The organism is Stenotrophomonas sp. K-6, from assembly GCF_056861555.1.
Genome location: NZ_JBSPUC010000002.1, coordinates 913911 through 967667, shown reverse-complemented (window position 1 = coordinate 967667; position 53757 = coordinate 913911). Strand labels below are relative to the sequence as shown.

General features: G+C 66.7%; 59 protein-coding genes, 3 tRNA genes, 1 other RNA gene and 1 pseudogene (2 of these 64 running past the window's edge). 44 read left to right on the top strand and 20 right to left on the bottom strand.

Going from position 1 to position 53757, the window contains the following annotated elements; all coding sequences use genetic code 11:
* The 3 genes in view from AC13F7_RS09905 to dnaQ are tightly spaced (at most 11 nt apart) and all read left to right on the top strand, a layout consistent with a single transcriptional unit that may run on beyond the window.
* Positions 1-574: the 3' portion of a class I SAM-dependent methyltransferase gene (locus tag AC13F7_RS09905; protein ID WP_481470143.1), read on the top strand. Its footprint begins 71 nt before the window's first position; 574 of the gene's 645 nt are visible here — the last part of the coding sequence; its start codon lies off the left edge, out of view; it ends in the stop codon at positions 572-574.
* An 11-nt stretch (positions 575-585) separates the two neighbouring features.
* A complete protein-coding gene (gene rnhA, locus AC13F7_RS09900) occupies positions 586-1038 on the top strand; it encodes a ribonuclease HI (RefSeq protein ID WP_121042991.1) in 453 nt (150 codons plus the stop codon).
* A gap of 4 nt (positions 1039-1042) precedes the next feature.
* Positions 1043-1774 (top strand): DNA polymerase III subunit epsilon, encoded by a 732-nt coding sequence (gene dnaQ, locus AC13F7_RS09895; RefSeq protein ID WP_481470144.1) that lies wholly within the window; start codon positions 1043-1045, stop codon positions 1772-1774.
* A gap of 48 nt (positions 1775-1822) precedes the next feature.
* On the opposite strand, the gene AC13F7_RS09890 is transcribed toward dnaQ, so the two are convergent.
* Entirely contained in the window at positions 1823-2527 is a 705-nt protein-coding gene (locus tag AC13F7_RS09890; protein ID WP_019185793.1) for a PP2C family protein-serine/threonine phosphatase, read from the bottom strand.
* A gap of 165 nt (positions 2528-2692) precedes the next feature.
* Between AC13F7_RS09890 and AC13F7_RS09885 the strand changes: the two genes are divergently transcribed.
* A tRNA-Ser gene (locus AC13F7_RS09885) sits at positions 2693-2783 on the top strand.
* Between the two features lie 425 nt (positions 2784-3208).
* Positions 3209-3616 (top strand): DUF6165 family protein, encoded by a 408-nt coding sequence (locus AC13F7_RS09880; RefSeq protein WP_019185792.1) that lies wholly within the window; start codon positions 3209-3211, stop codon positions 3614-3616.
* Here the strand turns inward: AC13F7_RS09880 and AC13F7_RS09875 are convergent.
* On the bottom strand, positions 3595-4650 hold the full coding sequence (locus tag AC13F7_RS09875; RefSeq protein ID WP_483000044.1) for a glycosyltransferase family 9 protein: 1056 nt from the start codon (positions 4648-4650) through the stop codon (positions 3595-3597). The two genes, AC13F7_RS09880 and AC13F7_RS09875, sit on opposite strands and share 22 nt — an antisense overlap.
* A 21-nt stretch (positions 4651-4671) precedes the next feature.
* Between AC13F7_RS09875 and AC13F7_RS09870 the strand changes: the two genes are divergently transcribed.
* The 3 genes from AC13F7_RS09870 to AC13F7_RS09860 are packed head-to-tail and all read left to right on the top strand — an operon-like array spanning position 4672 to position 6559.
* Complete coding sequence (locus tag AC13F7_RS09870; protein WP_088432881.1) at positions 4672-5421, top strand: 3-deoxy-D-manno-octulosonic acid kinase; 750 nt, start codon at positions 4672-4674, stop codon at positions 5419-5421.
* A complete protein-coding gene (locus AC13F7_RS09865; protein ID WP_483000042.1) occupies positions 5421-6188 on the top strand; it encodes an MBL fold metallo-hydrolase in 768 nt (255 codons plus the stop codon). The genes AC13F7_RS09870 and AC13F7_RS09865 overlap by 1 nt, the downstream gene beginning before the upstream one ends.
* A gap of 2 nt (positions 6189-6190) precedes the next feature.
* On the top strand, positions 6191-6559 hold the full coding sequence (locus AC13F7_RS09860; protein ID WP_483000040.1) for a nuclear transport factor 2 family protein: 369 nt from the start codon (positions 6191-6193) through the stop codon (positions 6557-6559).
* Between the two features lie 46 nt (positions 6560-6605).
* On the opposite strand, the gene ffs is transcribed toward AC13F7_RS09860, so the two are convergent.
* Positions 6606-6702: signal recognition particle sRNA small type (gene ffs, locus AC13F7_RS09855), an RNA gene on the bottom strand.
* Between the two features lie 278 nt (positions 6703-6980).
* Between ffs and AC13F7_RS09850 the strand changes: the two genes are divergently transcribed.
* Positions 6981-7298: a DMT family transporter gene (locus tag AC13F7_RS09850; RefSeq protein WP_019185787.1), complete on the top strand. Its 318-nt coding sequence runs from the start codon at positions 6981-6983 to the stop codon at positions 7296-7298.
* A gap of 162 nt (positions 7299-7460) precedes the next feature.
* Here AC13F7_RS09850 and AC13F7_RS09845 read toward each other — a convergent pair.
* Together AC13F7_RS09845 and AC13F7_RS09840 are read right to left on the bottom strand one after the other, a co-directional pair.
* A pseudogene (locus AC13F7_RS09845) lies at positions 7461-7841 on the bottom strand (GNAT family N-acetyltransferase); the annotation flags it as partial.
* Positions 7842-8287: 446 nt separating this feature from the next.
* A tRNA-Ser gene (locus AC13F7_RS09840) sits at positions 8288-8380 on the bottom strand.
* A 136-nt stretch (positions 8381-8516) separates the two neighbouring features.
* Here AC13F7_RS09840 and dnaX point away from each other — a divergent pair.
* The 4 genes from dnaX to AC13F7_RS09820 all read left to right on the top strand — a co-directional run bounded on the left by dnaX (position 8517) and on the right by AC13F7_RS09820 (position 11990).
* Positions 8517-10523, top strand: coding sequence for a DNA polymerase III subunit gamma/tau (dnaX, locus tag AC13F7_RS09835; protein ID WP_483000038.1), 2007 nt, complete (start codon positions 8517-8519; stop codon positions 10521-10523).
* 6 nt (positions 10524-10529) lie between these two features.
* Positions 10530-10850 (top strand): YbaB/EbfC family nucleoid-associated protein, encoded by a 321-nt coding sequence (locus AC13F7_RS09830; RefSeq protein ID WP_019185335.1) that lies wholly within the window; start codon positions 10530-10532, stop codon positions 10848-10850.
* Between the two features lie 99 nt (positions 10851-10949).
* Entirely contained in the window at positions 10950-11549 is a 600-nt protein-coding gene (recR, locus tag AC13F7_RS09825) for a recombination mediator RecR (RefSeq protein WP_481470150.1), read from the top strand.
* 81 nt (positions 11550-11630) lie between these two features.
* Entirely contained in the window at positions 11631-11990 is a 360-nt protein-coding gene (locus tag AC13F7_RS09820) for a histidine triad nucleotide-binding protein (RefSeq protein ID WP_483000035.1), read from the top strand.
* Positions 11991-12046: 56 nt separating this feature from the next.
* Here AC13F7_RS09820 and AC13F7_RS09815 read toward each other — a convergent pair whose 3' ends face one another.
* From AC13F7_RS09815 to AC13F7_RS09800, 4 genes are read right to left on the bottom strand one after another with little or no spacing between them, the layout of a single operon-like run.
* Positions 12047-12571 carry a Slp family lipoprotein gene (locus tag AC13F7_RS09815; RefSeq protein ID WP_019185338.1) on the bottom strand — a complete coding sequence of 175 codons (525 nt, stop codon included), beginning with the start codon at positions 12569-12571 and terminating at the stop codon, positions 12047-12049.
* Entirely contained in the window at positions 12568-14517 is a 1950-nt protein-coding gene (locus AC13F7_RS09810; protein WP_483000033.1) for a transglutaminase TgpA family protein, read from the bottom strand. The genes AC13F7_RS09815 and AC13F7_RS09810 overlap by 4 nt, the downstream gene beginning before the upstream one ends.
* Positions 14510-15466 carry a DUF58 domain-containing protein gene (locus AC13F7_RS09805; RefSeq protein ID WP_481470153.1) on the bottom strand — a complete coding sequence of 319 codons (957 nt, stop codon included), beginning with the start codon at positions 15464-15466 and terminating at the stop codon, positions 14510-14512. The genes AC13F7_RS09810 and AC13F7_RS09805 overlap by 8 nt, the downstream gene beginning before the upstream one ends.
* Position 15467: 1 nt before the next feature.
* Complete coding sequence (locus tag AC13F7_RS09800) at positions 15468-16421, bottom strand: AAA family ATPase (protein ID WP_483000030.1); 954 nt, start codon at positions 16419-16421, stop codon at positions 15468-15470.
* A 40-nt stretch (positions 16422-16461) separates the two neighbouring features.
* Here AC13F7_RS09800 and AC13F7_RS09795 point away from each other — a divergent pair, with 40 nt between their 5' ends.
* Positions 16462-18303 carry a glycosyltransferase family 39 protein gene (locus AC13F7_RS09795; protein ID WP_483000028.1) on the top strand — a complete coding sequence of 614 codons (1842 nt, stop codon included), beginning with the start codon at positions 16462-16464 and terminating at the stop codon, positions 18301-18303.
* A gap of 3 nt (positions 18304-18306) precedes the next feature.
* Here AC13F7_RS09795 and AC13F7_RS09790 read toward each other — a convergent pair whose 3' ends face one another.
* A complete protein-coding gene (locus AC13F7_RS09790) occupies positions 18307-18879 on the bottom strand; it encodes a Maf family protein (protein WP_483000026.1) in 573 nt (190 codons plus the stop codon).
* Positions 18880-18993: 114 nt separating this feature from the next.
* Here AC13F7_RS09790 and AC13F7_RS09785 point away from each other — a divergent pair, with 114 nt between their 5' ends.
* The 16 genes from AC13F7_RS09785 to AC13F7_RS09710 all read left to right on the top strand — a co-directional run bounded on the left by AC13F7_RS09785 (position 18994) and on the right by AC13F7_RS09710 (position 32755).
* A complete protein-coding gene (locus tag AC13F7_RS09785; RefSeq protein WP_121043054.1) occupies positions 18994-19503 on the top strand; it encodes a YceD family protein in 510 nt (169 codons plus the stop codon).
* Between the two features lie 108 nt (positions 19504-19611).
* Entirely contained in the window at positions 19612-19809 is a 198-nt protein-coding gene (gene rpmF / locus AC13F7_RS09780; protein WP_017357626.1) for a 50S ribosomal protein L32, read from the top strand.
* Positions 19810-19897: 88 nt separating this feature from the next.
* Positions 19898-20875 (top strand): beta-ketoacyl-ACP synthase III, encoded by a 978-nt coding sequence (locus tag AC13F7_RS09775; RefSeq protein WP_483000023.1) that lies wholly within the window; start codon positions 19898-19900, stop codon positions 20873-20875.
* A 75-nt stretch (positions 20876-20950) separates the two neighbouring features.
* Complete coding sequence (locus AC13F7_RS09770; RefSeq protein ID WP_346472772.1) at positions 20951-21733, top strand: BUD32 family EKC/KEOPS complex subunit; 783 nt, start codon at positions 20951-20953, stop codon at positions 21731-21733.
* An 88-nt stretch (positions 21734-21821) separates the two neighbouring features.
* A complete protein-coding gene (gene fabD / locus AC13F7_RS09765; protein ID WP_483000021.1) occupies positions 21822-22766 on the top strand; it encodes an ACP S-malonyltransferase in 945 nt (314 codons plus the stop codon).
* Positions 22767-22840: 74 nt separating this feature from the next.
* Positions 22841-23584 carry a 3-oxoacyl-ACP reductase FabG gene (gene fabG / locus AC13F7_RS09760; RefSeq protein ID WP_070426748.1) on the top strand — a complete coding sequence of 248 codons (744 nt, stop codon included), beginning with the start codon at positions 22841-22843 and terminating at the stop codon, positions 23582-23584.
* Between the two features lie 153 nt (positions 23585-23737).
* The gene (acpP, locus tag AC13F7_RS09755) at positions 23738-23977 is read left to right on the top strand and encodes an acyl carrier protein (protein WP_017357544.1); all 240 of its coding nucleotides are present in this window, start codon (positions 23738-23740) and stop codon (positions 23975-23977) included.
* Between the two features lie 136 nt (positions 23978-24113).
* Entirely contained in the window at positions 24114-25376 is a 1263-nt protein-coding gene (gene fabF / locus AC13F7_RS09750; RefSeq protein WP_176990978.1) for a beta-ketoacyl-ACP synthase II, read from the top strand.
* A 95-nt stretch (positions 25377-25471) separates the two neighbouring features.
* The gene (locus tag AC13F7_RS09745) at positions 25472-26827 is read left to right on the top strand and encodes an aminodeoxychorismate synthase component I (protein ID WP_483000018.1); all 1356 of its coding nucleotides are present in this window, start codon (positions 25472-25474) and stop codon (positions 26825-26827) included.
* 66 nt (positions 26828-26893) lie between these two features.
* Positions 26894-27955: an endolytic transglycosylase MltG gene (gene mltG / locus AC13F7_RS09740; protein ID WP_483000016.1), complete on the top strand. Its 1062-nt coding sequence runs from the start codon at positions 26894-26896 to the stop codon at positions 27953-27955.
* Positions 27952-28620, top strand: a complete 669-nt coding sequence (gene tmk / locus AC13F7_RS09735; RefSeq protein WP_483000014.1) for a dTMP kinase — start codon at positions 27952-27954, stop codon at positions 28618-28620. Before mltG ends, tmk begins: the two co-directional genes overlap by 4 nt.
* Entirely contained in the window at positions 28613-29572 is a 960-nt protein-coding gene (locus tag AC13F7_RS09730) for a DNA polymerase III subunit delta' (RefSeq protein ID WP_483000012.1), read from the top strand. The genes tmk and AC13F7_RS09730 overlap by 8 nt, the downstream gene beginning before the upstream one ends.
* Positions 29569-29922, top strand: coding sequence for a PilZ domain-containing protein (locus AC13F7_RS09725; RefSeq protein ID WP_088432861.1), 354 nt, complete (start codon positions 29569-29571; stop codon positions 29920-29922). Before AC13F7_RS09730 ends, AC13F7_RS09725 begins: the two co-directional genes overlap by 4 nt.
* A gap of 65 nt (positions 29923-29987) precedes the next feature.
* Positions 29988-30062: transfer RNA gene (locus AC13F7_RS09720), tRNA-Val, on the top strand.
* A 214-nt stretch (positions 30063-30276) separates the two neighbouring features.
* The gene (locus tag AC13F7_RS09715) at positions 30277-31287 is read left to right on the top strand and encodes a tetratricopeptide repeat protein (RefSeq protein ID WP_483000010.1); all 1011 of its coding nucleotides are present in this window, start codon (positions 30277-30279) and stop codon (positions 31285-31287) included.
* A gap of 949 nt (positions 31288-32236) precedes the next feature.
* Entirely contained in the window at positions 32237-32755 is a 519-nt protein-coding gene (locus tag AC13F7_RS09710; protein WP_483000008.1) for a hypothetical protein, read from the top strand.
* 67 nt (positions 32756-32822) lie between these two features.
* Here AC13F7_RS09710 and AC13F7_RS09705 read toward each other — a convergent pair whose 3' ends face one another.
* Together AC13F7_RS09705 and AC13F7_RS09700 are read right to left on the bottom strand one after the other, a co-directional pair.
* Positions 32823-33524 carry a LytR/AlgR family response regulator transcription factor gene (locus AC13F7_RS09705; protein WP_483000006.1) on the bottom strand — a complete coding sequence of 234 codons (702 nt, stop codon included), beginning with the start codon at positions 33522-33524 and terminating at the stop codon, positions 32823-32825.
* Positions 33512-35221, bottom strand: a complete 1710-nt coding sequence (locus tag AC13F7_RS09700) for a histidine kinase (RefSeq protein ID WP_483000004.1) — start codon at positions 35219-35221, stop codon at positions 33512-33514. The genes AC13F7_RS09705 and AC13F7_RS09700 overlap by 13 nt, the downstream gene beginning before the upstream one ends.
* A gap of 159 nt (positions 35222-35380) precedes the next feature.
* On the opposite strand from AC13F7_RS09700, the gene AC13F7_RS09695 reads away from it, so the two are divergent.
* The 6 genes from AC13F7_RS09695 (at position 35381) to AC13F7_RS09670 (ending at position 40211) form a co-directional block, all read left to right on the top strand.
* Complete coding sequence (locus tag AC13F7_RS09695) at positions 35381-36898, top strand: alpha/beta fold hydrolase (RefSeq protein ID WP_483000002.1); 1518 nt, start codon at positions 35381-35383, stop codon at positions 36896-36898.
* 98 nt (positions 36899-36996) lie between these two features.
* Positions 36997-37293 (top strand): hypothetical protein, encoded by a 297-nt coding sequence (locus AC13F7_RS09690; protein WP_483000000.1) that lies wholly within the window; start codon positions 36997-36999, stop codon positions 37291-37293.
* Between the two features lie 189 nt (positions 37294-37482).
* Entirely contained in the window at positions 37483-37842 is a 360-nt protein-coding gene (locus AC13F7_RS09685; protein WP_346472567.1) for a hypothetical protein, read from the top strand.
* A gap of 60 nt (positions 37843-37902) precedes the next feature.
* Positions 37903-38286, top strand: a complete 384-nt coding sequence (locus tag AC13F7_RS09680; protein WP_482999998.1) for a YbjQ family protein — start codon at positions 37903-37905, stop codon at positions 38284-38286.
* Between the two features lie 86 nt (positions 38287-38372).
* A complete protein-coding gene (locus AC13F7_RS09675) occupies positions 38373-39251 on the top strand; it encodes an SDR family NAD(P)-dependent oxidoreductase (RefSeq protein WP_482999996.1) in 879 nt (292 codons plus the stop codon).
* Positions 39252-39311: 60 nt separating this feature from the next.
* On the top strand, positions 39312-40211 hold the full coding sequence (locus AC13F7_RS09670; protein WP_482999994.1) for a LysR family transcriptional regulator: 900 nt from the start codon (positions 39312-39314) through the stop codon (positions 40209-40211).
* 15 nt (positions 40212-40226) lie between these two features.
* Here the strand turns inward: AC13F7_RS09670 and AC13F7_RS09665 are convergent, their stop codons facing one another.
* From AC13F7_RS09665 to AC13F7_RS09655, 3 genes are all read right to left on the bottom strand, one after another.
* Positions 40227-41039, bottom strand: a complete 813-nt coding sequence (locus AC13F7_RS09665; protein WP_482999992.1) for a sugar phosphate isomerase/epimerase family protein — start codon at positions 41037-41039, stop codon at positions 40227-40229.
* An 88-nt stretch (positions 41040-41127) separates the two neighbouring features.
* Positions 41128-41310, bottom strand: a complete 183-nt coding sequence (locus tag AC13F7_RS09660; protein ID WP_482999990.1) for a hypothetical protein — start codon at positions 41308-41310, stop codon at positions 41128-41130.
* Positions 41307-42443: a PepSY-associated TM helix domain-containing protein gene (locus tag AC13F7_RS09655; RefSeq protein ID WP_482999989.1), complete on the bottom strand. Its 1137-nt coding sequence runs from the start codon at positions 42441-42443 to the stop codon at positions 41307-41309. The genes AC13F7_RS09660 and AC13F7_RS09655 overlap by 4 nt, the downstream gene beginning before the upstream one ends.
* A gap of 198 nt (positions 42444-42641) precedes the next feature.
* On the opposite strand from AC13F7_RS09655, the gene AC13F7_RS09650 reads away from it, so the two are divergent.
* Positions 42642-42860, top strand: coding sequence for a hypothetical protein (locus tag AC13F7_RS09650; RefSeq protein ID WP_482999987.1), 219 nt, complete (start codon positions 42642-42644; stop codon positions 42858-42860).
* Here AC13F7_RS09650 and AC13F7_RS09645 read toward each other — a convergent pair.
* Positions 42857-43267 carry a GFA family protein gene (locus AC13F7_RS09645; RefSeq protein WP_482999985.1) on the bottom strand — a complete coding sequence of 137 codons (411 nt, stop codon included), beginning with the start codon at positions 43265-43267 and terminating at the stop codon, positions 42857-42859. The genes AC13F7_RS09650 and AC13F7_RS09645 overlap by 4 nt on opposite strands.
* 212 nt (positions 43268-43479) lie before the next feature.
* Here AC13F7_RS09645 and AC13F7_RS09640 point away from each other — a divergent pair, with 212 nt between their 5' ends.
* The gene (locus AC13F7_RS09640; protein WP_483000151.1) at positions 43480-44457 is read left to right on the top strand and encodes an Lnb N-terminal periplasmic domain-containing protein; all 978 of its coding nucleotides are present in this window, start codon (positions 43480-43482) and stop codon (positions 44455-44457) included.
* The gene (locus tag AC13F7_RS09635; protein ID WP_482999983.1) at positions 44454-46403 is read left to right on the top strand and encodes an esterase/lipase family protein; all 1950 of its coding nucleotides are present in this window, start codon (positions 44454-44456) and stop codon (positions 46401-46403) included. The genes AC13F7_RS09640 and AC13F7_RS09635 overlap by 4 nt, the downstream gene beginning before the upstream one ends.
* A gap of 20 nt (positions 46404-46423) precedes the next feature.
* On the opposite strand, the gene AC13F7_RS09630 is transcribed toward AC13F7_RS09635, so the two are convergent.
* Entirely contained in the window at positions 46424-47797 is a 1374-nt protein-coding gene (locus tag AC13F7_RS09630; protein ID WP_482999981.1) for an MFS transporter, read from the bottom strand.
* A 90-nt stretch (positions 47798-47887) separates the two neighbouring features.
* Between AC13F7_RS09630 and soxR the strand changes: the two genes are divergently transcribed.
* Positions 47888-48322: a redox-sensitive transcriptional activator SoxR gene (gene soxR, locus AC13F7_RS09625; RefSeq protein ID WP_482999979.1), complete on the top strand. Its 435-nt coding sequence runs from the start codon at positions 47888-47890 to the stop codon at positions 48320-48322.
* A gap of 24 nt (positions 48323-48346) precedes the next feature.
* Here soxR and AC13F7_RS09620 read toward each other — a convergent pair whose 3' ends face one another.
* The 3 genes from AC13F7_RS09620 to AC13F7_RS09610 are packed head-to-tail and all read right to left on the bottom strand — an operon-like array spanning position 48347 to position 50538.
* Positions 48347-48949, bottom strand: a complete 603-nt coding sequence (locus AC13F7_RS09620; RefSeq protein WP_482999978.1) for a short chain dehydrogenase — start codon at positions 48947-48949, stop codon at positions 48347-48349.
* A gap of 59 nt (positions 48950-49008) precedes the next feature.
* Complete coding sequence (gene proC / locus AC13F7_RS09615) at positions 49009-49830, bottom strand: pyrroline-5-carboxylate reductase (RefSeq protein WP_482999977.1); 822 nt, start codon at positions 49828-49830, stop codon at positions 49009-49011.
* A gap of 27 nt (positions 49831-49857) precedes the next feature.
* Positions 49858-50538 carry a YggS family pyridoxal phosphate-dependent enzyme gene (locus AC13F7_RS09610; protein WP_482999976.1) on the bottom strand — a complete coding sequence of 227 codons (681 nt, stop codon included), beginning with the start codon at positions 50536-50538 and terminating at the stop codon, positions 49858-49860.
* 108 nt (positions 50539-50646) lie between these two features.
* Between AC13F7_RS09610 and AC13F7_RS09605 the strand changes: the two genes are divergently transcribed.
* The 4 genes from AC13F7_RS09605 to AC13F7_RS09590 form a co-directional block, all read left to right on the top strand.
* A complete protein-coding gene (locus AC13F7_RS09605; RefSeq protein WP_123728544.1) occupies positions 50647-51684 on the top strand; it encodes a type IV pilus twitching motility protein PilT in 1038 nt (345 codons plus the stop codon).
* Positions 51685-51735: 51 nt separating this feature from the next.
* Positions 51736-52872, top strand: a complete 1137-nt coding sequence (locus AC13F7_RS09600) for a PilT/PilU family type 4a pilus ATPase (RefSeq protein ID WP_121043108.1) — start codon at positions 51736-51738, stop codon at positions 52870-52872.
* Between the two features lie 68 nt (positions 52873-52940).
* Complete coding sequence (locus tag AC13F7_RS09595) at positions 52941-53285, top strand: hypothetical protein (protein WP_482999975.1); 345 nt, start codon at positions 52941-52943, stop codon at positions 53283-53285.
* A gap of 147 nt (positions 53286-53432) precedes the next feature.
* On the top strand, positions 53433-53757 hold the start of the coding sequence (locus tag AC13F7_RS09590) for an aldo/keto reductase (protein WP_482999974.1). 659 nt of this gene lie beyond the right edge of the window; 325 of the gene's 984 nt are visible here — the first part of the coding sequence; it begins with the start codon at positions 53433-53435; its stop codon lies beyond the right edge, outside the window.

Genomic DNA, 53757 nt, shown 5'->3' with positions numbered 1-53757 from the left:
GTGTCGGTTGGAATCGGAGCGGTTGCGCAGCCTGTTGGCCGAGCGCCCGGTCAACCCGTGGTTGTGGGTGGCGCCGACGCCTGGCTGGCTCGAGTGCGTGGATCTGCCCGGCCGCGGCCTGCGCCTGTACCGCCAGGGCGCCGAGTATGCCGGCGATGTCCAGTGCGCTCTGCCGCTGCCGCTGCCGGACGAGAGCGTCAATGCCATCGTGCTGCAGCACGTCACCGCCCGTGACGCCGAACAGCTGATTGCCGAGTGCGCGCGCGTGCTGATGCCCGGGGGGCGACTGTGGCTGTCCACCCTCAACCCGTTCAGCCCGTACCGCCGCCAGTGGCGCCATCACGGGCTGGTCGTGCGCAGCCCGCAGCGGCTGCGGCACACCCTCACGCAGGCCGGCCTGAGCTGCGAGGACCTGCACTACCTCGGCCCGATGTGGCGCAACCGCTCGCCGGGCCGGCGCGACCTCGCCCCGCTGCGGGCCGCCTGCCTGTTCACCGCTGAAAAACGCACTCTGGCATTGCCGGGACCGACGCCCGTGGCCGTGCCACGTTGGCACGGCACGGTTGCCACCTGATCTGGAATGGAATGAAGACGATAGAAATCCACACCGACGGTTCCTGCCTCGGCAATCCCGGCCCTGGCGGCTGGGCGGCGTTGCTGCGCTACAACGCGCACGAGCGCGAACTGAGCGGTGGCGAAGCGCATACCACCAACAACCGCATGGAGCTGATGGCGGCCATCTCAGGGCTGGAAGCCCTCACCGAGCCGTGCAACATCGTGCTGTTCACCGATTCGCAGTACGTGCGCCAGGGCCTGACCGAGTGGATGCCTGGCTGGATCCGCAAGAACTGGAAAACCGCCGGCGGCTCGCCGGTCAAGAACCGCGAGCTGTGGGAGCGCCTGCACGCGGCCACGCTCAAGCACACCATCGACTGGCGCTGGGTCAAGGGCCATTCCGGCGACCCGGACAACGAGCGCGTGGACCAGCTGGCGCGCGACGCCGCGATCCGGATCCGCGCCGCCGGCCCGGTACACTGAGCCCATGCGTCAGATCATCCTTGATACCGAAACCACCGGCCTGGAGTGGCGGAAGGGCAACCGCATCGTCGAAATCGGCTGTGTGGAACTGCTCGAGCGCCGCCCCAGTGGCAACAACTACCACCAGTACCTCAAGCCGGACTGCGAGTTCGAACAGGGCGCGCAGGAAGTCACCGGCCTGACCCTGGAGTTCCTGGCCGACAAGCCGGACTTCGCCCAGGTCGTCGATGACTTCCTCGCCTATATCGACGGCGCCGAGCTGATCATCCACAACGCGGCGTTCGATCTGGGCTTCCTGGACAACGAGCTGTCGCTGCTGGGCGATCACTACGGCAAGATCACCGACCGCTGCACGGTGATCGATACGCTGAAGATGGCGCGTGAGCGATTCCCCGGCCAGCGCAACTCGCTGGATGCGCTGTGCCGCCGCCTGGGCGTGGACAACGCCCACCGCCAGCTGCACGGCGGCCTGCTCGATGCGCAGATCCTGGGCGATGTCTACATCGCGCTGACCTCGGGCCAGGAAGAAATCGGCTTCGGCTCGGCCGATGACCAGAAAACCGGCAGCGCCCACGCGCAGACCTTCGACACCTCGCGCCTGCTGCCCCGCCCGCGCGTGGTCGCCACGGCCTCGGAGCGGGAGGCGCACGAAGCGCGCCTGGCCAAGCTGCGCAAGAAGGCCGGCCGCGCAATCTGGGATGGTGAACCCGAGGCGGCGGAAGCGGTCAGCGCCTGATGGCCCGACCCCGGCGGTAGATCCCGACCGTAGGTCGGGATCCCTGCCTCAATGGCATCGCACCAGAATCACGGTGATGTTGTCCGAGCCGCCGCCATCCAGCGCGGCGGCGACCAGGGTATCCACGCATTCCTGCGCACTGGCATCGTCGAAGGCGAGGGTGCGGGCGATGCCCTTGTCCTCGACCTCTTCGGTCAGCCCGTCACTGCACAGCAGCAGCTGCATGCCCGGGCGCAGCTCACCGGTGGTGGTCGCCACATTCAGATGTGCCGGATCGGTCACCCCCAGCGCCTGGGTCACCACATTGCGATGCGGGTGCGCGCGGGCCTGCTCGGCGGTCAGATTGCCCTGGGCGACCAGTTCCTGGACCACGCTGTGATCCTGGCTGAGCTGGGCCAGCTTGCCGTCGCGCCACAGGTACGCGCGGCTGTCGCCGACCCACGCCACCTCATACCGATTGCCCTGTACACGGGCCGCCACCACGGTGGTACCCATCGGCAGACTGTCGTTGCGGCGGCGCGAGGTGCGGATGATTTCCTCATCGGCGATCCGGATCGCATGCGCCAGCGTCGCCCCGCGGCGGATCTCGCGCACGATGGTTTCGCGCGCCAGCGCACTGGCCACCTCACCGCAGGCGTGCCCGCCCATGCCATCGGCGACCAGCCACAGCGCCAGTTCGCCATCCCCGTAATACGTATCCTCATTGAGGTCACGGCGCAGGCCGGGGTGGGTCAGGTGTCCGAATTCGATCATGAAGGCGCGTGCCGGTGAGGATTGCGAGGGATAACGGCATGATCGCGGCCCGCCGGACATCCGGCAAGGCATCCATACAGAAGAAATTCACTTCTTTGCCCGCAATGACTTGTCGCCAGCGCGTCCTACCCGTATCATTCGCGTCCCGGTTCGCCGGGACCATCTGGAGAGGTGGCAGAGCGGTTGAATGTACCTGACTCGAAATCAGGCAGGCGTTTATAGCGCCTCGGGGGTTCGAATCCCCCCCTCTCCGCCAGATAAAAAGAAAAGGGCTGCCCATCGGGCGGCCCTTTTCTTTTTATCCGGCCTGATGGGCGGACGAGAACCCCCGAAGGGGGTTCGACGGATTCGTCTGGAACGAATCCGGACAGACGAACGTCTGGCCCTGGAGCGCGCAAGCGCGGAAGGGCTGGGTGCATGGATGCACCCAGCAATCCCAATGAAGCGGCCACCCTGCTTCCGAAGCCCTCAGCGTCATCACCGACATACCCGGGCGCGTGGCGACGCGTTCATCCCATCGGCGTATCCAACTCCAGGCGGCGCGGCCCTGGAGCGCGCAGCGCGGAAGGGCTGGGTGCATGGATGCACCCAGCAATCCCAATGAAGCGGCCACGCCCTTACCCCACACCCCTCCAACATGCGCTCCGCTAAACTGCCCGCCTCACGTAACGGATCCCCACCATGACCGCTGAAATCCTCGTCCCCGTGTCCTTCGGTGAACTGCTCGACAAGATCTCGATCCTGCAGATCAAATCCGAGCGCATCAGCGACGAGGCCAAGCTGGCCAATATCCGCACCGAGCTGAGCGCGCTGGAAAAGACCTGGATGGCGCACCCGGCCGGGGTCAAGGACATCGCCCGCCTGCGTGCCGAGCTCAAGGCCGTCAACGAGCGCCTGTGGGATATCGAAGACAACATCCGCCTGCAGGACAAGGCCCAGGCCTTCGACGACCATTTCGTCGAACTGGCCCGCAGCGTCTACCAGCAGAACGACGAGCGCGCCCGCATCAAGAAGGACATCAACCTGGCGCTGGGCTCGCTCTACGTGGAAGAGAAGTCGTACAAGGATTACGCGCCGCGCGGCGCGTAATCGGCGACATAGCGCTCGAAAGCGGCAATGCCGTCCTCGACCGTGATCAGCTGCATCACGTCGTCGAATTCGACCTTCGCGCCCCATTTCAGTTCGCTGGCCGGCTTGCCCAGGAATCTGCGCGCCGCATCGTCGTAGCGGTCCACGCAGTAGCGGCGGTCGGAGTAGGGGCCGCTGCGGTGCGGGTTGCTGGCCGCGTGCAGGCCGAGCACCTTGGTGCCCATCGCGTTGGCGATATGCATCGGGCCCGAATCGGGCGTCATCACCAGTGCGGCGCGCGCCAACAGCGCCGGCAGCTGCTTCAGTGTGTCCTTGCCGACCAGATCCAGCGCCGGGGTGGTCAGCTGCGCCTGGATGGCATCGGCCATGCCGCGCTCCAGCTCGCTGCGCCCACCGCACAGCACCACCCGCCAGCCACGCGAGGTAGCGTGGTTGGCCACGGCCGCATAGCGGTCGGCATACCAGTTGCGGCGGACGTGGCTGGAGCAGGGCGAAATCATCAGCACCGGGCGGCCGTCGTCGGCCCACTGGGCATCGGCCCACTCGAACGCGGCCGGCGGCACGGCCAGGTCCCAGCTGACCTCGGTCTGCTTCAGGCCCAGCGGCTCGCAGAAGCTGCCGATCGCATCCAGCACGTGGATGCCGGGGCGGTCGGGGATGCGCTCATTGATAAACAGCCCGTGAAGGTCCTTGGACCGCGATTTGTCGTAGCCGATGCGGCGCTTGGCCGGCACGAAGGCGGACAGCACGTTGGCGCGGAAGGCTACCTGCATCTGCAGCAGTGCATCAAAGCGCCCGGCAGGGAGGCTGTCGCGCAGGGCGCGCATGCCGGCCAGGCCGGTTTTCTTGTCGTAGCTGTGGAAGGTCACGCCCGGCAGCCCATCGAGCAGCTTGTGGCCGGCCTTGTCGATGATCCAGTGCAGCGACACGCCGGGATCGGCCCGCTGCAGGGTGCGCACCAGCGGCACCACATGGGTCACGTCCCCCAGCGCGGACAAACGCAAAAGACACAAGGAAGAGGACGTTGGTGCCATGGTGTTGTTAGACTCGAAGGAATGGTCGCATTCGACGCCACTGAAGCGCTGACGCCCTGCCGCGATGGACGCGGTATCGGCGCCATTCTGTTCGACCGCGAAGCCTTGCGGCAAGCCGAGATGAGCCTGTTCGCGCCGGCCCACTGGGGCGAGCGGGCGCGACCGGTTGGCGATGGCGGCCGCGGCGGCGCCTGGTTCGTCGATGCGCCCTTCGGTCATGCCGTGCTGCGACAGTACCTGCGCGGCGGCCTGGCGGCCAAGCTCAGCCGGGACCACTACATCTGGCGTGGTGCCAACCGCACCCGCAGTTTTGCCGAGTTCCGCCTGATGCGTGCTCTGCGCGCGCAGAAGCTGCCGGTACCGCGACCGATCGCCGCGTTCTACATGCGCGAAGGCCTGCGCTACAAAGCGGCGATCCTGATGGAACGGCTGGAGGGCGTGCGCTCGCTGGCCGACCGCGCGCTGGTCGCCGGGCGCGGCGCCCCCTGGGAAGAGACCGGCCGGCTGATCGCGCGCTTCCACCGCGCCGGGCTGGACCATGCCGATCTCAACGCCCACAACATTCTGTTCGACGCCAACGGCCACGGCTGGCTGATCGATTTCGATCGCGGCGTGCTGCGCATTCCCGCCACGCGCTGGCGCGAGCGCAATCTCAAGCGGCTGCTGCGCTCGCTGATCAAACTGCGAGGTGAGCGCAGCCATGACGACGTCGAAAAGGACTACGCACGGCTGCGCCGCGCCTACGATCTGGCCTGGAACCGGGGTTACTGATGGACTGGACGCTGCGTTTCATGGGGGTCGGCAATGCGTCGGCCGTGCAGCTGGGTTCGCCGATGGCGGTGATCGAGCGTGACGGCCGCCCATGGCTGACCATCGATTGCGGCGGGGAAGGGCTGACCGCCTTCCAGGCGCAGTACAGGCATGTGCCGCAGGCGCTGTTCGTTACCCATGTACACCTGGACCATGTCGCCGGTTTCGAGCGATTGTTCGTCGATGCGTATTTCTCGCCGCAGCGTCGTGGGCGCATCCGCCTCTACGTGCCGGCGACGGTCGTGCCGCTGCTGCACAAGCGCGTGGCCGATTACCCGAACGTGCTGGCCGAGGGCGGTGCGAATTTCTGGGATGCCTTCCAGCTGATCGTGGTCGGCGACGCGTTCTGGCATGACGGGGTGCGCCTGGAGGTGTTTCCGGTGCGCCATCACTGGCCGGAAACCGCGTATGGCCTGCGCCTGAAGGGTGCGGTCACCTGGAGCGGGGATACCCGTCCGATTCCGGAAATGCTGGCGCGCTACGCCGACGACAACGAGCTGATCGCGCACGACTGCGGCCTGCACGGCAACCCGTCGCATACCGGCGTGGATGACCTGGAGCGTGAGTACACGCCCGAGCTGCAGGCGCGGATGATGCTGTACCACTATGCCAGCGAGAGCGACGGCGAGGCGCTGCGCCACCGTGGCCATCGTGTGGCCCTGCCCGGTGAGCGTGTGGCGCTGGCCACCCCGACCGCGATGCACGTGCTGGCCCAGGATCCTCCCTGAGCATGGACGACGCGCTGGCCGCCCATCTGCAGGCGCTCGAACGCGCGTTGCATGGGCCGACGGTTCGCGGTGATGTCGCGCAGTTGGCCGCGTTGTTGGATGACGACTTCCGCGAGATTGGCAGCTCGGGCGCGTGTTTCGACCGTGCTGCTGCATTGGCCGAGATTCCGCGCGAGCGTGCGCAGGTGGAGATCGTGTCCAGCGATTACGACATCGCTCTGCTGGCCCCGACGCTCGCGCAGGTGCGCTACCGCAGTTGGTACGTGATCGACGGGGTGCGGCAGCGCGAGGTGCTGCGCAGCTCGCTGTGGCGACTGCGCGACGGGGCATGGCGGGTGGTGTTCCATCAGGGCACGCCCGCGGCGCCCTAGAGCGGCAGCAGCGCGTGGGAAATACCGGGGGCCTAAAAAGGTGGCGGCCCCGCCGGCTGACCTCGGCGCCCGCGTCGATCGATACCGTTGCTGCCTTCCGGCCCTGGCGGGATTTTCGACCTAGCGTCGCGAGGGGCCGACGGGGCCACCATAGAGACGTTCCGGCTGCAGGGCGATCAACGATCAGCCGGCCGCAGGCGGAAGGTGCACCGCAGGAACAGGCCCGGCAGTGCAGTCGCGCATTCTAGCGCATGCGTGGCACGCAGTGCCAGACGCGGAGGCTGAATCCTGTGTAGCCCGCTGTGGCACGGAACGGCCAATGTGCGGCCGGGTTGCTAAAATGCGCTGCACAGGAGGAACGGCCTCCCCCATTTCGGGAACCACTGACCAGGACGGCCTGGCCCCCATCAAGGAGGGCCGCATGGCCTGGATCTATCTGTTGGCAGCCGGTGTACTGGAAATCGTCTGGGCGTTCTCGATGAAGCAATCCGAGGGGTTCAGCAGGCTCACTCCCTCGATCATCACCCTCGTCACCATGATCGCCAGCTTCTGGCTGCTGTCACTGGCGATGCGCACGTTGCCGTTGGGCACCGCGTACACGATCTGGACCGGCATCGGCGCGGTCGGTGCGTTCGTGATCGGCATTACCTTCCTGGGCGAACAGGTCAGCGCGATGCGGATTGCCGCAGCGGTGTTGATCGTGAGTGGGTTGGTGTTGATGAAGTTGAGCAGCAGCTGAGGCGTTCAAAACGCACGCTGTGCGCTCGGGGGTAGAGCCACGCCATGCGTGGCTGACGTAACCCTGACGCACTCCGATCACTGGCGCCGCGCAGCGCGGCGCCAGTTCGAGCACCATCTCCACCGCATCCAGCCCGGGGCCGTGCCCATCGGGGGTGATGGAGGTGACGACGAAGCCGAGGCCGGCGTAAAAATCCTGTGTGTGCTGACTGGTGCTGAGCGTCACGCACTGGGCGCCGAGTGTTCTTGCGTGGGCCAGGCGTGCATGAGAAAGCTGCGTACCCAGGCCTTGGTGATGCCGGGTGCGGTCGACCATGCCCCAGCAGAAGGCCGCGCTGTGGTCGTTGTCGAGGGCGAGGCCGCCGCAGGCGACGAGGTGGCCGTTGTGTTCGATGACCAGATAGTCGTGGGCGCGGTCTGGGTGAAGTAGATAGTTGGCGAAGTCGTGGCGTTCGTGGGGGGCGAAGTAACGCGGCACGTTGGTGTCGAACAGGGCCAGGCAGGCCGGGGCGTCAGTTGGGGTGTAGGGGCGCAGGGTGGGCATGGGGGGACTTTGGCATGCTCCGCGTTGGGGTGGTCGGCTTCGGATACAGGGTGGTTGCTTCATTGGGATTGCTGGGTGCATCCATGCACCCAGTCCTTCCGCGCTGGCGCGCTCCAGGGCCGCGCCTCCCGGAGCTGGATGCGCCATTGGGATGAACGCGTCGCCACGCGCCCGGGAATGTCGGCGATGGCGCTGAGGGCTTCGGATACAGGGTGGCTGCTTCATTGGGATTGCTGGGTGCATCCATGCACCCAGCCCTTCCGCGCTGTCGCGCTCCAGGGCCAGCCATGCGGCTGTCCGGATTCGCTCCCGGCGAATCCGTCGAACCCCCGTCGGGGGTTCTCATACCCCTCTCCATGGTTTCGCACACTGCTACCGGAGCCGGATCAATGACGAACGTGAGAAACGCAAAAGGCCGCCCCGAAGGGCGGCCTTTTGCGTTTGTCTGGCGGAGAGAGGGGGATTCGAACCCCCGAAGCGCGGTTTAGACGCTTACACACTTTCCAGGCGTGCTCCTTCAACCGCTCGGACACCTCTCCGGACCTGCTGCGATAACCCGCTGCAGGGGCGCAGATTCTAGCGGGGGAATTGGAATCGCACAAGCGGTTCGTCACAAGGGGCAGGGGGGCTGGACAGGCGTGGCACAATGGTCGTCCCGATGAAGACGGTGGCCTGATGTCCTATCTCGTCCTTGCCCGCAAGTGGCGTCCGAAGCGTTTTGCCGAGCTGGTGGGCCAGGAACACGTGGTCCGTGCGCTCAGCAATGCGCTGGACAGCGGCCGGGTGCACCATGCGTTCCTGTTTACCGGCACCCGCGGGGTCGGCAAGACCACCATTGCCCGGATTTTCGCCAAGTCGCTGAACTGCGAGCAGGGCACCAGTGCCGATCCATGCGGTCAGTGCCCGGCCTGCCTGGATATCGACTCCGGCCGCTACATCGATCTGCTCGAGATCGATGCCGCGTCCAATACCGGTGTGGATGATGTCCGTGAGGTGATCGAGAACGCCCAGTACATGCCCTCCCGCGGCAAGTACAAGGTCTATCTGATCGACGAAGTGCACATGCTGTCCAAGGCGGCGTTCAATGCGCTGCTCAAGACGCTGGAAGAGCCGCCGGAGCACGTGAAATTCCTGCTGGCCACCACCGATCCGCAGAAGCTGCCGGTGACGGTGCTCTCGCGCTGCCTGCAGTTCAACCTGAAGCGGTTGGACGAGGACCAGATCCAGGGCCAGATGACCAAGATCCTGGCGGCCGAGGAAATCGAGTCCGACCCGACCGCGATCGTGCAGTTGGCCAAAGCCGCCGATGGCAGCCTGCGTGACGGCCTGTCGCTGCTGGATCAGGCGATCGCCTATGCCGGCGGTGCGCTGCGCGAGGATGTGGTGCGCGCGATGCTGGGTACGGTCGACCGCACCCAGGTCGCCGCAATGCTGGATGCGCTCGCCGATGGCGATGGTCCGCGCCTGCTGCAGACCGTGGCGCTGCTGGCCGAGTTCTCGCCGGACTGGAGCGGGGTGCTTGATGCCCTGGCCGAGGCCCTGCACCGGATCCAGGTGCAGCAGCTGGTGCCGGGCGCTGCGACGGCGGGCGAGGGCATCGATGCCGAGGCCTTCGCCCAGCGCCTGCGCCCGGAAGTGGTCCAGCTCTGGTATCAGATGGCCCTGGGTGGGCGCCGTGACCTGCACCTGGCCCCGAGCCCGCGCGCCGGGTTCGAGATGGCCGTGCTGCGCATGCTGGCGTTCCGTCCCGCCGCCGCGGTACCGCCCGTGCCCCGCGATCCGGGCACCGGGACCGACGTGAACAGGGGTGGCCAGGCCACCGGCCAAGGCACCGGCATGGCCGCTGCGGCAGCGACCGCGGCTGCTGTTTCGGCCGTGACGCCAGCCAAGGCCAGCGCCCCCGTCGCTCAGTCGGCCCCGGTGGCAGCCGTGGTTGCTCCGGTCTCCGCGGCGCCTGAGCCCGCACCGCCAGCACCGGAACAACCTGCGCCGGCCCCGACAGCCGCCGAGCCGGTCAAGCCGTCCAAGCCCACCGTCGCAGCGCCCGCTGCCGACGACGATCTGCCGCCGTGGCACCGTGAAAGCGATGCCGCCGATCGCGACGAAGCGCTGGCGGCCGAAATGGCTACACCGGATGCGGCCATGGTCGCCCCATGGGAAGCGCCGCCCGAGCGCGCCGTGGCACCGGCTGCTCCGGCACCAGTCCCGCAAGCGCCCGCCCCGGTGGCCCGTCCGCAGGGCATCGCCATCGCCCCCTCGGCGCCGGAGACCGCGCCATCGGAGGCACAGGGCGACCTGACCGCCGATGCGTGGCTGGAACTGGTGGCCGGCAGCCAGCTCAATGGCCCGTCCAAGCAGCTGGCCGCGCACTCAGCGTTCATCAGCTACCAGCACGGCGTCTTGAAACTGGCGATTTCGCCCGGATTTGAGTATTTGAGTTCGGACCGCTCGCAGGCGGCGCTGATCGCGGCGTTGACTGGCCCCTTGGGGCAGGCCCCGCGCCTGGTGATCGATACCGGTGCAGCCGGTGCCGAGACCCTGCATCAGCGCGCTGACCGTCAGCGTGGCGAACGCCAAACGGCGGCGGAAGCCGCTTTCATGGCCGATCCCTCGGTGCAGTTGCTGGTCCAGCAACACGGCGCCCGGGTCGTCGCCGATTCCATTCGTCCTTTTGAAGAGTAAAGACCCATGCGCGGCAATATCGCCCAACTGATGCAGCAGGCCCAGAAGATGCAGGAAAACCTGCAGAAGGCCCAGGAAGACCTCGCCAAGCTGGAAGTGACCGGCAGCGCCGGCGGCGGCATGGTCAGCGTGACCCTGACCGGCACCAAGGAATGCCGCAAGGTGCGCATCGATCCGTCGGTGCTGTCCGATGCGGAAATGACCGAAGATCTGGTGGCCGCTGCGTTCAACGACGCCTCCAACAAGATCGACGCCGAGTCGAAGAACCGCATGGGTTCGGCGACCGCCGGCATGCAGCTGCCCCCGGGCATGAAGCTGCCGTTCTGACCCACCGCCTGCGCCGGGTGTCTGCCTGGCGCGACCGTGGTGACCGCGCCGCGAAGCCCCCGGGCTTCGCGCGCTTGTTTCTGAGATGAGCGATCCGCCATGAGCCTGCCCCTGCTCGAACAATTGATCGAGGCCTTCCGCGTGTTGCCGGGCGTGGGCCAGAAGACCGCCCAGCGCATGGCGTACCACGTGCTCGAGCGCGAGCGCGAGGGCGGCCAGAAGCTGGCCGAGGTGATGGCCAAGGCGATCGAGCGGATCGGGCATTGCGAACAGTGCCGGGATTTCAGCGAGACCGAGATCTGTGCGGTCTGCGCCAACGGCAGCCGCGAGCGTCAGCAGTTGTGTGCCGTGGAATCACCGGCCGATCGCCTGGCGATCGAGACGGCCACCGGCTTCCGCGGGGTGTACTTCGTGCTGCAGGGGCGGCTGTCGCCACTGGACGGCATTGGCCCGCGCGAGCTGGGCCTGGATCAGCTGGAGGCGCGGCTGAAGCAGGGTGAGGTCAACGAGTTGATCATCGCCACCAGTGCCACCGTGGAAGGCGAAGCGACCGCACATTACCTGGCGCAGATGGCGCGCAGCTACAAGGTGCGGCCCAGCCGCCTCGCGCAGGGTCTGCCGCTGGGTGGCGAACTGGAATACGTGGATCGCGGCACGCTGTCCCACGCCTTCGGCACGCGTACCGAAGTGCAGGAATGACGCTGCGCACCGCGTGGCGATGATCGAAACCGGGGGCGCATCCGCGCTACTCTCCAAGGCCCTGTTCCACGAGGTGCCCTCATGAGCCACGACACCCTGTTCGGCAAGATCATCCGCCGCGAAATTCCCGCCACCATCGTCTACGAAGACGAGGAGGTGCTCGGCGTCAAGGACATCGCCCCGCAGGCGCCGGTGCACGTGCTGTTCATTCCCAAGCACGAGGCGATTCCCACCCTCGATGATGTGCAGCCGGAGCAGGCACACCTGATCGGCAAGCTGGCGATGGCCGCCGCGGAGTACGCGCGCCGCGAAGGCTTCGCACAGGACGGCTACCGCATCGTCATGAACTGCCGTGAGCATGCCGGGCAGACCGTGTTCCATATCCACCTGCATCTGCTGGCCGGTGCGCCGCTGGGCCACTTCGGCACGCCGAACGGCTGAGGCGGCCAGGCGCAAACAAAAACGCCGCCCGAGGGCGGCGTTTCTGCGTCAGCGGGTTACCACCAGCCCCAGCCGCGGTAGCCCCAACCCGGACCCCAGCCCGGGCCCCACGGGCCATACGGGTAAGCGGGCACCACATCCACCTGGCGCTGTTCCGGCCACAGGTAGATCACGTCGGCGTCCAGCTTCGGCAGGCGGTAGTCGTACTCGCCGATACGGGTGTTTTCGTAGCCACCGATCTTGCCGATGAAGGTCACGTCGCGGCCCGGCTCGAACACCGCCGGGTCGTAGAAGCCAGCGCGGCAGGCGATGAAGCGGCCGTCACTGGCGTCGGCCGAGGTGGTGCTCGGGCGGCCACTGCCGTTGAGCGGGCGCGAGATCATCTGGAAGCAGGTCTGGCCCTGGCCCGGATTGGTTTCGATGATGCGACCACCCCAACGCACTGGCGTGCCCACCTGCTGGGTGGGAACCGCGTCGCGCGGGCTGACCATACTGAATTGCCCCTGCAGCGGCTTGGGCGCGGTGGCGCAGGCAGCCAGTGCCAGAGAGGCAGCAAGGGGAAGCAGGATTTGAATCTTCATGGGGATGCTCCGGAGGTCGGGCGATGCCTGCGCAGGTCGCGCAATAATGAAGTGAGGTCGACGTCAGCGCCAGCGTAGCGCGCCTGGACGAAACGCTCGCTGAGCGACAACAACGCCGGGTCGGGGCGGTGCTGATGTACCCGGCGGGCCCATGCGCTGGCGGGTTCGGCGCCAGCACGGGACAAGCCATGGCGGGCATACCGGCGTCCGAGCCGGTGCCAGGCCCGCAGCAGTGGGTCGCGCTCGCGTTCGCCCCGGGCCAGCAGCCATGCCATCCAGCCTAGCGCGGCCAGCGCGAAGACGATGAAAATGCCGACCAGTTGGCTCGGATCCAGCCGCTCGAAACCAAACGGTTTAAGAAGCTGCTGCTGGCGGTTGGCATCGAAGGACAGGATCAGGTCGTTCCAGCCCCGGCGCAGCCAATCGCCCATCTGCCCGATCTGCAGCCATCGGCCGTCCAGCGTGGCATCTGCGCCGTTGGCCAGGCGGTCTTCGATCGTGTCGTAGATGCGTTCCGGGGCGACGGCGGCGGTCGGGTCCACCCGCACCCAGCCGCGCCCGGGCAGCCAGACCTCGGCCCAGGCGTGGGCGTCCATCCGGCGCAGCACCCAGTAATCGCCATAGGGGTTGCGGATGCCACCGGCAAAGCCGGTCACGACCCGCGCCGGAATGCCGGCGTTGCGCATCAGCACCACGAACGAGGAGCTGAAGTGCTGGCAGAAACCGGCCTGCTGATCGAACAGGAATTCGTCCACGCCGTCGCGCCCGGGCTCGGGCGTGTCCAGGGTGTAGACGAAGCGCGCGCGCACCCAATCGAGCGCGCGCTGCACGATCGCGGCATCGTTGCTGCCGGCGTCCTGTCGCCACTGCCGGGCCAGCACGGCGGTTCGCGGGTTCAAGCCGTCCGGCAACTGCAGCGCCAGGCGCCGCTCGTAAGGCGTCAATGCCTCGGTGTAGGCCACGGCGGGTGCGGAGGTCAGCCGCCAGCGGGTGAGCGCGCTCAGGGACGCGTGGCTGCGAAGGCTGTGGTTGGCATCCAGATCGCTGCCGGGCGGTGCCTGCAACGGCAGGTCCAGCGCGACCAGCTGGCGGCGGTCCGTGGGTTCGTAGTCGATCTGGTATTCCCACTGCGTGGCGGCATGGGTGACCGCCGCAGGCGCGCGCTCGATCAGATGCTTGTCCTGTTCCCAGCGCTTGCCGTCGAACAGGTTGAGCACCGGCCCGCGCCAGTAGCGCTGCTGCGGTTCCGGAATCGCGCCGAAGAACTGCACGCGCAGCGCGGGGGTGTCATCGGCCATCAGGTCCAGCCATTGGCCGGGTTCCATGGTGTCCGACAGCCCCGGGTTGCCGACCGCGCGGTCGGGGATGCCCCACAGCGGTTCGCTCAACCGCGGGAACAGCCAGAAGCCGGCCAAGGCCAGCGGCACTCCGAGCAGCACCAGGCGGCCGATACCGCGCAGGTGACGCTTGAGTGGTGCCGGTGGTGCCTGGCCTTCCAGGTGCGCCAGTCGTTGCAGGGCGAGCAGTGCGACCAGGCCAGCGATGACCGCCAGCGCCATCGTTGTCGGCCCCTGGTCGAGCAGGAAGGCGGCGAATGGCGCGAACAGGGCAAACCCGACCAGACTGCGTGCATCGCGCAGGCTGCGCAGCTCGCTGGACTTGAGGGCGAGCATTGCCGCGAGCAGCGCGCAGCCGGTGTCACGGCCGGGCCGCGGCCCCATCTGCCAATAGATGGCGGCCAACATCGCGAGCACCAGCAGCAGGCGCAGTACACCGGGCAACAGGCGCTGGCGCGAGGCCAGTGCGGTCAGCACCGCCACGCCGGCGATCACGGCGGCCAGCAGGGTCGGCAGCTGCAGCAACAATGGCAACAGGCACAGCGCGGCACCGGCCAAGGTCCAGTAGCGGGCACCGGTGCCCAGCGCGGAGGCGGGTTGGTCAGTCATGCGGCATCAGCGCCAGCGCGCGTTGGCAGAGATGGTGGTGGGCGCTGCCATTACCGGGGCCAAGCACGGGTTGCCCGGGCAGGGTCAGCGTGTAGCGGCGCCCCTCGCGTTCGGCCAGATCCACCCAGTGTGCCAACCGCGCGATGCGGGCTTCGGTCGGCAACGGTGACAGCTGGCGCCAGTCCAGCACGATCTCCACGCCGACCGGTTTCTCATACTCGCGCACCAGCAGCGTGTCGCGCCGCGCCGAGTGCTTCCACGCGATGCTGCGGGTGGGATCGCCGGCGCGATACGGGCGCAGCTGATGCAGCTCATCGCCACTGGCATGCACGCGGGTATGCAGCGGGTCGCCGCCACTTTCCGGCAGTGCCGGTGCGTGGGGTTCCGGTGCGGCATAGACCAGCAACGGGGTTTCCGGCCACACCCATGACCAGGCGCGCACCAGCCCGAGTGGTTGCGTGGTGGCGATGCGGATCCGCTCCAGATCGAACCAGCCGCGCTGGTGCGTGGGCAGGTCCAGATCCACTTCGGTCTGATCGCTGTCCACCAGGTGGCCGAACGCCGCCACGCCACCGTGTTCCACCTGCAGCCCACGACGGGCGCGGGTGTCGTTGCGCGAAAGGCTGATGCGCAGGCGCAGGGGAGCACCGGCGATCACCGGCTCGGCGGACACCGCGTCCACCTGCAGCGCGGAGAGCTGCAGATGCGCGCTGATCGCACTGGCAATGCTCACCGTGGCCAGCAGCAGCGCCAGCAACAGGGCAGGGTTGTTGTTGTAGTTCAGTGCGCCCAGCAGCATGGCCGACAGCAGCACCGCGATGAACAGGCCAAAGCGCGTGGGCAGCACATAGATGCGGCGCCGATCGAACCGGCGCGGCAGGTGCTCGGGGTGGCGTGGTCGCGCCAGGTGTTGCAGTTGCTGCCAGCGGGCTCCCCAGCCGCGGCGCATCTCAGTCGACCTGCACGGTCTGGAGGATGGCGCGCGCCAGTGCCGGGCCGTTGGAGGCTTCGGCCTCCGGCACCAGGCGATGCCCGGCCACCGCGACGAACAGGGTCTGCACGTCTTCGGGCACCACATGCGCGCGGCCCAGCAGCAGGGCATGCGCCTTCGCCGCGCGCAGCAGGGCCAGGCCGGCGCGTGGCGAGAGGCCCACGCGCACGCCGGCATGCTGGCGGCTGCGGGCCAGCAGTGCCTGCACGTAGGTGATCAAAGCTTCGCTGGCATGCACCTGGCCGACGGCCTCGCGCAGCGTGCGTACCTCCACCTCGCTCAATCGCGCGGTGGCCTGTGCGATCAGGTGGCGACGATCGGTGCCGCGCAGCAGCTCGCGTTCCGATTCCGGATTGGGGTAGCCCAGCGCCAGCCGCAGCAGGAAGCGGTCCAGCTGCGAGTCCGGCAGCGGGAACGTGCCGGAGAGGTCCACCGGGTTCTGGGTGGCGATGACGAAGAACGGATCGGGCAGCGGATGGGTCACGCCATCGAGGGTGACCTGCTGTTCGGCCATCGCTTCCAGCAGCGCGCTCTGGGTGCGCGGCGGCGCGCGGTTGATCTCATCGGCCAGCAGCACGTGGGTGAAGACCGGGCCGGGATGGAACTGGAACTGGCGGCTGCCCGCGTCGTAGACCGAGACGCCGAGCACATCGGCCGGCAGCAGATCGGAGGTGAACTGCACGCGCTGGAAGCCCAGCCCGAGGCTGGAGGCCATGGCGTGGGCGAGGGTGGTCTTGCCCAGGCCGGGCAGATCTTCGATCAGCAGGTGGCCGCCGGAGAGCAGCGCCACGAAGGCCAGCCGCACCTCCTGTGCCTTGCCCAGCACCAGCCCGTTGACCTGATCCTGGGCGGCGCGAAGGGACTGTCGCAGTACATCGGTTAGCATGGCTGGCACGGGGGGCGAATGATCCATGTCCGTCTCGATTCGATGATTCCACTGATTCTATAGAGCAATGCAGGGCGAACAACGCGCACGCACCATATTCCTGTTGTTGTGGACGCTGGTCACCGCCGTCAAATTGGTGGTGGCCGCTCGTCTGCCCTTGTTCGTGGACGAAGCGTTTTACTGGCAGGAAGGCCAGCACCTGGCGGCCGCCTATTCCGATCTGCCCGGGCTGACGGCCTGGCTGGCACGCCTGGGCGTGGAGATTGGTGGCAATCACGTGCTTGGGCTGCGCCTGCCGTTCCTGGCGATCGGTGCCTGGCTGCCCTGGCTGGTCTCACGCATTGCCGCGCGCTGGTTCGGCGCGGTGGCGGGGTGGCAGGCGGGCAGCCTGACCTTGCTGATGCCGCTGTCGGCCACCCTGGGCATGCTGGCTGTGCCGGATGTACCGATGGCCCTCGCGGCGGTGCTCTGCCTGGATGCCGGTGCGCGCCTGCTGCGCAATGTCGATGCGGCGGCGGCGGTGAAGCTGGCCGCCGGTCTGTCGATCGGTGCGCTCAGCCATTACCGCTTCATCGGCGTCATCGTGGTCGGCTTCATCGCACTGCTGGTGTTGCCGCAGGGCCGGCGCATGCTGCGCGATCCGCGCGTGTGGGTCGCCCTGGCCGTAGGCGTGGTGGCATGGTTGCCGCTGTTGTCGTGGAATGCCGACAACCATGATGCGGGGCTGAAATTCCAGGTGGTCGAGCGCCATCCGTGGGCGTTCGAATGGAGCGGGCTGTGGTTCCTGGTGATCCAGCCGATGCTGGTCACCCCCATCCTGTGCATCGCGATGTGGAAGGTGGCGCTGGCCGGCACCCGCTCCGGTGGCGGTGCGCGTGCGCAGTGGCGCTACTTTGGCCTGATCGGTGCCGTGTCGACCCTGTCGATCTTCGCGCTGGGCTTCTTCACCGACGTGGAGCGCATCAGTTTCCATTGGCCGCTGCCGGGGTATCTCGCACTGCTGATCGCGGTGCCGGTGGTGCTCAACGGGTGGCCGCGCTGGCTGCGCCGCACCGGTTGGTGGTTGGCCGGTACCGGTCTGGCGCTGGCCTTCGGGTACTACCTGATGGCCTCCACGCCGATGGCGCGCGAACAGTTGGCCGGCTACAAATACTACCCACGCAACTTTGCGGGCTGGCAGCCGTTGGCCCGCGCCGTGCGTGACGAACTGAAGACCCTGCCGCCCGGCACGCGCGTGCTCGCCGGCAATTTCAAGGTAGGCGCGGAGCTGGGCTTCCAGTTGGGCGATGCGTCGATCGAGGTGCTGCCGCATCCCTTGAATGACAAACATGGCCGCAGTGCACAGCTGGGTCTGTGGCATCTGCTGCACGATGGCAAACGCGATGCGCCGATGCTGCTGGTGCTTGCGCCCAGCGATCAACGCTATCGCGATCTGCTGGCGCGCTATCACGCGATCTGCGAGCAGGTCGGGCCGCTGCCGCCGCCGCGGGTGGTGAGCAACGATCATGGCTACCAGCGCTTCCTGTTGTTCAGGCTGCCGGCCGAACGTGTCGATGGGCCATGCGTGACGCCGGCGATGGCGTGGTTGGATGCGCCGCAGTCCGGGGCAACCGTGGGCGACACCCTCGATGTGCATGGCTGGGCCTTCAAGGACGGCGTGGGCATCGAGCGGGTCGAGCTGCTGATCGATGGCAAGCCGGTGGGTGACGCCACCTACGGGCGTGCCTTTGATATCACCAGCGCGTGGAAAATCTCCACCGATCCCCAGCACCCCAATGTCGCCTTCGATGCCACGCTGGATACCCGTCACCTGGCCCCGGGGCGCCATTGGCTCGGGATGACGCTGCACGGCAAGGACGGCAGCGTGGAGCAGTGGCAGGAACAGGCCTTCGTCGTTCCCGCGCGCTGAGGCTCAGGGCAGGGTGTAGCCGGCCTGCCGCAGCAGCTGGCTCACCGCGATCAGCGGCAGCCCGATCAGCGCGGTGGGGTCGCGGTTCTCGATCGCCTCGAACAACGTGATGCCCAGCCCTTCGCATTTGAAGCTGCCGGCGCAGTCCAATGGCTGCTCGGCGGCCACGTAGCGTTCGATCTCTGCTGGTCCCAGCACGCGGAAGTGGACGCGGGTCAGATCGCAGGTCTCCAGCACCTCGCCGTCGCGCACCAGGCTCACCGCCGTGTGGAAGTCCACCACCTGCCCGGACATCGCCGCCAGCTGCGCATGGGCGCCTTTGATCGTGCCCGGCTTGCCCAGCGGGGCCCCATTCAGCTCTGCCACCTGGTCCGAGCCGATCACCCACTGGCGCGGGTAAAGGCGGGCGACGGCCTCGGCCTTGGCCCGCGCCAGCCGCACGGCCACGGTCCGTGGGGCCTCGCCGGGGGCGGGGGTCTCATCCACTTCGGGGCGGGCGGTCGCCAAGGGCAGGCCGAGCCGTTCCAGCAGTTCGCGGCGGTAGCGGGAAGTAGAGGCAAGCAGCAGTGGGGTCATGCGACAATACCGGACACGGAAGGCCGGCAGTCTGGGCCCTTCGGGCGGGAATCGGCAACCTGACTGCGCAGGTATTTGACAGCGGCCCGGACGATCCTTAACATTCAGCGGCTTATGTCCGCAAACGTGCCCGAAATGCTGGATGCTTGGCGGATGGTCGCAGCACGCAGGTGCTTCGACGGCCAGGTGGATCTAGCGGAATTGACCCGCCTCCAGGGCCTTGTCGCCGATACCGAAGGAACGTGCACCTATGCACTGGAATTCGCGCACGACGACATCCTGCAGGTATCCTATGTTGAACTGTCCATCGACACCGCGCTGCCGCTGATCTGTCAGCGCAGCCTGCAGCGTTTCCTGTTGCCGGTTTCGATGGTGCAGCGGCTCGGTCTGATCCGCAGCGAAGAGGAAGAGTCCTCGCTGCCGGAAGGCTGGGAACCGTGGCTGGTGCCGGAAGACGGCATGCTGCGACCGCTGGAACTGGTCGAGGACGAACTCGTCCTGGCCGTGCCCGTCGTGCCGCTGTCTCCCGATGGTGAGGCCGTGGACAAGGACTGGGCACCGACCGAAGAAGAAATCAGCAAGGCCAATCCGTTCGCGGCGTTGGCGGCACTGAAAAAACAATAGCAGCCGGATTGTCGTCGGCGGCTGCGGCGAAAGCGAAAACTGTGCTGGGCGCTGGCGTCCTGCGCGACGATACGACGAAGCAAAACGAACCGAGTTTGGAGCAATCCCATGGCTGTGCAGAAATCCCGTGTCACCCCGTCCCGCCGCGGTATGCGCCGTGCGCATGACGCCCTGAGCGCCAAGCAGCTGTCCACCGATCCGACCACCGGTGAAGTGCATCTGCGTCACCACATCACCGCTGACGGTTTCTACCGCGGCAAGAAGGTGATCACGACCAAGTCGAACTCGGCCGTCGAAGAAGATTGATTTGTGAAGGCCGCTGCCCGGTCGGGCGGCGGCCTTTACCCCATTCTTCCCGGTCACCACGTTTGGTGATCGTGCTACAGGACATGCAATGAGCAAGCGGATCTACTCGAGGATCGCGGGCACCGGTAGTTATTTGCCCGAAAAAGTGTTGACCAACCAGGATCTGGAGAAAATGGTCGACACCAGCGATGAGTGGATTCAATCGCGCACTGGTATCCGTGAACGGCACATTGCGGCCGAGAACGAGACCACCAGCGACCTCGGCTACCACGCCGCGGTACGTGCGCTTGAAGCGGCCGGTATCGACGCTTCGCAGCTCGACATGATCGTGGTGGGTACCACCACGCCTGACCTGATTTTCCCGTCCACCGCGTGCCTGATCCAGGCCAAGCTCGGTGCGAGCGGCTGCCCCGCCTTCGACGTCAACGCGGCCTGTTCGGGTTTCGTGTTCGCGTTGAGCGTGGCCGACAAATTCATTCGTTCCGGTGATGCACGCTACGTGCTGGTCATCGGTGCGGAAACGCTGACCCGCATCGTCGACTGGACCGAGCGCACCACCTGCGTGCTGTTCGGCGATGGCGCGGGCGCCGTCGTGCTCAAGGCCGACGAAGAGACCGGCATCCTCAGCACCCACCTGCATTCGGATGGCAGCAAGAAAGAGCTGCTGTGGAACCCGGTGGGCGTCTCGGCCGGCTTCGGCGAGGGCGAGGCGGCCCGCGGCGCGATTCTGATGAAGGGCAACGACGTGTTCAAGTACGCCGTCAAGGCGCTGGACTCGGTCGTCGATGAAACCCTGGAAGCCAACGCGCTGACCAAGGACGACCTGGATTGGCTGATCCCGCACCAGGCCAACCTGCGCATCATCGAAGCCACCGCCAAGCGCCTGGAGATGTCCATGGACCAGGTGGTGGTGACGGTCGACAAGCACGGCAACACTTCCTCGGCCTCGGTGCCGATGGCGCTGGACCACGCGGTCCGCTCCGGTCGCGTCGAGCGCGGCCAGCTGCTCCTGCTGGAAGCCTTCGGCGGCGGCTTCACGTGGGGTTCTGCTCTGCTGCGCTATTGATAGTGCCAGTTACGACAACGTGACGCTGTCGTTACGGCCCCATTACGGGGCCGTATGCATTTCAGGAGAACTGCCATGGTTGAGCCCATCGTCATCGAGGGCCAACGCGCCTGGCTGAAGCAGTACGGCGAAGGAAGCCGGGTGGTCGCACTCGGCCTGCTCAACTTCATCGCCCGCCGCTTCCAGCTCGACGCCCTGCGCCCACCGCCGCACCGGGGTGGCGATGCCGCCCGCGAAACCGAAGCCCGCCGCCTGTCCGAACTGCAGGCCCAAGGCGTGAACGTCCCCAGTGTGATCGGCAGCGGTCACGCCGCGCTCGTGCTGGGCGACAACGGCTCCTCGTTCAATACCTGCCTGCGCGAAGCCGACGATGCCGGCCGCGACCGCCTGGTGTCGGCCGCAATGAATGCCATTGCCCAGGCGCACCAGAAGGGCGCCTATTTCGGCCAGCCGCTCCCGCGCAACCTCACCTGGGATGGCAACGCCATCGGCTTCATCGACTTCGAAGAAGACCCCCTCGAAGTCATGGATCTGGCCCAGGCGCAGGCCCGCGACTGGCTGATGTTCGGCTACGGCGTCGCCAAGTACTACGAAGACCGTCCGCAGCAGCTCCAGGCCCTCATGGCCGAGGCGATGGACGGCGCGGAAGCGCCGGTGATCGCCCACGCCCATGACGTCACCGGCCGCCTGCAGGGCCTGGCCCGCGCCAGCATGAAAATGGGCCGCTCCGCGCGCGCACTGGCCCATTCGATCCTGATCGTGCATGGCGCCACCACGCTGGGCGTGCTGATGGTCGTCGCGATCTGCTTCGATTTCTTCACCGATGGCGACCTGGACATCCTCCAGCTGTTCACCTGAGCACAGGCCCCACATACGCGGCAGTACAGACGAAGGGCGACGTTCCCCTTTATCATTCGCCGTTCGATTTTTGCAGGCGGATGATCGCGTGACCGATACCAATCTCGCATTCGTGTTCCCGGGCCAGGGCTCGCAGTCGCTGGGCATGCTGGCCGAACTGGCCGAGCTGCACCCGCAGATCCGCGAGGCCTTCACCGAAGCCTCCGATGGCGCCGGTGTCGACCTGTGGGCGCTGTCGCAGGGCGGTCCCGAGGAAATGCTCAGCCGCACCGAATACACCCAGCCGGCCCTGCTGGCCGCCAGCATCGGCGTCTGGCGCGCCTGGAACGCCGTGGGTGGCACCCAGCCCGCCGTCCTGGCCGGTCACAGCCTCGGCGAGTACACCGCCCTGGTGGCCGCCGGCGCGCTGACCCTGCGTGACGGCGCCCATCTGGTGCGTCTGCGCGGCCAGCTGATGCAGGAAGCCGCCCCGACCGGCGTGGGTGCCATGGCCGCCGTGCTCGGCGCCGAAGACGCCCTGGTCGTGGAGGTCTGCGAGCAGGCTGCCGGCAGCCAGGTCGTGGTGCCCGCCAACTACAACTCGCCCGGCCAGATCGTCATCGGTGGCGACGCTGCCGCCGTGGATCGTGCGCTGGCGCTGCTGGCCGAGAAGGGCGTCCGCAAGGCCGTCAAGCTGGCGGTCAGCGTGCCCTCGCACACCCCGCTGATGCGCGAAGCCGCCAACCGCCTGGCCGAAACCATGGCCGGCCTGGACTGGCGCGCCCCGGCCCTGCCGGTGGTGCAGAACGTGGATGCGCGCGTGCATGACGGCGTGGACGCCATCCGCCAGGCGCTGGTGCAGCAGCTGTACCTGCCCGTGCAGTGGACCGGCTGCGTGCAGGCGCTGGCCGCCCGTGGCGTCACCCGCGTGGCCGAATGCGGCCCGGGCAAGGTGCTGAGCGGATTGATCAAGCGCATCGACAAATCGCTGGACGCGCGCACACTGTCCACGCCCGCCGATTTCGAGACGGCCCGCGAGACCTGGGCCGCCTGATGTCTTCCGATCGCGTCCGTGCTGGAATGGCTTCGCGCCAGACCGGCCGGACCGGTCCCGTTTGAGGAACTGAGATGAGCAAGCCCCTTCAGGGTGAAATCGCACTGGTCACCGGCGCCAGCCGGGGTATCGGTGCCGCGATCGCCGACGCACTGGCCGCGCAGGGCGCGACCGTCATCGGCACCGCCACCACCGACGCCGGTGCCGCCGCCATTGGCGAGCGTCTGGCTGCCGTGGGTGGCCACGGCCGCGCGCTGAACGTCACTGACGCCGCTGCGCTGGAGGCCGTGCTGGACGGTATCGCCAAGGAATTCGGCGCCATCAGCATCCTGGTCAACAACGCCGGCATCACCCGCGACAACCTGTTGCTGCGGATGAAGGAAGAAGACTGGCAGGCGATCCTGGACACCAACCTGACCAGCGTCTTCCGCACCTCCAAGGCCGTCATGCGCGGCATGATGAAGGCGCGCAAGGGCCGCATCATCAACATCGCCTCGGTGATCGGCGTGACCGGCAATGCCGGCCAGGCCAACTACGCCGCGGCCAAGGCCGGCATCATTGCCTTCTCCAAGTCGCTGGCCAAGGAAATCGGCTCGCGCGGGATCACCGTCAACGTGGTCGCGCCGGGCTTCATCGATACCGACATGACCAAGGCCCTGCCCGAAGAGCAGCGCACCGGCCTGGTCAAGTCGATCGCCCTGGAGCGGCTCGGCGAGCCGTCCGATATCGCCAACGCGGTGGCGTTCCTGGCCGGTCCTTCGGCCAGCTACATCACCGGCGAAACCCTCCATGTGAACGGCGGCATGTACATGCCGTAAGCATGTGGCGCATGGATTGCGCCGCAAGTGGTTGATCTGTCTGATGTTTTGCTGCAATGCAAGGTGTCGCTGGTTTCCACTACACTATCCCACGGTCATCCCTCACCGGATGGCGTCATTTTTGAACCACTACTCCATCTGGAGCGATATCCAATGAGCACCATCGAAGAACGCGTCAAGAAAATCGTCGTCGAACAGCTTGGCGTCAAGGAAGAGGAAGTCACCAACAGCGCATCGTTCGTCGATGACCTGGGCGCTGACTCGCTGGACACCGTTGAACTGGTGATGGCGCTGGAAGAAGAGTTCGAGTGCGAAATCCCGGACGAAGAAGCCGAAAAGATCAGCACCGTGCAGGCTGCGATCGACTACATCAACGCCCACGTCAAGGCTTGATGTCAGGCGGCTCGCGCGCGGCCGTGGCGATCGCTGCGACCGCGTGCGGCAAACCCATGGGGCCGCGCTTGCGGCCCTGTGCTTTTGAGCGTTATACCGCGTGATACCCGCAACACCCGGGTCAGGAGAATCTGCAATGAAGCGTCGCGTCGTCGTTACCGGCATGGGCATGGTCTCGCCATTGGGCAATGATATGGCCAGCAGTTGGAAGGGCATCACCGAAGGCCGTTCCGGCATCGGTCCGCTGACCAACGTTTCGCAGTCCTACCTGGACCGTTTCACCACCAAGATCGCAGGTGAGGTCAGGGACTTCGACATCACCGCCGACAATGAACAGTTCGGCAAATTCCGGGTCACTGGCAAGGATGCCAAGAAGATGGACCCGTTCATTCATTACGGCCTCGGTGCCGCCTTCATGGCCTTGAACGATTCGGGCCTGGAGATCACCGATGGCAACGCCGAGCGCATCGGCGCCATCGTCGGCGCGGGCATCGGCGGCCTGCTGGGCATCGAAGAGCAGACCATCGATTTCCACGAGGGCAAGAAGATCTCGCCCTTCTACGTGCCCAAGACCATCATCAACATGCTCCCGGGCCAGCTGAGCATCATCACCGGCCTGAAGGGTCCGTCGTTCTCGGCGGTCTCCGCCTGCGCCACCTCGAACCACTCGATCGGCACTGCGATGCGCATGATCCAGTACGGCGACGCGGACGTGATGGTGGTCGGCGGTGCCGAGCGTGGTTCTTCGCCGACCGCCTTGGGCGGCTTCTGCGCGATGAAGGCGATGAGCACCCGCAACGATGCGCCGGCCGAAGCCTCGCGCCCGTGGGACAAAGAACGCGACGGCTTCGTGCTCGGCGACGGTGCCGGCATCCTGATCCTGGAAGAGTACGAGCACGCCAAGGCGCGTGGCGCGCGCATCTATGCCGAGCTTGCCGGTTTCGGCGCCAGTTCGGACGCGTACCACATGACCGCCCCGAGCGAGAACGGCGAAGGCGCGGCACGCTGCATGACCATGGCGTTGAAGGACGCCGGCGTGACCCCGGACCAGGTCGGTTACCTCAACGCGCACGGCACTTCCACGCCGCTGGGCGACCTGGGCGAAACCATGGCCATGAAGACCGCCTTCGGCGACCACGCCTACAAGATGATGGTCAGCTCCACCAAGTCGATGACCGGTCACCTGCTCGGCGCGGCCGGCGGCGTGGAAGCGATCTTCTCGGTGCTGGCGCTGCGCGACAACATCATTCCGCCGACCATCAACCTGCATGAAGCGGGCGAGGGTTGCGACCTGGATTACGTGCCCAACACCGCACGCGAAGCCAAGGTGGATGTGGTGATGTCCAACGGCTTCGGCTTCGGCGGCACCAACGGCACGCTGGTGTTCAAGCGCGTCTGACCGCACGTTCCGTGTACTCCCACCCGGGCCGCCATCATGGCGGCCTTGGTGTATCTGGCCCCCGCGCACGCTGCGCGCCCTTCCGGTGTCCTGTCATGTTCCAGACGCTTCCGCTGCCCGCCACCACCGACCTGCTGGCCCTGCAGCGCCTGGCCCCGCAGCGCTACCCGCTGCTGATGGAGTCCACCGCCTCGGGAACCGCGCAGGGCCGCTGGGATCTGCTGCTGATGGGCAATGGGGAATCCCTCGCACTGCACGCCGACGGCGTGGTGCGCGATGCGGACGGTGTTGCGCACGACGGCCGCTTCCTTGACCTGCTGGATGCGCACTGGGCCGCCCTGCGCCTGCCGCGCGAAGAGACAACACTGCCGTTCCGCGGCGGCTGGGCACTGATGCTGGATTACGAGCTGGCCGGCCAGATCGAAGACGTGCTGGCCTTGCCTGCGCGCGCCGATGGGCTGCCCGCCGCGCTGGCGCTGCGCTGCCCGGCGGCGGTACTGCACGACCGCGTGCTCGGCCAGTTCCATGCCGTGTGCGAGACCGGCCAGGCCGCGCTGCTGCAGACCCTGCAGCATGACCTCGCGGCAGCCTCGACGTTGTCCCCGCTGCCAGCGTGGCAGCCACCGGTCGGCATCGGTGAGGACGCGCCGCAGCGCTTCACCGACGGCGTCGGCAAGGTGATCGATTACCTGCGCGCGGGCGACGTCTTCCAGGTGAACCTGTCGCGCCGCTGGAACGCGCAGTTCGCCGAGGCGCTCTCGCCGCAGGCGCTGTACGCGCAGCTGCGCGTGGCCAACCCCGCGCCGTTCGCCGGGCTGTTCATGGCGCAGGGCAGGGCGGTGGTCAGCTCCTCGCCCGAGCGGCTGGTGTCGGTGCATGGCGATGATGTGCAGACACGCCCCATCGCGGGCACCCGCCCGCGCTTCGCCGGCGATGACGATGCCGCGCGCATCCAGGAACTGGTCGGCCATCCCAAGGAACGCGCCGAGCACGTGATGCTGATCGATCTGGAGCGCAACGACCTCGGCCGCATCTGCGCGCCGGGCAGCGTGGAGGTGGATGAGCTGATGACCGTGGAGAGCTACGCCCACGTGCACCACATCGTCAGCAACGTGCGTGGCCGCCTGCGCGAGGACGTCAGCCCGGGCCAGGTGATCGCCGCGACCTTCCCCGGCGGCACCATCACCGGGTGCCCCAAAGTGCGCTGCATGCAGATCATCGCCGAGCTGGAGCAGACCGCGCGTGGCGCCTACACCGGCGCGTTCGGCTGGCTGAACCGCGATGGCGATCTGGACCTGAACATCCTGATCCGCACCGCCGAAGTGGCCGGCGACACCGCCAGCTTCCGCACCGGCGCCGGGATCGTGGTCGATTCGGTGGCCGACAAGGAACTGGACGAAACCCGCGCCAAGGCCCGCGGCCTGCTGCGTGCGCTGGGCAGCGATGCCTGAGCCGTTTGGCGGTGTGCAGCACCCGCGCGGTATGCTGCGCGGCGAAGAAATGGATTCGAGGTGAGCATGGCGGGTGCGAAACGGGGATGTCTGGCCGTACTGGCCGTGTTGCTGGTGCTGGCCCTGCTGGTTGCGGCCGCAGGCGCTTGGTTCTGGCATCGCCAGGGCGCCTTTGCCGATGCACCGGTCACCCCCAGCGCGGAGAGCGTGGTGATTGCCTCCGGTGATGGCTTCAGCACCGTGCTCGGCAAGCTGCGCCAGGCCGGCGTGGACAAAGGCAGCGACACCCAGTGGCAGCTGCTGGCACGCCAGCTCGATGCGGCCGGCAAACTCAAGGTGGGTGAATACGCGCTCGATCCCGCGCTGACCCCGCGCGAGCTGCTGACCCGTATGCGCCAGGGCCGCGTCCTGCAGCACCGCGTCACCATCGTGGAAGGCTGGAACATCCGTCAGCTGCGCGCCGCGCTCAAGCGCGCCGATCCGTTGGTGCACACCACCGATGAGCTGGACGATGCCGCCCTGATGAAGGCGGTCGGCTTCCCCGGTGAACACCCGGAAGGCCGCTTCCTGCCCGAGACCTACGTCTACCAGCGTGGCGACAGCGACATCGACGTGCTCAAGCGCGCGCATGCCGCGATGGAAAAAGAACTCACCGCCGCGTGGGACAGCCGCGTGGACGACCTGCCGCTGAACTCGCCGTATGAACTGCTGATCCTCGCCTCGATCATCGAGAAGGAAACCGCACTGCCCAGCGAGCGCCCGCAGATCGCCGGGGTGTTCATGCGCCGCCTGAAGATCGGCATGCGCCTGCAGACCGACCCGACCGTGATCTACGGCATCGGCAGCAGCTACGACGGCAACATCCGCAAGCGCGACCTCACCACCGATACGCCGTACAACACGTACACGCGCGCCGGCCTGACCCCGACCCCGATCGCCATGCCCGGGCGTGATGCGCTGCATGCCGCCGCGCAGCCGGCCAAGGGCGATGCGCTGTACTTCGTGGCCGTGGGCGACGGCAGTGGCGCGCACATCTTCTCGGCCAACTACACCGACCACAACGCCGCCGTTGCCCGCTACCTGCAGCAACTGCGCAGCAAACGCACCAACGAGGCCGCACCCCAATGAGTCCCGCGCTGCACCGGCACCCGCATTTCGTCAGCCTGGAAGGGGGCGAGGGTGCCGGCAAGACCACCGCCATCAACGCGATCCGCGAGGCCCTGCAGGCGCGTGGGCATGAGGTGGTGCTGACCCGCGAGCCCGGCGGCACCGCCCTGGCCGAGCGCATCCGCGCGCTGGTGCTCACGCCGGATGCGGAGATCGCCGCCGAGCCGCTCTCGGCCGAGGCCGAGCTGCTGCTGGTGTTCGCCGCCCGCGCCCAGCACGTGCGCCAAGTGATCGCCCCGGCGCTGCAGCGCGGCGCCTATGTGCTGTGCGATCGCTTCACCGATTCCAGCTACGCCTACCAGGGCGGTGGCCGCGGCCTGGACCCGGCGTGGATCGCCGATCTGGAGCGCCGCGCCGTCGGCCTGCTGCCTGGCCTGACCCTGCTGCTGGACGTGGACGTGGCGGTCGGCCGGGCGCGCGCCAACGGCCGCGACCTGTGGCCGGACCGCATCGAAAGCGAGCACGACGATTTCTTCCAGCGGGTACGCGCGGTGTTCCGCCAGCGTGCCAGCGAAGACCCCGCCCGTTACCGCCTGATCGACGCCAGCCAGGACCAGGCCGGCGTCGCCGGCGCGGTGGTGGCGGCCGTTGAGGCATGGTTGGCACAGGAGCCGGAACGTGGCTGAACCCTTTTCCCCTTGGCAGCAGCGCGCCTATGACCAGACCGTGGCCGCGCTCGACGCCGGTCGCCTCGGCCATGGCCTGCTGTTCTGCGGCCCGGCAGGCCTGGGCAAGCTGGGCGTCGCGCTGCGGCTGGCCGAGCACGTGCTGGGGCAGGGTGAGCCCGCCGCCGCCAAGCGCAGTGCCCAGCTGCTGGCCGCCGGCACCCACCCGGACCTGCAGCGGATCTCGTTCATCCCCAACAAATCCGGCGACAAGCTGCGCACCGAGATCGTGATCGAGCAGATCCGCGAGGTTTCGCAGAAGCTCTCGCTGACCCCGCAGTACGGCGTGGCCCAGGTGGTGATCGTCGATCCCGCCGACGCCATCAACCGCGCCGCCTGCAACGCCCTGCTCAAGACCCTGGAAGAGCCGCAGCCCGGCCGCTACCTGTGGCTGATCAGCGCCGACCCCGCTCGCCTGCCGGCTACCATCCGCAGCCGCTGCCAGCGCCTGGAGTTCAAGCTGCCGCCGCGCGAGGAAGCGCTCGCCTGGCTGCAGAGCCTGGGCCACAGCGAAGCCAGCGCCCGCGAAGCCCTGGATGCCGCCCGCGGCCACCCCGGCCTGGCCGACCAGTGGCTGCGCGAGGATGGCCTGAGCCTGCGCCGCCAGGTCGCCACCGACCTGGAAGCCCTCGTTGCCGGCCGCTCCGGCGCGGTGGAACTGGCCCAGCGCTGGACCGCCGACGACAACGCCGCCCTGCGCCTGCGCCACGCCGCCGATCTCGCCCTGGCCCAGGCCACCGGTAATGGCTTGACCGATCCCGATCGATTGCACAAGCTGGCCGCCTGGTTCGATGCGGCCAACCGCACCCGCGACCTGCTGCGCACCACGGTGCGCGCCGATCTTGCGGTGGTGGAGCTGCTGCTGGCCTGGGGAAAGGTCAACGAACGGCACGCCAAGGGGAATAGAGCATGAGCGCCACCAACGCCCGACAGGGCATCCTGTCCCTTGCCGTCAAGGACAAGGCCGCGCTGTACAGCGCCTACATGCCGTTCGTGAAGAACGGCGGCATCTTCGTGCCCACGCCCAAGCGCTACTTCCTGGGCGATGAGGTGTTCCTGCTGCTCACCCTGCCGGACTCCAGCGAGCGCCTGCCGGTGGCCGGCAAGGTGATCTGGGTGACCCCGGCCGGTGCGCAGGGCAACCGCGCGGCCGGCATCGGCGTACAGCTGGCCGACGGTGCGGAAGGGGAGACCGTCCGCCACCGGATCGAGACGCTGCTGGCCGGCATCCTGACCGCGGACAAGCCCACGCACACGATGTGAAGAAATTTCGGCGAAACCGTTGACGTCGAAATTTGCCGCCCTATAATGAGCGGCTCAGCAGCATCGGGCGGTTAGCTCAGCGGTAGAGCATTGCCTTCACACGGCAAGGGTCACAAGTTCGAACCTTGTACCGCCCACCATGATTCAGTCGAAAAAGCCTCCGGAAACGGGGGCTTTTTTGTTGGGGTGGATTAGCCATTCCAGGCTTGAGCAGAGCGACTTTGCGGACGGAATGGGCGACCCTAATATCCTCCGCATGGGTGGGACAATCACGCCGCAACGCAATCGGATGGGGGCGTTGAATAATCGCCTGGGCGCATCGTCGCTCAATAGAGTGACGAATGGAGAAGGTTCATGGAAGGAACGATTGGAACCCTGGCTCGGGTGATGATGTGGGTCGGCCTGGCTGCCTTCGCCTGCCGTGCGCAAGCGTCTGGCGCTGACAAGCCGCCTTCGTTCGAGGAAGTGCAGGCAGCGGCCAAGGCGGGTAGCGCTGTAGCCGAGAATGACCTGGGTAACAGGTATCTTCAGGGCGCTGGCGTTGCCAAAGACGAGGTGCAGGCGGCGACCTGGTATCGCAAAGCGGCTGAGCAGGGCTATGCGCCGGCCCAATCCGCGCTCGGCGGACTGTATCTGCACGGAGTTGGCGTGCCGCCAGACGCGATGCAGGCCAGCGACTGGATACGCAAGGCGGCGGAGCAGGGCGAAGCACTGGCACAGTCCGATCTTGGAATGATGTATCTCAAGGGAATTGCCGTCCCACAGGATGATGCCCAGGCCATCCTCTGGCTCCGTAAGGCGGCTGAGCAGGGTTCACCCGCGGGGCAATACAACCTTGCCAGTCTGTATCAACGAGGAGGTGCCGGCCTCGCTGAAGATGACGCTGAGGCAGTACGCTGGTACGGGAAGGCAGCTGTGCAGGCCGCCTCGCAGCTGGGCGTCAGGCAGTCCCGCCAGAAGCTCTGCGAGTATCGCGGCGAAAACAGTGTGTGGTGTTCCGAGGTCGATACGCCTGGGGCTTTCGGTACCGTGGAGGACTTGGTGGCGGCGGCCGAGCGCGGTGACGCAAAAGCGCAGAGCGCACTCGGTGATATGTATCAGCGGGGTCTCGGTGTGCAGAAGGACGTGGCTCAATCGGCCGACTGGTACCGCAAGGCGGCAGCGTCGGGGTACGCCCCGGCTCAGGCCATGCTGGGATACATGTACTACGAGGGGATCGGCGTGACCAAGGACATTGATGCGGGTCTGTTTCTGTACTGCAAAGCTGCTGCACAGGGAAACTCACGGGCGCGGGCGAATCTCGAGATCATGCAGATTTACGGGCAATTCGATCCGAAACAATGTTCAGTTCGTCTCGCGCGGTGACGATCGAACGTTCAAGCTGACGAGAGTTATGATCTCTGTAGTTCCGCTTCCGAGTCGGGTGTCCGTTATGTGCCTACGCAGTTCTTGGCTGGCGGCTTCGAAGTGATTCTCTGTGTGAAGCTGTCCGCTCTTGGCCGGAAGCACACACTCGCATGCCCGGCGTGCTCACGGCTTCGGCCGCGCGAGGTGCAGTCTATCGCTTGTTAGCTCGACCCGGCCGCCCTAAGATCGGGCTGCGTTAATCAAGACGTCGAGCCTTTAACTCAAATGCTCCAACATACTTGTATGTCTGATGCCCTGCGGGATCGAGAAGTTATGTCAATGGAACTGATCTACGAGTCTCCAGATGGCGAGCTTCGACTAATAGAGCCGACGGAGCGACAAATCACAGACATTGTTCTCTTGTCTCCAGCCTCTTACTGGCAGCAAGGAGGCAATGGCCAAGCTCTGCTTTCCGTCGCCGATCGTCCCAGCCTAACGATCATGCAGCCAGACGTTGGTCGATTCTTCTTAGAAATTTTCTTGGAGGATCGACTTGTGCCCTACGATGGAGGAAGTTGCGAGGAATTTTTGGTGACAGAGATGGGGGCGACCCGTTTCGCGTTCCTTTGGCCTGTACGGTTACGCCCAGCATTGCAGCTTCTGTTCTTGCGGAGTTCGTACGCACTCGCAGGCAGCCAGGCGGAGTTTGTTGGGTGCCTATGGGGGACGTGCCTTTCGAGATCGGTTGGTACGATGAGTAAAAGTGCAGCGCGTCAGAGGCGGTGCCCCGAGAGCTTGTAAGCCTGTGGCCGATAGCAGACGCGCCGTCGAGACGGGACGGTTAACCCAGTCGTAGCGTCTGCTTCCGACTGAAAGTGCAATTTGGTCAGCTGCTCAGTATCGGCGACGCTTCAGTTGCTCCTCGGGCTACGCCCGACTAACCCGAACGGAACCAGGAGATTGCGTCATGCGTTGGGTCAGGCTTCTATCCACGTTCTTCATGGCCACCTTCGCCACGGCCTGCGATGCACAGACAACCACAAATACGGACCTCGATTACGACCAATTGATCCAGCTTGATGCCGAAAATCTGGCAGAGGCCGGTATTGGCGAGGCCTACTTGCAGCTGCTGCCAGAACTGCGGAAGTATGTCTCCCAACCCGCGCGCGTCGAAGAACTGATTGACCCTGACCTACCGCGTTACGCTATCCGGGTCAACGGTACGGAGTACGTCATCTATTCTCCTGAGAGTGGGGAGAATGAAGGTGCGAGCTGGGGGACCGCTACTTACGTATTCTTCAAGTTGGTCAATGAGCAACTCGCCAGTGCAGACGTTCGCTTCTTCGCGGTCAATGCAGGCAATGATCTGGGTGGTTTGTTCCTCACCCCAGAGCAGGCAGAGGTATCGCGAGTCACGCTTCGACGCCCTTCTGACTGGCCGTATCTACCAGAAGCCGACGGCCCTTGGTACGGGCAGCATCACTAGCTGAGATTGCAGAATTACGCTCTGGTCGAGGGTTGAAATTGGTGCTGCAGCGATTTCCTCGAAAAGCTCATGTCGACCCAAGCTCTCCACGCACTTCCTCAACAAACGCCCGCCCCACCGGCACCTCAGCCCCATCATTCAACACCAACCAGTAACGGCTCCCCGAAGCCGCATGCAACGTCCGTACATGCGTCAGATTGACCAGATACGACCGATGGCAACGCAAAAAGTCCGGCGGTAGCACGGCTGTAAGACTCGCCAGCGATTTGTCATGCAGCTCACTCCGCCCATCGCGCATACGTACTTCGCTGTAATCCCCATCAGCACGAATCCAAAGCACATCGGCCAGCTCAACCATCGCCGTCCCCTGCGCATGCCAGATGCCCAGGTAACGCGCCGCGCCAGACCGATACCGGCCAACATCCAGCAGCCGCTCCAGCGCCTGCCCCAGCCGTTCGCGTGAGAAAGGCTTCGGCACGAAGTCCAACACCCCATGCTCAAACGCCTGCAGCGCCTGCTCCCGATGCGCGGAGACCACTACGCAGTGATAGCGCCCAGCCACCACCCGCCTCAGAAGATCGAAGCCATCTTCTCCGCCCAGATTCAAATCCAGCAGCAGGCCGTCGTACACGCTGCGCTGCAGCCGGTCACCGGCAGCGTCCAGGTCGGCCACGGCATCGAATCGCGCGCGGCTGCCAGCCAGTTCGGTACACATCCGCAGCAGCCGCTGGCGAACCAAGAGCTCATCTTCGACGATCAGGACGCGCATGCCAGCTCCATGCGGCCGTACCAGTCGTGGCCATCGGGGCCCTGCTCAAAGCGCCAGCCCTCCGGACAGGTAGCTGCAAGGCTGGCCTCGATATAGCGGGTGCCCGTGCCTTGCCCGCGATGCGGGGCAGTGCCGCGTGCGCTGCGAAGCTGCAATATCCATCGGTCGTCCTCGCGTTGAACACGCAGGCGGAACGGATGCTCGGCACACGCGACGGCTCCTGCATGAGTCAGCGCATTCTCCACCTGCGCATGCAGCACGCCGGGCGGCAGCCACAGGCCATTGAGCTCGCCCTCGACCTCGAAACCGATGTGGCGATCCAGCGCAAGGCCGACGATGTCCAGGTGGTTGCGGCACAGCGCCAGCTCTTCTTCCAGCGGCACGCTGGGGCGGGTACTACTTTCACGCAGGCGGTCGAATTGCTCGGCCAGGGATTCCACAAGGCGGCTGGCGCGCACGGGCGCCTGTTCGATCAGTTCCTGCAGGCCGGTGAGGGTGTTCATCAGCCAATGCGGCTGGATGCCCCGTTGCAGCAGCTGCAGCGAGAGGCGGGCACGCTCTTCGCGCAGCTGCGCGTTGTGGTGGTCCAGCGTCCGCAGCTGGGCGGCGTGGCGGATCAGCAGAAACCCCATCAGCACGGCCAGGAACAGGAAGTAGGGGCCGTCGAGGAAAATCCCGCCAGCGAGCGGCGCGGCGAGTGCACCGGCCACTACGAGGGTCAGGATCGGCCAGCGCTCGTCGGGCTCGACGCGGGCGCGCAGCAGCACGTAGGCGGAGGTCAGCAGGCTGAGCAGCAGGAGTGCGGCGCCGCGGCCGTCGAAGCTGGGCACGAAGACGGCCAGCGCCAGCAGTGTGGCGAGATAGGCGATGCGGGCTGTCTTCGGCACCGCGACGCCGAAACGACGCGCCAGGTAAGCCGGCAGCAGGATCGCCGCGGCGAGGTGCAGCAGAAGCAGCATGAGCAGTCGTGGGCCGTGCCACGGATAGGCATAGCCGACCAGCGGCCGCCATGCTTCGACAACGGGCAGCGCAAGGCCGACGACCCCCAATGCGAGCAGCAGGCGCGCACCCGGCACCGGTGGACGGCCGCGCTGTGCAGCGAGGAAGTAGAGGCAGGCCGCACCCAGCGCCCCTGTGGCAAGCGCGGCGATCAACCACGGTCCAAGGCTGAGGCGGTAGATCGAGGCGGCCGGCCCGACCGCAACGAAGGCATCCGCGCCCCGCAGCTTGAACCACTGATGGTGGCTGGAGGCGAGCAGGACCAGCGCGTCGGTGCTGCTGGAGGACGGGGGCGGCAGCACACGGATGATGTCCACCTGTCCCGGCTGCTCTTCGCCCGCGTTGCGGCCGACGGTGCCATTGGCGGCCAACGGCTTGCCGTTCCAGAAGGGCTGGCTGGCCGCGCGCACCGAGATGCGCAGTGCACGGTCAGCCGCGTCGTGTGCGGTCGGCGCAGGCAGGCGCCAGCGCAGCCAGTAAGGGCCGCGCCACTGCACCAGCTCGCGTTGGTTGGCCGGTTGCCACTGCAGTGTCGCCGGCGGCGCGGTGAGCAGCGCGCCATCAGCCCCCAACGTGGCGGGTGCCATCTCCTGGGGCTCGTAGTAGTGCACGCCCGGTGGGGGCGCGACCAACAGCAGCCACGCGGCGACCGCGATGAGCAGCACGGCGAGGGCGGTCAGGGTGCGTGGGATCTGCATGGGCCCATCGTATCGGTTGCACGGAGTCACTGGACCCCCGCCTGGAGCTGTTCGGCGGACGGGCGCTCCTCGGTTGCCTTGGCCGAGGTGATGCTGGCGGCGTAGTGCATGCGCCAGCCCTCGGCGCCTGGTTCCCCTTCCTCCTACGCGGAGTCCGTCATGTCCACTGTCTCGTCCCGCCTGTTCCCTTCCTCTTCGTCCGGTCGACGCCTGCGGGTTACGCGACTGGCGGCACTGTGTCTCGCCCTTGTCGGCGCCTCGCCTGTACTGGCACGTGACGCGTCGGCGCCGCTGGTGTTCACCCCGTACGCGTTCGAGACGCAGAAGCACGGCACCATCGACGCCGAGGCGGGCTATCTGGAGGTGCCGCGTCGGCATGCCGATCCCAACGGCCCGCGCATGCGTCTGCGGGTGGTGCGCCTGCCGGCGACCGGCGGCAATGGCCGTGTGGCCCCGGTGGTGTATCTGGCCGGCGGTCCCGGTGGCTCGGGCGTCGGGACTGGGCGCGGTCCGCGCTGGCCGGTGTTCGATCAGGTCCGCCGCGAGACCGATGTGCTGCTGCTCGATCAGCGCGGGGCGGGTGAGTCCGAGCCGCCGCCGTCGTGCCCGCACCAGCACACGTTCGACGATGCACAGCCGCTGCAGCACGATGCGGCGCTCGCCGCGCTGCGTGACGTCGCCGCCCGCTGCGTGGCGTACTGGCGGGAAGCCGGTGTGGACCTGGGGGCGTACACCACTGCCGAGAGTGCCGGTGACCTGGAGGACCTGCGGCGCGCGTTGAAGGTGCCGAAGATCAGCCTGTGGGGCATGAGCTACGGCACCCATCTGGCGCTGGCCACGGTGCGCCTGCACGGCGCCGGTCTGGACCGCGTGGTGCTGATGGGGACGGAAGGCCCCGACGACACCTTGAAGCTGCCGCTGTCGGCCGATGCGCTGCTGGCGGAGCTGAGCGTGCTGGCGAAGGGGGCGGGCTTCGACGATCTGACCGGCTCGGCCACGCGCGTTCTGGCAGCCCTGCGCGAGCAGCCGCGCCAAGGCCACAGTGTCATGCACGGCGGCAAGCCGGTGATGATCGGCGAGTTCGACGCGCAGTTGGCGATCAGTGCCTGTCTCGGGCGCCGCATGACCCAGCAGTGGCTGCCGCTGATCCTGCGCGATGCCGAGAACGGTGACTACGACCTGCTGGCAGCGATGGTCCTGCTGCTGCGCAGTGAACACGGCAGCTACGGCGCGATGCCGCTGGCGATGGATGTGGCGTCCGGCCAGACTCCGCAGCGCCGCGTACTGGTCGACGCCCAGTCACGCCAGAGTCTGTTCGGCGATGCGCTGAACTTCCCGTTCCCCGCGCTTGGGGATGGGCTGGGGCTGGTCGATCTTGGCGATGCTTTCCGTGGGCCGCTGCGCAGCACGGTGCCGGTGCTGTTCATCAGTGGGACATTGGATGGGCGCACGCCGCCCGCCAATGCCGAGGCATTGCGGCCCGGGTTCAGCGACAGCCGCACATTGCGGGTGCGCGGGGCCTGCCACGACAACGAACTGTGGCTCGGGAACCCTGCCATCGCTGCGGGTATCACGGACTTCCTGGCAGGTCGGCCAGTGGTTGATGCGGAGCTGGACGTGGGGGCGCCGGTGTTTGCGCGTAGCAAGAGCGATCTGGTGGATCCGCGGGGGCGCTGAGGGCTGCCCGCAAGTGCGCCTGTGTGCAGGCGCTGTGGACCGGCCGAGGTGTATGGTTTCGGCTGGCCACGGCGCTTGCGCCAATACAGGAGGACGCGATGACCGATTCAGCGGTGGCATCCGTGCACGGCACGCCCGACGACTACGGCGACACGCTGTACCGGGTGTACTTCGAAGTGGGCGAGTGGGAAGGGATCGCGCGCGATGCCATCATTGCCTTCCTTGTCGAGCGTGCCAACGATCATCCGGCTTTTGATTTCGACGACTCGCTGCTGCACGCGCGGCCCCACGGTTATGAAGTGGACCTGCCGATGCAGCTGATTCCCGAGGTAGTGCGTGCACTGGCCGAGCGGAATGTGGCGGTGTATCAGGTGGTCCGGCTCGGCGGGATCTGACCGGCACGCCACCTGCTGGGGACAGGGGCCTTGGCAGTACCTGCGCATGACCGCCTCGGCTAAGATGCCCGCCATCGCCGGAGACCGGCTGCACGGCAAGGAAGACCGATGTGTAAGTCAGCCCGCGATTCAGTAGCCGCGTCAGTGCGATGGGCAGCCGCTGCGCTGTTGCTTCTCCCGCTGCCTGCGATGGCCTCTGATTTCACCGGGTTTCTGACCCTCTACATTGCCATGCCGATCTTCGCGCTCACAGGGGTGGTGCTTGGTGTCCTGCTGATCTTCCGTCGTCTTCTCTGGGTACGTGTCGTGGGGACGGTTGTCGGTGTGCCGATCCTGCTTGCTGGTATCGGTGTCGCTTACGTGGACACCTGGCGGCTCTGGCCGCAGACCACTCACGGCGAGCCTCTTCTTCGGGCGACGGCAGTCATCCTTTGTGCGTTGGTGTGGCTGACGCTGGCAGCCTTGGTCTGGCTGTTGTGGCGTTGGCCGACACGGCCCCGGCAAACCGGCACGCCCACCGCTGTATCGCAGGCGCCGGATTCCCCATGATCACCGGCGGGCGCACTGCGCGTCCGTTCCACCCGTTTTCCAACCCGGATAGAGGCAGCAATGGCGGATCCTTACAACAGCGGTGGCCGCGCAGGCCCCGCAACCCGGCTCGACGATGCCATGGTGACCACGGCGATGGAGCTGCCCGGCTTCCGCGTGGTGCGCAGCCTGGGCGTAGTGCGCGGCATCACCGTGCGTTCTCGGTCGATCGTGGGCAACTTCCTGGGCGGGCTGCAGACCATCTTCGGCGGCAACATCACCATCTATACGCAACTGTGCGAGCAGGCGCGCGAAGAGACCTACCGGGACATGTCCAACCATGCGCGCATGCTCGGTGCCAACGCGATCATCGCAATGCGCTATGACGCTACCGACGTGATGACCGGCCTGACCGAAGTGCTGTGCTACGGCACGGCGGTGATCGTCGAACCAACGCACCTCTAAGCTGCCCGCTCGCGATACGTCCCGCGTATCGCAGCCTCCTGTGTTTGGTATTGGCATCCGCGCCGCAGCGGGCGGATGCTGTCTGCATGACAATCAACGACACACTTTCTTTCGCTGGCCAGGTAGCTCTGGTCACCGGCGCCGCCGGCGGCCTCGGCTTCGCCTACAGCCAGTTGCTCGCACAGCGCGGCGCACACGTGGTGATGCAGGATATCGGGGCAGGGCTGGATGGCACCGGCAGCGATCCGCAGCGGATCGATCAGGCAGTCGCGTGCCTGCGAGCGGCTGGCCTCTCTGTCGAGGCCAGCCATCAGGGCATCGCTACCCGCACCGGGGCCGCCACACTGGTCGCCGAGCTGCTGCAGCAGCATGGCCGCCTGGACGTGATCCTGCACAACGCAGGCTGGGTCGAGTATCAACAGATCGAGGCCGTGGACGAGGATCGCTTCGACCACATGATGGCGGTCGCGGCCAAGGCACCGCTGTGGCTGGCCCAGGCGGCCTGGCCGGCGATGCAGGCGCAGGGGCATGGCCGCATCGTGCTGACCACCTCCGACCGCGCGCTGTATCCGCAGTACGTGCAGCACGGGCTGGCGGCCTACGCGGCGGCGAAGTCGGCCGCGGTCGGCATCGTCAACGTGCTGGCGGCCGAGGGCGCGGCGCATGGCATCGTGGTCAATGCGGTGTCGCCCGTGGCCAAGACCCGCATGTGGGGCGTGCACGGCGAGCCGGATGAACTGTATCCGGAGGCGGTAGCACCCGGTGTGGTGTTCCTGGCCTCGCGCGCCTGCACCGAGGGTGGCTGGATCCTGCGCGCGAGCAACGGCCAGTTCCATGCCACGCGGCTGACCGAGGCCCAGGGCGTGCGCTATCCGCGCGACCTGCAGGCGGTGTCCGCCGGCAGTGTGGAGCAGGTCGCCGCGCAGTGGCTGCAGATCGCCAAGGCTGCCATCGAGCCGCGCTGACGCCTGCGCACGCCCCGACGTACTACCCTTGCGGCTGTTTTCCCGTTCCGGCACCGCCCCATGGTCGATCTTCGCCAGCTCCGTCAGTTCGTCGCCGTCGCCGAGGAGCTGCACTTCCACCGTGCGGCCGCGCGTCTGCATATGTCGCAGCCGCCGCTGACCGCGGCGATCCGCAAGCTGGAAGAGGAGATCGGGGCGGAGCTGATCCAGCGCGGCAACCGCACGCTTGGGCTGACGGTTGCGGGCCAGACGCTGCTGGCCGAAGCGCGCCTGATCCTGCAGCAGGCCGACCACGCGTTGCTCGCCACCCGTGATGCCGCCGCCGGGCGTACGGGCCTGGTCAGGCTGGGCTATGTGGGCAGCGCGCTTTACGGGCGGTTGCCGCAGGTGATCCGCGCCTTCCGTGCGCAGCATCCGCAGGTGCGGCTGGAGCTGATCGAAGCGACCTCGGCAGGGCAGCTCACGCTGCTGCGCGAGGGTCGCATCGACGTGGCGGTGCTGATTCCCCCGATCCATGATGCGGCGGACATGCGGCTGCAGGACTTCGACGAGGACCGCTTGGCCATTGCACTGCCCCGCGCCCATTCGCTGGCGCAGCAGGTCACCGTTCCGGTTGAAGCGCTGGCGGCCGAACCGTTCGTACTGTGGCCCGCGCGCGAGGGGCAGGGCTTCCATGCGCAGGTGATCCATCTCTGTGCGGAGGCCGGGTTCAGCCCGCGGGTGGTACAGGAGGCGCACGGGATGCATGCCGTGCTGTCTCTGGTGGCGGTGGAAGCCGGTGTAGCAATCGTGCCGGCCAGCATGGTCGGCTTTCGCGCTGACGAAATCGTCTACCGGCCGATCACCGGCGAGGCGGCGCGCTTCGCGTTGCAGCTGTGCACGCCGGCCAGTGAGCCCGCGCCCGCGCTGCGGCATTTCCTGGACCTGGCCACTGAGGCGTCTGGACTGCCTGTGCGGTAAAGCGGGCAGGGCGCGTCAGCGCGTCAGGACAGCGTTCAACGCCGCCATGGCCTCGGCTGCCACGGCATGCGGATCACGCGACTTCAGGGCATCGTTGAACACCTCCAGCCCGATCGGGCCGGCATAGCCCATCGTCGCCAACGCGTCGATCAGCGTCTCCAGCGGCCATATACCTTCACCCGGCAGGCAGCGGTGATGCCGCGCCTGTGCAGTGACCTGCCCAGGCAACGGCTGGGTCCGCACATCCGACAGCTGCACCAGCGCAATGCGCTCCACCGGAACGTCGCGAAGATCATCGGCGGTACGCCCGGCAGCGAACAGGTGGAAGGCATCGACCACGATGTCCAGGTTCGGTGCGCCGACCTGCTCGATCTGCTGCCACGCCGAGGGCAGGGTGGAATGCAGGCGGCTCCACGCCATGCCTTCGTAAGCGATCCGCAACCCCTGCTCGGCAGCACGCTCGCACAGCCAGCGCAGGTCCTCGGTGACGCGCTCGGGTGCGTAGTCCGTCGCCGTACAGGCGGGCACCAGCACGGCACCTGCACCCACGTCGTTGGCCAGTGCGAGCAACGACATCGCCTCTGCGCGCTTGGCCTCACGCGTGGTGGTGGAGGCGCCATCGAAATCCAGCAGCACCTGCACATCGGTGAGTTGCAGGCCGGTGCGCGCAAGCACGGCGCGGACGTCGGCGGCCGATGAGGACGCGACATCTTCGCGCCACAGCTCAACCTGCGCGAACCCGGCGGCCGCGGCAGCATCGAGTTTCTCGCCGGTGCTGCCGCCAAGCAGGACGGTATTGAGGAAGCGGGGGCCGGGCAATCGGGTCATCGGGGTAACACCTGTGCGCGATGTGTATCTCGTGCTGCATGCTATCGATCCGGGCATCGGCATCCTGTGCAGATGCGTCCGCGCCGCCTCAATGCGTGCGTTTCACCCACGCCCGCACCACCAGCGCGATGAGCGCGGTGAACACCAGCCACGAGATGACGTCGAACACGCCGTCGCCGATCAGGGCGCTGACCAGCCCGACCACGCTGGCCAGTGCGATCCACGCCGGGGCGATGAACGGGCTGCGCGGTGGTTGCACCGGCGCGTTCATGCGGCACCGCCGGTCTTGGCGGCGCGCTCGATCTCGGTGACGCGTGCCTCGGTACTGCCGCGCTTCACCCACAGGTACAGGCCGCTGATCAGCACCACGATGGTGAGCAGATCCAGCAGGACCCACAGGATCTTCAGCGGCAGCCTGCCGTAGTCGCCGAAGTGCAGCGGCTGGCTCAGCAGCAGCACGCTCATATAGGTCGGCAACTGCGGCTGCGCGGTGAGCTCGCCGGTCTTGGCATCGATCAGTACGGGGCGATACAGCCGTTCGGTGAGCGCGGTGTTGCCCTGCATGAACACCCCATAGTGATGGTCACCGCTGTAGCCGGTGCCGGGGAAGCTGACAAAAGCTGGGCGCATGCCGGGCTCGGCGGCGCGGGCGGTGTCCACGGCGGCCTGCAGCGAAGCCAGGCTGGCTGGGCGCGGTTGGCCGGCATAGCGGGCGGCGAACTCGCCGAGCTGTTCGCTCTGCCAGGCCTGTTCCAGCGGCTTGGCGATGGTGTTGATGGCGCCGGTGATGCCCACCACCAGTGCCCAGCCGAGGGTGACGATGCCAAGTACGTTGTGCAGGTCCAGCCAGGCCAGCCGACGGTTGCGACCGGTGCGCAGCGTGCCGAAGCGCTGCTTGCGCATGAACGGTCCGTACAGCACCAGCCCGGAGATGATCGCGACCGCGAACAACAGCCCCATCGCGCCCATGAACAACATGCCCGGCAGACCGAGGAACAGATCGGTGTGCAGCCGGTACAGGAAATACATCACGCCTTCGTTGAACTGCGCGGCCGGCAGTACCTCGCCGGTGGTCGCATGCAGCAGCGCGGTGTGCATCTGCGGCGGCGGCGTGTCCGCGCGGGCGCCGGTGTTGACATACACGGTGGGCGCATCCGGATCCCAACCGACGAACAGCGGCACATCGCCGGGATACTGCGCCAGCGCGGTGCTTACCTGCGCGTCCAGATCACGCGGCGTGGCGTCGGCGGCGGTTGTGGCGACCTCTGGCTCGCTGAGGTGGGCGATCTCCTCGGCGAACACCAGCGGCAGGCCGGTCAGGCACAACAGCAGCAGGAACAAGGTACAGACGAGGCTCGTCCACTTGTGGATGACAAACCAGGCCTTGATGGTGGCACGTTGCATGAAAGCTCTCTGGCGATGGCTGGAGGCACGCGGTATGGGCCGGGATTATCGAGACGGGGGTCCGCAAACGCAAATGCGTCTCACATCTTTGGCAAGAGGTGAGAAGGACGTTTTCATCTCGTTGACCCATTCCGTTCACGGTTTCGATGCCCGTCGGCCATTAGCGTAGATCGTCCCCACCGCACTTGGAGACCTGCCATGAATCCCCTGCAGACGGCCGCACGCGCGATGCGCAACGGACTGGAAGAAGTGGCGGCCCTGCTGGTCGGCGAGCGTGCCGAATCCCTGCGCCGGGACGATACCGCCGCACCCGGAGTGGGCATTCCGATGCCGCGCCGGCTGCCCCTCAAGCGCCCGCTGCTGCACGGGCGCAAGGGCATGGCCCCGTGGCAGAAGGTGGGACCGGGGCGTCGCTAAGGGCGCTGGGCATCGGCGGGATGGTTGACCCCGTCGTTGACCGGTACTTCACCGATGTCGAACGGATTGATCCCGTCCAGGCAGCCGACGTTGTAGCCGTATTCGTCCGGCGATGATCGGCGCTGGTGGTGGGTATAAATGCCACACACGCCGCAGAAGTGATGTCGCGCTACCTGCGTGTTGAACTGATACAGGCGCAGCTCGTCGTCCCCCTGTACGACCTCCAGATCGGCCAGCTTCACAGAGGCGACGATCGCGCCCCGCCGCCGGCACATCGAGCAGTCGCAGCGCCGGGGCGAGACCACGCCGTCTGGCAGGTGCAGGCGCAGGACGACGGCGCCGCAGTGACACCGGAGTAAATGATGCCGCTGGATGGGGACACCCCCGACCGTGGTCAGACCCTGCATGGATGGCGCGTCCTGTAGCCGCTCAGAGGGCTGGAAGTATGCGGCCGGTCGCCCGGGCAGGGCCAGAGCCGGCACCTGCCGGCGGGTGAACGCCGCCCGAAGCTGAACAGGCTCGACATGCGGCGCACACGGGGGTTATGGCTAACTAGCGCCCCGGATAGACGACGGATCGATGCGTGAAAAAGGCAGGACGATGGGGGCTGGCGCTGCTGATGCTGCTGGCGGCGCTGTGGATCACCGGTTTGCTGGCCTATCAGCTGCCGGGTCCGGGCTGGTTGCGGTATCTGCTGGTTGCCCTGTGGGTGGTGTTCGCCGTCACCGGTGCGGTGGGCGTGGCGCGTGCGCGCGCCGGGCGCTGGCCGGGCGTGCTGTATGGCGTGGCGCTGGTGCTCTCGGGCATCTGGTGGCTGTTGCTGACCCCGCGGCAGGACCGTGTCTGGGCCGATGATGTCGCGCAGCGGCTGAAGGTAGTCGAGGTCGATGGATCCCGGGTGGTCCTGGACAACGTCCGCGACTTTACCTGGCGCACCGAGACCGACTACGACGCGCGCTGGATACGGCGCGAATACAACCTGGACCAGCTGCGCTCCGCCGATCTGATCATGTCCTACTGGATGGGCCCGGCGATCGCGCACACGCTGATCTCCTTCGGCTTCGACGATGGCCGCTACCTGGTGTTCTCGCTGGAGATCCGCAAGGAGCGCGGCGAGTCGTTCTCGGCGCTCGGCGGATTCTTCCGCAAGTTCGAAATGACCCTGGTTGCCTCGGAGGAATCCGACATCGTGCGCACGCGTACCAACGCGCGGGGCGAAGACGTGTATCTGTACCGCCTGCACGGCATGACCCATGAGCAGCTCAAGGGCTTGTTCCTGTCCTACCTGGGCGAGGCCCGCAAGCTCGATGCCGCGCCGGCGTTCTACAACACGCTGACCAGCAACTGCACCACCATCGTGTACGAACTGGCCAAGCAGATCGCGCCGGGCCTGCCGATGGATTACCGGCTGCTGGCCTCGGGCTATTTCGCCGAATACGCGCGGGATCTGGGGGTGCTCACGCCGGGCGTACCGTTCGAGACCTTGAAAGCGCGCGGGCGGATTACCGATCGTGCACGCGCCAGCAGCGAGACCGATGATTTCTCACAGGTGATCCGCCGGGGCGTCCCGGGGGCAGAGCAGGGAAGCGTTCCATGATGTCTGCATTGAAGTTGTTCCCGCACCGCATGTTGCCGATGCTGGCCGTGGTGCTCTCGCTGCTGCTCTCCAGCGGCTGTGCGATGGTCACCATGAAGCAGGTGGCGCCGACCGACTACCTCGCCAACAAGCGCGGTGACGTGCTGACCTCGGGCAAGCTCAGTGCTGCCTCGCAGGAGACGCTCAGCGTGATCGGGATGGACGTGGCGCAGTGCGAGAAGGACGTGGCCGCCTGCCAGAAGACGCTGGGACACACCGACGTGCTGCCCGAAGAGCAGCGCCTGTCCGCGCAGTCCGAGCTGTGGGTGAAGACGGCGCTGGCGCTGACCCCCAAGCCCAAGGACCGCGAAAAGACACCGATGTCCGATGCGGCGCTCGACGCCTGGCTGGAAGCGGCACGCTATGCCTATGCGTACCTGTTCTTCAGCGGCCGCACCCCCTCCGACCGCGCTTTCGAAGATCGCCAGACCCAGGTCCGCGATTACTACAACTACGCCGCCGAACAGACCGCCTCGGTGGTGTTCAAACGCAGCCGCGAGAGCGCGCTGGAAGGCGAGGATTACAACGCGGCCGTGGCGGGTGAGCGCTGGACGCTGACCTCCGATTTCGACGAGCTGCGGATGCAGACGATCCCGACCCGGATGGTGTCCGCCTCGGCGCTGAGCTTCGCCGGCCTGCGCAGCACCTATCGCCGTGATGGTTTCGGTGCCGAGCTGGTGGTGATCATGGACCCGCCCAAGCTGGTGGCCCCCGCCGATGGCGAGAAGGTCGAGATTCCGCAGTACAGCGAAATGTCGGCGATCAATGCCACCGCGCTGCTGCGCTTCAAGGGCGACACCCTGCAGCAGGTGCTGGATACCACCCAGGTGTTGTTCGATGTGTACTCGCCCGAGTCCACCGAGAGCGTGGACCTGCACGGTGAGAAGGTGCCGCTGGCCGGCAACTTCACCGCGGCCTACGGCATGTGGCTGGCGCAGTCCGGCTTTGCCACCCAGTCGCTGCGCACGCTGTTCGGCCTGAGCGAAGGCATCGGCGCGCCGCACATGTACCTGATGCAGCCATGGGATCCCAACCGCCGCATCATCTTCATGCTGCACGGCCTGGGCAGCAGCCCGGAAGCGTGGGTGAACGTGGCCAACGAGATCATGGGCGATCCCGAACTGCGCCGGCATTTCCAGGTCTGGCAGGTGTATTACCCGACCAACGCCCCGATCGCGCTCAACCGCTATGAGATCAACCAGGCCTTCAACAACACGCTCAAACACTTCGACCCGACCGGCAGCACGCCGGCTTCCAAGGACATGGTGTTCATCGGCCACAGCATGGGCGGTGTGCTCGCGCGCCTGCTGGTGACCTCCTCCGGTGATGTGCTGTGGAACGATCTGCTGGCCAACTACGACCTCAAGGGCGAGCGCCTGAAGCGGGTGGAAACCAAGCTGGGGCCGCTGCTGCATTTCACCGCCGAACCGAACGTGGAGCGGGCGATCTTCATCGCCGCCCCGCACAAGGGCACGGATATCGCGGGCAATCGGGTAGGACGCCTGATCGGCCGGCTGGTGCGGCTGCCGATCACCCTGCTGGGCAAGTTCGAGGATGTGTTCGTGACCCTGCAGGAATCCGAATCGGCCAACAGCACGACCAAGCTGCAGATCCCCAACAGCATCGACAACCTCAAGGCCAGCGATCCGTTCGTGAAAGCGGCCGGCGCGCTGCCGATCACGCCGGGGCTGAAGTACCACTCGATCATCGCCCAGCGCAAACCGGAGGTGCCGCTGCTGCAGTCCGATGATGGCCTGGTGCCGTACTGGAGCGCGCATCTGGATGGCGCGGTATCGGAGAAGGTGATCATCTCCGGGCACAGCGTGCAGGAAACCCCGCAGGCCGTGCTGGAGATCCGCCGCATCCTGCGAGAGGATCTGAAAGAAGTCGGCGACACGCACCCGTAAGGGGCGTGTCCCGCTGAGGGTCAGATGCGCCGTGCGACGACGACGCTCAACAGCGCCAGCACCAGCATGATCGCGAAGGTCAGCAGGTAGCCCAGCACCTCGCGGCCGTCCAGGAACAGCGCGAACAAGGAACCGGAGATCGCCAGGGTGGTCGCCACGCCCAGCGCCTCGCTGAGTTGCAGAGCCGAAGTGTTGGCACCCTGGTGCTCAGGCGCGGACAGCGACAGTGTCAGCACCGAGAGGCTGGGATAGATCAACCCCATGCCCAGCCCGGTCAGCACCCAGCCCACCATCGCCGACCACAACGGGATGCCCGGCTGGATCGCCAGCGAGGTGGCCAGGATCCCCGCGCACATCAGCAGCGCGCCAGACAGCAGCAACTGGCGGCGGGACCAGCCACGCTGCTGGTGGCCCTGCAGCCACGAGCCGGAGAACCAGCCCAGCGCGCCCAGGCTCAATGCCACACCGGCCCATACCGGCGTCAAACCACGCTCGCGCTGCAGCAGCAGGGGCAGGAACGCTTCGCACCCGAAGAACGCCGATGCGGCGATGCCGCGCAGCGCGATCACGCTGGGCAGGCCGCGGCGCAGCGTCAACGTGCCGGTCGGCAGCAGCGTCCAGCTGCACAGCGCGAGCAGCGCGAGTGCGGGCGCCAGCCAGGCCACCGCCTGCCATCCCTGCTGCTGGCCGCCGATGTAGAGCGCCAGCGCGCCCAGGGACGCACCTACGGCCCAGGGCACCACGTTGCGGCCGGTGCTGCCTGCAGGCGCGACGCCGACCTGGCGCAGGGCGGGACGCAGCAGCAACGCCGCCGGGATCGCCAGCAGCGGCACGATCAGGAACACCCAGCGCCAGCCCAGGTGCTGCAGGATCAGGCCGCTGATGCTGGGGCCGATCAACGAGGGCACCACCCACCCCGCGGAGAACGCGGCGAACACGCGCGGCCGCATGGGCTTGGGGAAGGATCGGCCGACCAGCACATACAGCGCCACCGAGATCGCGCCCGCACCCAGGCCCTGCATCAACCGGCCGAGCACCAGCACCGGCATGTGCTGGGCGAAGCCTGCCACCAGCAGGCCGGCCAGGAAGCAGGCCAGACCCAGCCACAGCGGCCGCGCCGGGCCACGCTGATCACTCCAGCGCCCGGACAGCGTCATCCCGATCACGCTGGTGGCCAGGGTGCCGCCGAATGCCAGGGCATACAGGCGCAGTCCGTCCAGGTCATGGGCGACGGTCGGCATCGCTGCGGCCACGGCCAGCGCCTCGAAGGCATGCAGTGAGACCAGCGCGACCATGCCGATCGTGGTGGCGCGATAAGGGGGCGACAGGATCGAGGGGATCGGGGCATCGACCACCGGAACGGCGGCGGGCGGCGGAGCAGCATCAACGGACATGCGGGTTCCAGACATCAAAGGGGAGGCCGGGCTTGCAGTGCAGCGCAGCGGCGGGCAGGATGCCACCTGAACCAAGGTTGAGGTCAAGCAGTGATCGCGCAGGAACTGAGTGTAGGCGACGTGGCCAAGCGGAGCGGTGTGGCGGTATCGGCGTTGCACTTCTACGAGCGCAAGGGCCTGATCCGCAGCCTGCGTACTGCTGGCAACCAGCGCCGTTTCGCGCGCGATGTGCTGCGAAGGCTGGCCGTGATCCGAGTCGCCCAGCGGGTGGGGATGCCGCTGGAAGCAGTCGCGTCCGCGTTTGCCGCGTTGCCGGAAAACAAGACGCCGACCAAGGCCGAGTGGGCGAAGATGTCGGCGCTGTGGCGCAGCGAGCTGGACCAGCGCATCGAGCAGTTGCTGCTGCTGCGCGACCAGCTCACCGACTGCATCGGCTGCGGGTGCCTGTCGTTGAAGCGCTGCCGCCTGACCAACCCCGGCGATGCGCTGGGCGACCAAGGCGACGGCCCCCGCCGCTGGGAGTAGTGCCGGCCGCTGGCCGGCTCGCCCTCACCAGACGGTAAAGATCTGTCCGCTCTGTATGCCTTCCACGCTGCGCTGGTAGGCCAGCGACGCGCGCTGCGCCGTCACCGCTTCGAAGCCCGGGAAGTAGGCACCGTAATCGTCCATCGATTCGGCCAGCACGTTCGGGCTGACGGCATTGATGCGCAGCCCGCGCGGCAGCAGCTCGCAGGCCGCGGCGCGCACGAAGCCTTCCAGTGCGGCATTGGATGCCATGGCGTTGGCGCCATCGCGGATCGGCTGGGCGCTGATGATGCCGCTGGTCAACGTGATCGAGCCGCCGATGTTCACGTGATGCTGCGCGGCCAGGCTCAACCGCACCTGGCCGAGCAGTTTGTCCTGCAGGCCGAGGTTGAAGTCGGCCGGCCGCATCTGGGCCAGTGGACCGAAGTGCACCTGCCCGGTGGTAGCGATCACAGCATCGACCTTGCCCACCTTGGCGAACAGCGCGTCCACGCTGGCATCGTCGGTCAGATCAACCTGCACATCGCCACCGTGGCGGCCCGCACGGATGAGTTCATGGTGTACACCGAGCGTGCTGGCGACGGCCTGGCCCAAGGTGCCGCTGGCACCGACAAGCAGGATCTTCATATGCATGTCTCCCGTAAACGTAGGGGTAGCGCCACGCCGTGCGTGGCTGCGTCTGGCCGTCAATCATTCGCTGCCGACAATGCCTGCCCACGCGTGGTCGCCGCGTCGATCGCGCGTGACACGATGGCCTCGAAACCGTCAGCCTGGAAGCTCTCGATCGCCGCCTGGGTGGTGCCGTTCGGCGAGGTCACGCGGCGACGCAGTTCGGCCGGGGCTTCGCCGGATTCATCGAGCATCCGCGAGGCACCGAGCAGCGTTTGCACCACCAGCGTGCGGGCGGCCTCGGCAGGCAGGCCCTGCGCAATGCCGGCCGCTTCCATCGCTTCGGCCAACAGGAACACATAGGCCGGGCCACTGCCGGAGACCGCGGTGACGGCATCCATGCGCGCTTCGTCCTCGATCCACACGGTGCGCCCGGCACTGGCCAGCACGGTATCGGCCTGCGCGCGCTGCGCGGCGCCCACCCCGGCGGTGGCGAACAGCCCGGTCACACCGGCGCCGAGCAGAGCCGGCGTATTGGGCATCGCACGGACCACGGCCTGGCCACCGCCCAGCCAGCGGTCCAGCTGGCCGCTGGTGATGCCGGCCGCGATGGAGACCACCAGCGGCTGTTTGCCTTGGGCGATATCGGTCAGCGAGGCGCAGACATCGCGCAGCACCTGCGGCTTTACCGCCAGCACCCAGACCGTGCCCTGCGCGGCGGCTTCGGTCGCGCTGGCGTAGGTCTTGACGCCGAACTCAGCCGTCAACTGCTCACGCAGTTCAGTGACCGGCTCGGCGACATGGAGGCTGGCCGGGGCCACGCCCTGCCGGACCAGGCCGGCGATCAGGCTGCGGGCCATGTTGCCGCCGCCGATGAAGGTGATGGGGGACGTGCTCATGAACTCTCCTTGGAACGGGCGGGGCGCTCAGACCGGTCGCGGGCGTGCGCCAAACAGTGCGGTGCCGATGCGGACCATGGTGGCGCCATGGGCGATGGCCTCAGGGTAATCGCTGCTCATGCCCATCGACAGCGTATCCGCCTGCGGATGCGCTGCGGCCAGCGCGGCGAACAGCGCGGCCATGCGGGTGAAGGCGGCCTGGCGACACGCGGCGTCCGGCCAGGGCGCCGGGATCGCCATTAGCCCGCGCAGGCGCAGCTGCGGCGCCGCAGCGATGGCGGCCGCGAGCGCGTCGATGTCCTCCGGCGCGCAACCGTGCTTGCTGTCCTCGTCATCGATGTTGACCTGGATCAGCACGTTCAGCGGCGGCTGGCCGGGCGGGCGGTGCGCGGCCAGTGCGGTGACGAGCTTGGGCCGGTCCACGCTCTGCACCCAGTCGAAATGGCGGGCGGCCAGCTCGGCCTTGTTGGACTGCAGATGGCCGATCAGGTGCCACTCCAGGCCCAGCGGTGCCAGTGCCTCGATCTTGGCCACCGCCTCCTGCACGTAGTTCTCCCCGAAAGCCCGCTGGCCCTGCGCGGCCAAGGCCTGCACGGCGTCGGCAGGCTGGGTCTTGGAGACCGCCAGCAGGACCGGATCTGGCCGTCCGGCGGCGGCCGCCGCGTTGTGCAGGTTCGTCAGGATGGCGGGCAGGGGGTGGGTGGTCACGGCGGGTCCGGTGGATCAGGGGCTGGAGCGTATTGTGCACATCTCGCTCTATACTGCCGCCCGGGGAAAGAACCTTCCAGTCGCAGCAGTCATGGGGAGTAGCAGCGCATGGATATCGCCGAGCTGTTGGCGTTTTCTGTAAAGAACAAAGCGTCGGATCTTCATCTATCGGCCGGCTTGCCGCCGATGATCCGCGTCGACGGCGATGTCCGTCGCATCAATATTCCGGCCTTGGACCACAAGCAGGTCCACGCGCTGGTGTACGACATCATGTCGGACAAGCAGCGCCGCGATTATGAGGAATTCCTCGAGGTCGATTTCTCGTTCGAGATTCCCTCGCTGGCGCGCTTCCGAGTCAACGCCTTCAACCAGAACCGTGGCGCGGGTGCGGTGTTCCGTACCATTCCCTCGGAAGTGCTCACGCTGGAAGACCTCGCCTGCCCGCCGATCTTCCGTGAGTTGATCGATCAGCCGCAGGGCCTGATCCTGGTCACTGGCCCGACCGGTTCGGGCAAGTCGACCACGCTGGCGGCGATGATCGATCACATCAACAAAAACGAATACGGCCACATCCTCACCGTCGAGGACCCGATCGAATTCGTGCACACCTCGCAGAAGTGCCTGATCAACCAGCGCGAAGTACACCGCGACACGCACGGCTTCAACGAAGCGCTGCGCTCGGCCCTGCGTGAGGATCCGGATATCATCCTGGTCGGCGAACTGCGCGATCTGGAAACGATCCGTCTGGCGCTGACTGCTGCGGAAACCGGCCACCTGGTGTTCGGCACGCTGCACACCAGCTCGGCCGCCAAGACCATCGACCGCATCATCGACGTGTTCCCCGCCGGCGAAAAGCCGATGGTGCGCTCGATGCTGTCCGAGTCGCTGCGCGCGGTGATCTCGCAGGCGCTGCTGAAGAAGGTGGGTGGTGGGCGTACGGCCGCCTGGGAAATCATGGTCGGCACCCCGGCCATCCGCAACCTGATCCGCGAGGACAAGGTCGCGCAGATGTACTCGGCGATCCAGACCGGCCAGCAGCTGGGCATGATGACCCTGGACCAGCATCTGCAGGACCTGGTCAAGCGCAGCCTGATCACCCGCAACCAGGCGCGCGAGTACGCCAAGGACAAGCGGATTTTCGAATAGTGGTAGTGCCGGCCGCTGGCCGGCTCCTGAAAACCTTCGGAGTACACCGCGATGAGCACCACCACCATCGACTTCACCTCGTTCCTCAAGCTGATGGCACACCAGAAGGCGTCGGACCTGTTCATCACCGCGGGCATGCCGCCGGCGATCAAGGTCAACGGCAAGATTTCACCGATCACCCAGACGCCGCTGACGCCGCAGCAGAGCCGCGATCTGGTGTTGAACGTGATGACGCCGGCGCAGCGCGAAGAGTTCGAGAAGACCCACGAGTGCAATTTCGCCATCGGCCTGTCCGGTGTCGGACGCTTCCGCGTGAGCTGCTTCTACCAGCGCAACCAGGTCGGCATGGTGCTGCGCCGGATCGAGACGCGCATTCCCACCGTGGAAGAGCTGAGCCTGCCGCCGATCATCAAGACGCTGGCGATGACCAAGCGCGGCATCATCCTGTTCGTGGGCGCGACCGGTACCGGCAAGTCCACCTCGCTGGCGGCGATGATCGGCTACCGCAACCACAATTCGACCGGCCATATCATCACCATCGAAGACCCGATCGAGTTCGTGCACAAGCACGAGGGCTGCATCATCACCCAGCGCGAAGTGGGTATCGATACCGACAGCTGGGAAGCGGCGCTGAAGAACACCCTGCGCCAGGCGCCGGATGTGATCATGATCGGCGAGGTGCGCACCCGCGAGGGCATGGACCACGCCATCGCCTTCGCCGAAACCGGTCACCTGGTGCTGTGCACGCTGCACGCCAACAATGCCAACCAGGCGATGGACCGCATCATCAACTTCTTCCCCGAAGACCGCCGCAACCAGCTGCTGATGGATCTGTCGCTGAACCTCAAGGGCGTGGTCGCGCAGCAGCTGATTCCCTCGCCGGATGGCAAGTCGCGCAAGGTCGCGATGGAGATCATGCTGGGCACGCCGCTGGTGCAGGATTACATCCGCGACGGCGAAATCCACAAGCTCAAGGAAGTCATGAAGGACTCGGTGCAGTTGGGCATGCGGACCTTCGATCAGAGCCTGTTCGAGTTGTACCAGGCCGGCGAGATCAGCTACGAAGATGCGCTGCGTTACGCGGATTCGCAGAACGAAGTGCGCCTGCGCATCAAGCTCTCGCAGGGCGGCGATGCGCGCACGCTGTCGCAGGGGCTGGACGGGGTGGAGATTTCGGAAGTCCGCTGAGCAACGGAGTTCCGCAGAACGTCCGCGGGCCGCAAAAACCTTGCGGCCCGCTTCATTTCAGCAGCGCATTGCGCTGGCTTGTACGTAAGTCAAGGAAGGATTTCGGTGGCACAGGAAACGGCGACACCTTCGTTGGCTATGGCTTGCTGGGCCGCGCCTGCGCGGTGTTGCTCGCCGTCGCTGCGTCGACAATGTTCGGTGCACTGTTCGGTAAGCTGATGGGCACGGTCGCGATGCTGTTTGTCTTCCTGGGCTATGTGGCGATCCTGGCACCCCGGTTGGTGCTGCAGTCACGTCAGCGAAACGGCGGTGCGGTGGCCTTCGTGCTGGCGTATCAGTATCTGGAGCTGGGTCTGCTACTGGTGATCGTCATCGGCGGCATGGCCTGGGTGGTGCCACGCTTGTTGGCGTGATCTCCACGGCCGTACGAACGGCGTTGGGACACCGCATTGATTAGCCACGCTCATCACCGACAGCACCCGGCGCTATCCAATTCCCCCTGCCGACAGGGCTATCGTGGCTATCCCCCATGAGGCCGGCTTACCGGCAGGAGGACCACCATGCAGACACGTGAACTGGGCCGCAGCGGCCTGCGGGTTTCCGCCCTCGGGTTGGGCTGCATGGGGTTGAGCTACGGCTATGGCCCGGCCACCGACCGCACCGAGGCGATCGCCCTGCTGCGCGCCGCCGTCGAGCAGGGCGTGACCTTCTTCGATACGGCCGAAGCCTACGGACCCTTCTTCAACGAGGAACTGCTCGGCGAGGCCTTGGCACCGGTCCGCGACCAGCTGGTGATCGCCACCAAGTTCGGTTTCAAGGACGGCCATGCCGATGCGGGCCTCGATAGCCGCCCCGAGCGCATCCGTGCGGTGGCCGAGGCCAGCC

Excerpts from the sequence above, each read along its gene's own strand:
- rnhA (WP_121042991.1), top strand. The coding sequence starts at position 586 with ATGAAGACGATAGAAATCCACACCGACGGTTCCTGCCTCGGCAATCCC.
- dnaQ (WP_481470144.1), top strand. The coding sequence starts at position 1,043 with ATGCGTCAGATCATCCTTGATACCGAAACCACCGGCCTGGAGTGGCGG.
- AC13F7_RS09890 (WP_019185793.1), bottom strand. The coding sequence starts at position 2,527 with ATGATCGAATTCGGACACCTGACCCACCCCGGCCTGCGCCGTGACCTC.
- AC13F7_RS09880 (WP_019185792.1), top strand. The coding sequence starts at position 3,209 with ATGACCGCTGAAATCCTCGTCCCCGTGTCCTTCGGTGAACTGCTCGAC.
- AC13F7_RS09875 (WP_483000044.1), bottom strand. The coding sequence starts at position 4,650 with ATGGCACCAACGTCCTCTTCCTTGTGTCTTTTGCGTTTGTCCGCGCTG.
- AC13F7_RS09870 (WP_088432881.1), top strand. The coding sequence starts at position 4,672 with ATGGTCGCATTCGACGCCACTGAAGCGCTGACGCCCTGCCGCGATGGA.
- AC13F7_RS09865 (WP_483000042.1), top strand. The coding sequence starts at position 5,421 with ATGGACTGGACGCTGCGTTTCATGGGGGTCGGCAATGCGTCGGCCGTG.
- AC13F7_RS09860 (WP_483000040.1), top strand. The coding sequence starts at position 6,191 with ATGGACGACGCGCTGGCCGCCCATCTGCAGGCGCTCGAACGCGCGTTG.
- AC13F7_RS09850 (WP_019185787.1), top strand. The coding sequence starts at position 6,981 with ATGGCCTGGATCTATCTGTTGGCAGCCGGTGTACTGGAAATCGTCTGG.
- dnaX (WP_483000038.1), top strand. The coding sequence starts at position 8,517 with ATGTCCTATCTCGTCCTTGCCCGCAAGTGGCGTCCGAAGCGTTTTGCC.
- AC13F7_RS09830 (WP_019185335.1), top strand. The coding sequence starts at position 10,530 with ATGCGCGGCAATATCGCCCAACTGATGCAGCAGGCCCAGAAGATGCAG.
- recR (WP_481470150.1), top strand. The coding sequence starts at position 10,950 with ATGAGCCTGCCCCTGCTCGAACAATTGATCGAGGCCTTCCGCGTGTTG.
- AC13F7_RS09820 (WP_483000035.1), top strand. The coding sequence starts at position 11,631 with ATGAGCCACGACACCCTGTTCGGCAAGATCATCCGCCGCGAAATTCCC.
- AC13F7_RS09815 (WP_019185338.1), bottom strand. The coding sequence starts at position 12,571 with ATGAAGATTCAAATCCTGCTTCCCCTTGCTGCCTCTCTGGCACTGGCT.
- AC13F7_RS09810 (WP_483000033.1), bottom strand. The coding sequence starts at position 14,517 with ATGACTGACCAACCCGCCTCCGCGCTGGGCACCGGTGCCCGCTACTGG.
- AC13F7_RS09805 (WP_481470153.1), bottom strand. The coding sequence starts at position 15,466 with ATGCGCCGCGGCTGGGGAGCCCGCTGGCAGCAACTGCAACACCTGGCG.
- AC13F7_RS09800 (WP_483000030.1), bottom strand. The coding sequence starts at position 16,421 with ATGGATCATTCGCCCCCCGTGCCAGCCATGCTAACCGATGTACTGCGA.
- AC13F7_RS09795 (WP_483000028.1), top strand. The coding sequence starts at position 16,462 with ATGCAGGGCGAACAACGCGCACGCACCATATTCCTGTTGTTGTGGACG.
- AC13F7_RS09790 (WP_483000026.1), bottom strand. The coding sequence starts at position 18,879 with ATGACCCCACTGCTGCTTGCCTCTACTTCCCGCTACCGCCGCGAACTG.
- AC13F7_RS09785 (WP_121043054.1), top strand. The coding sequence starts at position 18,994 with ATGTCCGCAAACGTGCCCGAAATGCTGGATGCTTGGCGGATGGTCGCA.
- rpmF (WP_017357626.1), top strand. The coding sequence starts at position 19,612 with ATGGCTGTGCAGAAATCCCGTGTCACCCCGTCCCGCCGCGGTATGCGC.
- AC13F7_RS09775 (WP_483000023.1), top strand. The coding sequence starts at position 19,898 with ATGAGCAAGCGGATCTACTCGAGGATCGCGGGCACCGGTAGTTATTTG.
- AC13F7_RS09770 (WP_346472772.1), top strand. The coding sequence starts at position 20,951 with ATGGTTGAGCCCATCGTCATCGAGGGCCAACGCGCCTGGCTGAAGCAG.
- fabG (WP_070426748.1), top strand. The coding sequence starts at position 22,841 with ATGAGCAAGCCCCTTCAGGGTGAAATCGCACTGGTCACCGGCGCCAGC.
- acpP (WP_017357544.1), top strand. The coding sequence starts at position 23,738 with ATGAGCACCATCGAAGAACGCGTCAAGAAAATCGTCGTCGAACAGCTT.
- fabF (WP_176990978.1), top strand. The coding sequence starts at position 24,114 with ATGAAGCGTCGCGTCGTCGTTACCGGCATGGGCATGGTCTCGCCATTG.
- AC13F7_RS09745 (WP_483000018.1), top strand. The coding sequence starts at position 25,472 with ATGTTCCAGACGCTTCCGCTGCCCGCCACCACCGACCTGCTGGCCCTG.
- mltG (WP_483000016.1), top strand. The coding sequence starts at position 26,894 with ATGGCGGGTGCGAAACGGGGATGTCTGGCCGTACTGGCCGTGTTGCTG.
- tmk (WP_483000014.1), top strand. The coding sequence starts at position 27,952 with ATGAGTCCCGCGCTGCACCGGCACCCGCATTTCGTCAGCCTGGAAGGG.
- AC13F7_RS09725 (WP_088432861.1), top strand. The coding sequence starts at position 29,569 with ATGAGCGCCACCAACGCCCGACAGGGCATCCTGTCCCTTGCCGTCAAG.
- AC13F7_RS09715 (WP_483000010.1), top strand. The coding sequence starts at position 30,277 with ATGGAAGGAACGATTGGAACCCTGGCTCGGGTGATGATGTGGGTCGGC.
- AC13F7_RS09710 (WP_483000008.1), top strand. The coding sequence starts at position 32,237 with ATGCGTTGGGTCAGGCTTCTATCCACGTTCTTCATGGCCACCTTCGCC.
- AC13F7_RS09705 (WP_483000006.1), bottom strand. The coding sequence starts at position 33,524 with ATGCGCGTCCTGATCGTCGAAGATGAGCTCTTGGTTCGCCAGCGGCTG.
- AC13F7_RS09700 (WP_483000004.1), bottom strand. The coding sequence starts at position 35,221 with ATGCAGATCCCACGCACCCTGACCGCCCTCGCCGTGCTGCTCATCGCG.
- AC13F7_RS09695 (WP_483000002.1), top strand. The coding sequence starts at position 35,381 with ATGTCCACTGTCTCGTCCCGCCTGTTCCCTTCCTCTTCGTCCGGTCGA.
- AC13F7_RS09690 (WP_483000000.1), top strand. The coding sequence starts at position 36,997 with ATGACCGATTCAGCGGTGGCATCCGTGCACGGCACGCCCGACGACTAC.
- AC13F7_RS09685 (WP_346472567.1), top strand. The coding sequence starts at position 37,483 with ATGGCCTCTGATTTCACCGGGTTTCTGACCCTCTACATTGCCATGCCG.
- AC13F7_RS09680 (WP_482999998.1), top strand. The coding sequence starts at position 37,903 with ATGGCGGATCCTTACAACAGCGGTGGCCGCGCAGGCCCCGCAACCCGG.
- AC13F7_RS09675 (WP_482999996.1), top strand. The coding sequence starts at position 38,373 with ATGACAATCAACGACACACTTTCTTTCGCTGGCCAGGTAGCTCTGGTC.
- AC13F7_RS09670 (WP_482999994.1), top strand. The coding sequence starts at position 39,312 with ATGGTCGATCTTCGCCAGCTCCGTCAGTTCGTCGCCGTCGCCGAGGAG.
- AC13F7_RS09665 (WP_482999992.1), bottom strand. The coding sequence starts at position 41,039 with ATGACCCGATTGCCCGGCCCCCGCTTCCTCAATACCGTCCTGCTTGGC.
- AC13F7_RS09660 (WP_482999990.1), bottom strand. The coding sequence starts at position 41,310 with ATGAACGCGCCGGTGCAACCACCGCGCAGCCCGTTCATCGCCCCGGCG.
- AC13F7_RS09655 (WP_482999989.1), bottom strand. The coding sequence starts at position 42,443 with ATGCAACGTGCCACCATCAAGGCCTGGTTTGTCATCCACAAGTGGACG.
- AC13F7_RS09650 (WP_482999987.1), top strand. The coding sequence starts at position 42,642 with ATGAATCCCCTGCAGACGGCCGCACGCGCGATGCGCAACGGACTGGAA.
- AC13F7_RS09645 (WP_482999985.1), bottom strand. The coding sequence starts at position 43,267 with ATGCAGGGTCTGACCACGGTCGGGGGTGTCCCCATCCAGCGGCATCAT.
- AC13F7_RS09640 (WP_483000151.1), top strand. The coding sequence starts at position 43,480 with ATGCTGCTGGCGGCGCTGTGGATCACCGGTTTGCTGGCCTATCAGCTG.
- AC13F7_RS09635 (WP_482999983.1), top strand. The coding sequence starts at position 44,454 with ATGATGTCTGCATTGAAGTTGTTCCCGCACCGCATGTTGCCGATGCTG.
- AC13F7_RS09630 (WP_482999981.1), bottom strand. The coding sequence starts at position 47,797 with ATGTCCGTTGATGCTGCTCCGCCGCCCGCCGCCGTTCCGGTGGTCGAT.
- AC13F7_RS09620 (WP_482999978.1), bottom strand. The coding sequence starts at position 48,949 with ATGAAGATCCTGCTTGTCGGTGCCAGCGGCACCTTGGGCCAGGCCGTC.
- proC (WP_482999977.1), bottom strand. The coding sequence starts at position 49,830 with ATGAGCACGTCCCCCATCACCTTCATCGGCGGCGGCAACATGGCCCGC.
- AC13F7_RS09605 (WP_123728544.1), top strand. The coding sequence starts at position 50,647 with ATGGATATCGCCGAGCTGTTGGCGTTTTCTGTAAAGAACAAAGCGTCG.
- AC13F7_RS09600 (WP_121043108.1), top strand. The coding sequence starts at position 51,736 with ATGAGCACCACCACCATCGACTTCACCTCGTTCCTCAAGCTGATGGCA.